Here is a 56,037-nt window from a genome sequence, read left to right as displayed (position 1 = left end):
GGTCGCCGCCAGCGCCTCGGCGGCCGAGCGCAGGGCCGGCAGCCGCTCGGCGGCGTTCTCCCGCGAGAGCCGCACCACCGGGGCCTGCAGCGCCAGCGCCGCGAGGCAGTCGCGGCCGGTCCGGTCGAGGATCGGCACCGCGATGCAGAACAGGCCGGACAGGTATTCCTCGTCGTCGAAGGCGTAGCCCTGGCGCCGGACCCGGCCGAGCTCGGCGTCGAGCGCCTCGCGCTCCGTCAGGGTGTTGGCCGTGTGCCGCTCCAGGCTGAGGCCGCCCAGCAGCCGGGCGCGCTTGGCACCCGGCATCATCGCCAGGAAGATCTTGCCGCTCGCCGAGCAATGGGCCGGCACCCGCGAGCCCTTCTGGAAGGCGACGCGCAAGGGGGCCGCCGCCTCGACGCGGTCGAGATACATCACCTCGCTCCCCTGCAGCACCGTGAGGTTGCAGGATTCGCCGAGGTCCCGCGCGACCCGCTGCAGGATCTGGTGGCGCTGCGTCGAGCCCGGGTTGTTCGACAGGATCGCGAAGGCGAGCGCGGTCGCCCGCGCGGCGAGCTCGTAGCGCCGCCCGTCCGGCAGGCGCCGCACCAGCTCGGCGCCCTCGAGCATGGTCAGCCAGCGGTGCAGCGTCGGCTTGGGCAGGTTGGCCGTCTCGGTGAGCTCGGCGAGCGTCGGGGCGTGGTCCATCGCCGCGATGGTCTCCAGGAGCGTGAAGGCCTTCAGGGCCGGCGAGGATTCGGTGCTGTCTTCCATCGGTCGATCGAGTCCTATTCCATTTTTCAGAATGTGAGAAGCAAAAAAATGAGATGGCGCTTGCGTGCGACGGGATTGCGGCGCTAGTCTTCAACCGTGCGGCGAGGCCGGAGGCCCGCACGGACGGGGCCGACGCGGCCCCCGGGGTGAGCGTGCGGCTCGCCCGGCGACGATCCGCCGACGCGGTGCCGCGATCGGGCGCCCGAGGAAGCAGCCGAGGATGCAACCATGAGAATGACGACCGAAGAGGCCTTCATCAAAGTCCTCCAGATGCATGGGATCGATCAGGCGTTCGGGATCATCGGCTCGGCCATGATGCCGGTCTCGGACCTGTTTCCCAAGGCGGGCATCACCTTCTGGGATTGCGCCCACGAGACCAATGCGGGCCTGATCTGCGACGGCTACACCCGCGCCACCGGCCGGATGGCGATGGCGATCGCCCAGAACGGCCCCGGCGTCACCGGCTTCGTCACTGCGATGAAGACCGCCTACTGGAACCACACGCCGATGCTCCTCGTGAGCCCGCAGGCCGCCAACCGGACGATCGGCCAGGGCGGCTTCCAGGAGGTGGAGCAGATGGCCCTGTTCAAGGACATGGTCTGCTACCAGGAGGAGGTGCGCGATCCCGTCCGCATCGCCGAGGTCCTCAACCGGGTGATCGAGAAGGCGTGGCGCGGCTGCGCGCCCGCGCAGATCAATGTGCCGCGCGACTTCTGGACCCACGAGATCGACATCGCGCTGCCCCAGATCGTGCGCCTGGAGCGCCCGGGCGGCGGGCGCGCCGCCATCGCCGAGGCCGCCGAGCTCCTCTCCGAGGCGAAGTTCCCGGTGATCCTGAACGGGGCGGGCGTCGTGATCGGCGACGCCGTGGCCGAGTCGGCCGCGCTCGCCGAGCGTCTCGACGCCCCCGTCTGCTCCGGCTACCAGCACAACGACGCCTTCCCCGGCAGCCACCCGCTGGCCGTCGGCCCCCTCGGCTACAACGGCTCGAAGGCCGCGATGGAGCTGATCGCCAAGGCCGACGTGGTGCTGGCGCTCGGCACCCGGCTCAACCCGTTCTCGACCCTGCCCGGCTACGGGATCGATTACTGGCCCAAGGGCGCCCGGATCATCCAGGTTGACATCAACCCGGACCGGATCGGGCTGACGAAGCCGATCACGGTGGGCATCTGCGGCGACGCCAAGCAGGTGGCCCGCCAGCTCCTGGAGCAGCTCTCGGCCAAGGCCGGCGATGCCGGCCGGGCCGAGCGCAGGGCGCTGATCCACCAGACCAAGTCGGCCTGGCTCCAGACCCTCTCCTCGATGGACCACGAGGACGACGATCCGGGCACGCGCTGGAACGTCGAGGCGCGGGAGCGGGACGGCGAGCGGATGTCCCCGCGCCAGGCGTGGCGGGCGATCCAGGCCGGCCTGCCGCGGGAGGCGATCCTCTCCACCGACATCGGCAACAATTGCGCGATCGGCAACGCCTACCCGACCTTTGAGAGCGGCCGGAAATACCTCGCGCCCGGCATGTTCGGCCCCTGCGGCTACGGCTTCCCGGCGATCGTCGGCGCCAAGATCGGCTGCCCGGACACCCCCGTCTTCGGCTTCGCCGGCGACGGCGCCTTCGGCATCTCGATGAACGAGATGACCTCGATCGGCCGCGCGGAATGGCCCGCCATCACGATGGTGATCTTCCGCAATTACCAGTGGGGGGCGGAGAAGCGGAACACGACCCTCTGGTACGACAACAACTTCGTCGGCACCGAGCTCGACCCGAAATTGAGCTACGCTAAGATCGCGGAGGGCTGCGGCTTCAAGGGCGTGCGGGTCGAGACGACGGCCGAGCTGACCCACGCCATCCGGCAGGCCGGCGAGGCGCAGGCGCAGGGCGTCACGACCTTCATCGAGGTCCTCCTCAACCAGGAACTCGGCGAGCCCTTCCGCCGGGACGCGATGAAGAAGCCGGTGCGGGTCGCCGGGATCGAGGCCGCCGACATGCGCCCGCAGCGCCCGCCGATGTGACGGGCCGAGGCCAGGACGCGATCGCGGGCCCCCTCCCGGCCGGGAGGGGGCCCGTTTTCGTTCGGCGGTCCGTCGCGCCCACCTCTCCCGTCCGGAAGAGGTCGAGTCGGCGTCAGCCGACCGGGTGAGGGGTGCGACCTCTCCGGAAAGACCCAGGTCCCTCACCCTGTCCCTCTCCCGAACGGGAGAGGGGACCCGCGCCCGATCAAGGCCGCCCCCTTGCGCCCGCCCGCGTGCCGACGCCCGGGAGAGGTGGGCGCTCGGCCCCTCAGCCCAGCCGCAGCCCGTGGATCAGCCCGAGGCTGATCAGCAGGAGCAGGGCGAGGGAGAGGGTCACGGCGGCCGTCACCCGGCCGCCGACGCGGCCGATCACCCGCACGTCGACGCCGAGGCCCAGCGCCGCCATCGAGACCACGGTGAGGAGGCCCGCCGTCCGGGTGATCGGCCAGATCGCGGCGTCCGGCACGAGGCCGAGGGAGCGCAGCCCCGCGAGCCCGAGGAAGCCGAGGATGAACCAGGGGACCAGCTTGAACAGGTCGAAACGGCGCCGGCCGGTTTCCGCCGGGCCCGCGTCCCGGAAGCGGGCGGCCATCAGCGACAGGGTGACGACGACGGGGCCGAGCATCAGCACCCGCACGAGCTTGACCAGCGTGCCGATCTGCGTGCTGACGAGCCCGGCCGGGACGGTGGCCGCCAGCACCTGCGGCACCGCGTAGACGGTGAGCCCCGCCAGGACCCCGTACTGGGTGGCGCTGAGCCCGAGGAACGGGATCAGCAGCGGCAGGCCGAGCACCATGACGACGCCGAGGATCGCCGTGAACGAGATCGAGGAGGCGACGTCGTCGCTGTCGGCCCCGATCACCGGCGCCACCGCGGCGATCGCCGAGTTGCCGCAGATCGCGTTGCCGCAGGCGATCAGGATCGAGATTCGCGGCGGCAGGCCGAGCAGGCGGCTGATTCCGTAGCTCGCTCCGATGGTTACGAAGACGGCGGCGATGATCGCGCTCAACAGGAGCGGGCCCGAGGCGATGATCGCTCCGAGGCTGATCGAGGCGCCGAGCAGCATGACCGCCACCTCGAGGAGCTGCTTGGCGCTGAAGGCGATGCCCGGCCGCCAGCGCGGGCTCGGCTCCCAGAGGGTGCGCAGCGCCATGCCGGTGAGAATCGCGATGACCAGGGCCTCCACGTAGGGATGCCCGAAGGCCCGCTCCTCGCCCTCCTGCAGGGCGATGGAGAGTGCGGTGACGGCGGCGCAGAGCCCGACGCCCGGGCCGAGCTCGCCGAGGCGGGCGCGCCAGCGCTGCAGGCCCGAGGGCGCCCGCACCGGCCTGTTGTCCTGCAGCAACGATCCGCTCCCCTTGGCTTCCGACACCCGACGCCTCAGGCCGGCAGGGTCCTGCCGGCCGGCGCCGCCTCCGCTTCCCGCCGCCCGGCCCGGCCGATCCAGATCGCGGAGCCCGCGCTGATCAGGCCGGCCAGCGCGCAGTAGGCGCAGACCAGCCAGGGCCGGTCCGCCCCCGAGACCTGCAGGAGCGCGGTGGCGACGATCGGCGTGAGCCCGCTCGCGAAGATGCCGGAGAATTGGTAGACGAACGAGATCCCCGTGTAGCGCACCCGCGCCGGGAACAGCTCCGAGAACAGGGCCGCCTCCGGCCCGTAGACCGAAGCATAGAGGATGCCGAAGGGCACGATCAGGGCGAGCCAGATCGCCGCAATGCTCTCCGGGAAGGTCAGGAAGACCCAGAAGGCCGGGAAGGCGGAGAACCCCGTGGCGAGCGAGCCCCAGGCGTAGACCCGCGTGCGCCCGAGGCGGTCCGAGAGCCAGCCGAACAGGGGGATCGTCCCGCACAGGACGATCGCGGCGACCGCGACCCCGAGCAGCGCTTGCGTGCGCGGCACGTGCAGGGTCTGGGTCAGGTAGCCGATCGAGAAGACCGCGAAGATGTTGAACAGGACGCCGTCGACAGTGCGCGCGCCCATGCCGGCGAGGACGTTCTTCGGGTAGCCGCGGATCATCGCGACGAAGGGGATCGCGGCCTCGCGGTTCTCCTCCTTCACGGCCGCGAATTCCGGCGTCTCCATCACGTTGAGGCGGATATAGGCGCCGACGGCGACGAGGGCGACGCTGAGCAGGAAGGCGAGCCGCCAGCCGTAGGCCAGGAACTGCTCCTCGCTCAAGCTGTAGGAGAGCAGCGCGACGACGCCCGAGGCGAGGCAGAGGCCGAGGGCGAGGCCGATCTGCGGGATGCTGGCGTAGAGCCCCCGGCGCTCCGGCGGCGCGTACTCGAAAGCCATCAGCACCGCCCCGCCCCACTCGCCCCCGAGGCCGATGCCCTGGACGACGCGCAGGACCAGCAGGAGCACGGGTGCGGCCACCCCGATCTGCGCGTAGGTCGGCACGAGGCCGATCAGGAAGGTCGCCACGCCCATCAGCATCAGGGTGATGACCAGCATGCTCTTGCGGCCGATCCGGTCGCCGAAATGCCCGAACACGATGCCGCCGAGGGGGCGCGCCACGAAGCCGACGGCGAAGGTCGCGTAGGCCAGAAGCGTCGAGACGAGGGGGTCGCTCGCCGGGAAATAGAGCTTGTTCAGGACGATGCCGGCCACGACCCCATAGAGGAAGAAGTCATACCACTCGATCGTCGCGCCGATCAGCGCCGCCGCGACGACCCGCCGGAGGCCGCCCGGCCGCCCGGCCTCCCCGGTGCCTCTCCCGATCTCCGCCATGCCCGTCTCCCTGATCGACCCGCTCGGATTACGTCGACGTGCCCCCGCTCCCTCCGCGCCGGGGCGTGCCGGCGGAGGCAGCGGGTGGTTATCCGCACCGGGCTCCCTCTCCCGTTCGGGAGAGGGGCGGGGTGAGGGGTGCGACTGGTCCGGATGACGCTGGATCCCTCACCCGGTGCGCTGACGCGCCCTCGACCGCTCCCGAACGGACGCGGTGATCCGTCCCCCGGATAGCCTCGTCCCGCGCCTCCGCCAGGATCATGTCGGAGGCCTTCTCGGCGATCATCACCACCGGGGCGCTGGTGTTGCCGGAGATGAGGGTCGGCATGATCGAGCAGTCGACGACCCGCAGCCCGTCGAGACCGTGCACCCGCAGCCGGGCATCCGTCACCGCCATCGGGTCGTCGCCCATCCGGCAAGTGCCGGCCGGGTGGAAGATCGTGGCGCCGGCCTCCCGGGCGAAGTCGAGCAGCGCCGCGTCGCCCGCGACCGCGGGGCCGGGCTTGTGCTCTTCCGCGAGAAGGTCCCTCAGCGCCCGCGTGGCGGCGAGGCGCCGGGCGAACTTGATGCCTTCGACGGTGCAGGCCCGGTCGGTCTCGGTGGTGAGGTAGTTCGCCCGCATCACCGGCGCCGCGAACGGGTCGGCGCTGCGCAAGGTGACGCTGCCGCGCGATTCCGGCCGGAGCTGGCAGACCGAGAAGGTGCAGCCGGACCAGGGATGGGGCTTGGCGCCGGCGAGATCGGCCGAGAGCGTCGCGAAGTGGAACTGGATGTCGGGGCCGCCCGCGCCCGGCATGACGCGGGTGAACAGGCCGCCCTGGTTGATCCCGACGGCGAGGGGGCCGCTCCGGGAGAGGAGCCATTGTAGGCCGATGCGGGCCCGGCCCCGCAGCGTGGCGAGGTCGTCGTTCGTGGTGATCGCCCTTGCCACCCGGTACATCAGCCGGACCTGGAGATGGTCCTGCAGGTTCTGCCCGACGCCCGGCAGGGCGTGCCGGACCGGGATGCCGTGGCGGGCGAGTTCGTCCGGCGGACCGATGCCGGAGAGGAGCAGGAGCTGCGGGCTCTGCAGGGCGCCGGCGGCGAGGATCACCGCGCGGGCGGCCCGCGCCTCGCGGATCGCCCCGCCCTGCCGGTAGCGGATGCCGGCGGCGCGTCGCCCGTCGAGGATCAGGTCCGTCGCGTGGGCCTCCACCTCGACCCGCAGGTTCGGGCGTCGGGCGGCCGGGCGCAGATAGGCCACCGCCGTGCTGCAGCGCCAGCCGCGCCGGGTGAAGAGCTGGTAGTAGCCGACGCCTTCCTGGTCGCCGCCGTTGAAATCCCCGGTGCGGGGGACGCCGAGATCCTGCGCACCCGCGATGATGGCCTCGATCAGCGGGTGGGGGGCCCGATGTCGGAGCACCAGAGCGGCCCCTCCGCACCGTGGGCCGGGCTCGGACCGCGGCTGTTGTGCTCGGAGCGGATGAAGTAGGGCAGGACGTCCTTCCACGACCAGCCCGGATTGCCGAGGGCGGCCCAGTGATCGTAATCCGCGGCCTGCCCGCGGATGTAGATCAGGCCGTTGATGGAGCTCGACCCGCCGAGCGTGCGCCCGCGCGGCCAGTAGATCCGCCGATCCTTCATGGTCGGCTCGGGCTCGGTGTAGAAACCCCAGTTCAGGGTCTTGTGGAACATCGTCTTCCCGTAGCCGATGGGAAGATGGATCCAGGGCGAGCGGTCGCGCGGGCCCGCCTCCAGCAGGAGCACGCGGTGCCGGCCCTCCGCGGAGAGGCGGTTGGCGAGAACGCATCCGGCGGTGCCGCCCCCGACGACGACGTAGTCGAAGTGGTCGCGCTCCATCGCCGACGCCCTCGCCCGATCGCGGTTCCCCGTCGCAGCCGTTTTGCGATTAAATCTCGAAAAACGGTACGTTGCGTTCGATTAGATGAGGAAATGGCGCATGTGTCAATGCGCGAGGCGGCCGATCGCGCGGGCCGTCCGCGTTCCGGAGGGGTCGGGCTCCGGCTACGTTCTGTCTGCGGGCCGGGTGCGGGACGCTCAGTTGCCGGGGAAGACCAGCGCCTCGTTCTGCTCGTTGCGGGCGATCTGGAGCATGTGCCACTTCACGCTCGCGGCCACCCGCTCCACCGAGACCCCCGAGCTCGCATGCGGGGCGGTGGCCTGCGTCGCTTGAAGCTGCGCCAGGCTCGTCGCGAGGTAGAGCGCCACGGCGAAGGGAAGGATCTTCTGCAGGCGGTCGAGGTCGTTCATAGGGGCGCGGAAATCGAGGCTGCGGGACGCCCTCGAATTATCACAGCCTCTTGTGCAGTGCAAAAATATCCGGCCGACGACGCTGCATGGCAGCAATGTCAGGACGGCGCGTTGCTGAGTTCGGCCACGATGTACTGGGCGAGATGCTCGGCCGCCGGCGCGATGCCGCTCGGTTTGCGTTGCAGTACGATCTCCAGGGCCGGCAGGTCCGGCAGGCCGTCGGCCCGCCCGAGGCGGCGGACATGCGGGCTGAGCGCGCAGAGCGGGAAGATCGAGACCGCGAGCCCCGCATGGACCGCCGCCTGCAGGCCGGCGATGCTGTCGCTCACGGCGGTCACGGTCCAGGACCGCCCCACATGGCCGAGCGCGTCCAGCGCCCGCTGGCGGTAGAGGCTGCCCGCGGGCAGGAGCGCCAGCGGCAGCGGCTCGCTCGCGCTGATCGTGCAGTCGCGGGCCGCGACCCAGATCAGCGGCTCCTCCCGGACCGTGGTGCCGCCCTCGAATTCGGGCTGGCGCGTCATCAGGGCGATGTCGATCTCCTCCCGCTCCAGGGCCGCGTGGAGGTGGATGCTGCGCGAGCAGCGCAACTCGATCTCGATCTGCGGATAGGCGCGGGCGAAGCCGCCGAGCACGGCGGGCAGCAGGAAGGCCGCGTAGAGATCCGGCACGCCGAGGCGGACATGGCCCGCGATGTCGGGCGCCTGGAAGCGTTCGCGGATCTCGTCGTTGAGGCCGAGGAGGGTGCGGGCATAGGCGAGCAGCATCTCGCCCTCGCGGGTGAGCGTGAGGTGGCGGCGGTCGCCCTCGAAGAGCGGCTTGCCGAGCGCCTTCTCCAGGCGATGCATCTGGTGGGTCACCGCGGGCTGGGTCCGGCCGACCTGCTTGCCCGCCAGGGTGATGCTCCCGGTGTCGTTGACCGCCACGAAGGTGCGCAGCAGCGGAATCTCAAGATCCGGAATCATTCCGATCAATTTCCTGAATGATCGCGATGCAGACAATAAATTTCCCGTGACCGTTGGCAATGGCTAGCGTGTCATCCCGTGGCACGGTCCCACCCCCGATTCAGGCATCCAAGACCTGATGGAAGACCGCGCCGCGAAGGTTGAGGAACGCCGAACGGCCGTCGAGGACAGTCTCGGAAGGTGCCTGATCTTGTGCGCCGACCCAGCTCGACTTCGCGGACCCTGTCAGGAGGGCAGCATGCTTGGGCTCAGTCGTTTCAAGGCCACGGACCGCGTCCTGTTCATCATCTGCCTGATGTACCTGGTCACCTACATCGACCGGGTGAACATCGGCACCGCCGCGCCCGCGATGCAGAAGGAACTCGGCCTCACCAACACCGAGCTCGGCCTCGCCTTCTCGGCCTTCGCCTACCCCTACGCCTTCTTCCAGATCGCCGGCGGCTGGCTCGGCGACCGCCTCGGGCCCCGGCTGACCCTGCTGATCTGCGGCGCGATCTGGTCGGCCGCGACCGTGATGATCGGCTTCGTCGAGGGCGCGATGTCCCTCGTCGCGGCCCGCTTCCTCCTCGGCATCGGCGAGGGCTCGGCCTTCCCGACCGCGACGCGCGCCCTCTCCAACTGGATGGCGGCCGACCGGCGCGGCTTCGCGCAGGGGATCACCCACGCCTTCGCCCGCTTCGGCAACGCGGTGACGCCGCCGATCATCGCCTTCCTGATCGTCGCGCTCTCCTGGCGCGATTCCTTCATCATCATCGGCCTGATCAGCTTCGCCTGGGTCGCCCTGTGGTGGTTCTACTTCCGGGACGATCCGCGCGACCACAAGCACATCACCCAGGCCGAGCTCGACGTGCTGCCAGCGAGAAGGATCGCCTCCGAGCGCAAGGCCGTGCCGTGGCGCCGCCTCCTCCGCCGGATGATGCCGGTGACGCTGACCGACTTCTGCTATGGCTGGACCCTGTGGCTGTTCCTCAACTGGATCCCCTCGTACTTCCTCCACCAGTACAACCTCGACATCAAGAAGTCGGCCATCTTCGCCTCGGGCGTGTTCTTCGCCGGCGTCGTCGGCGACACGGTGGGCGGCATCGTCAGCGACCGCATCCTGCGCCGGACGGGCAGCGTCTCGAAGGCCCGCGTCAGCGTCATCGTGGTGGGCTTCCTCGGCGCCTTCCTGTTCATGCTGCCGGTGCTGTTCGTGACGGACCTCGTCACCATCGCCCTCTGCCTCAGCGGCGCGTTCTTCTTCGCCGAGCTGATCGTCGCCCCGATCTGGGCGGTGCCGATGGACATCGCGCCCCAGCACGCGGGCACCGCGAGCGGCTTCATGAACTTCGGCTTCGGGCTCGCCGGCATGATCTCGCCCGTCGTCTTCGGCGCCATCATCGACGCGACCGGCCGCTGGGACCTGCCCTTCGTGGCCTCCCTCGGCCTCCTGCTCCTCGGCGCGGTCCTGGCGCTGCGGATGCGCCCGGACGAGCCCTTCGTCGACGACGTCGAGCCGGAGTCCCCCCTCGCCCGTCCCGTGCCGGTCAGGCCCACCGCCTGACCGGGAAGGGCCCGCGGGGGCCCGCTCACGACCGCAACCCTTTCCCCTCGTTCCCAGGAGTCGCCCATGTCCGTCGCCGTCGCCCCGACGATCGGCCGGTCCGAGCCGCTGCCGATCCCCCCGAAGACCGCGGAGAGAACGTTCGATCCCGCTCCCGTCGAGGCGGTGATGCGGCGGGCGCGCGCCGCTCAGAAGCTCTTTTCCGAGGTCGACCAGGAGGGGGCCGACGCCGCGGTGCGGGCGCTCGCCTGGTCCCTCTACAAGCCCGAGAACGCCCGCGAACTCGCCGAGCTCGCGGTCGCCGATACGGGCCTCGGCAACGTCGCCGACAAAATCGTCAAGAAGCAGCGCAAGACCTTCGGGACGCTCCGCGACCTGCTGCGCGGGCGCTCCGTCGGCGTCATCGAGCAGGACCACGCCAAGGGCCTCGTGAAATACGCCAAGCCCATGGGCGTGATCGGCGCGGTGACGCCCTCGACCAATCCCGGCGCCACGCCGGTCAACAAGGCGATGATGGCGGTCAAGGGCCGCAACGCCATCGTCATCGCCCCCTCGCCGCTGGGCTACCGGACCACCGCCCGCATCGTGACCCTGATGCGCGAGGAGCTTGAGCGGATCGGGCTGCCGGCCGATCTCGTGCAGATCCTGCCCGATCCCGTGACGAAGGACTCGACCGAGGCCCTGATGCGAGCCTGCGACCTCGTCGTGGTGACGGGCTCGCAGGACAACGTCCGGCGCGCCTATTCGAGCGGCACGCCCGCGATCGGCGTCGGCGCCGGCAACGTGCCGGTGATGATCGACGAGACCGCCGACCTCGACGCGGCGGCGCAGAAGATCCGGGACTCGAAGATCTTCGACAATTCGACCTCCTGCTCGTCGGAGAACAGCGTCGTCATCGTCGATGCGGTCTACGACCAGGCGATCGCGGCGCTCGAGCGGGCCGGCGCCTATCTCTGCACGCCGGCGGAGAAGGAGCGGATCCGCGAGCGGCTCTGGGTCAAGGGCAAGCTCAACCGCGACCTGATCGCCCGCGACGCCCCGGTCCTCGCGGAGGCCTTCGGGCTGCCGCCGGAGGCCGCGGACAGGAAGTACTTCCTCGTGGAGGAGGACGGGGTCGGGCGCGCCCACCCGTTTTCCGGCGAGAAGCTCGCCCTCGTCCTCACCGTCTACCGGGCGGCGGACTTCGCCGCCGCGAAGGCGCGGGTGGCCGAGATCCTGGAGCACCAGGGCAAGGGCCATTCCTGCGGCATCCACACCACCGACATGGCCCGCGCCCGGGAACTTGCCGCCGACCTCGACGTGGTGCGGGTGCTCGTGAACTTCGCCCACACCTTCGGCAACGGCGGCGGCTTCAATTCGGGGCTCGGCTTCACGCTCAGCATGGGCTGCGGCTCCTGGCAGAAGAACAGCATCTCCGAGAACCTGAGCTACCGCCACTTCCTCAACATCACCCACCTCGTCACCCCGATCCCCGAGGACCGGCCGAGCCCGCGCGACCTGTTCGGGCCGCACTGGGAGCGGATCGGATACGTCGAGGACACCGCAGCGGAGGCCGGCCGATGAACTTCCTGGAACACGTCGCCAAGGCGCGGGTGCTCGCGCCGGCCGGAATCCCGGTGCCCCGCTCGGTGCTCTGCCGGACGCCCGAGGAGGCGGAAGGCGCCTTCGCCGATCTCGGCCCCTGCATGGTCAAGGCGCAGGTGCCGACGGGCAAGCGGGGCAAGGCCGGCGGCATCAGGGCCGCCCGCTCATCCGAGGAGGCGGCGGAGGCCGCCCGCGCCATCCTCGGCATGACGATCGACGGGCATCCCGTCGGCTCGGTGCTCCTGGAGGAGCGGGCCGAGATCGCCCGCGAGTTCTACGCCGCGATCCTCAACGACACGGGCAGCCGCCGCCCCCTCGTCCTGTTCTCGACGGAAGGGGGCATGGACATCGAGGAGGTGGCGGAGACCCGCCCCGAGGCCCTGCGCCGCCACGCGGTCGACCTCGACCGGGGCTTCGGCGAGGCGGAGGCCCGCGCCCTCGTCGCGGGTCTCGACCTCGGCGCCGCGGCGGAGGCGATCCCGTCCATCCTCGCCGGCCTCTACCGGATCTCCGGCGCGGTCGATGCGGAGCTGATCGAGATCAATCCGCTGGCGCTCCTCGCCGACGGGCGCGTCGTCGCCCTCGATTGCAAGCTCACACTCGACGATGCCGCTTCCTTCCGGCAGGCGGACCTCGCGGGCCAAGCCGCGGCCGAGCCGATGACGGACCTGGAGCGCGAGGGGCTCGCCCAGGGGCTCAAGTTCATCCAGCTCGACGGCAATGTCGGGGTGCTGGCGAACGGGGCCGGGCTCACCATGACTACGATGGACGTGATCAGCCATTGCGGCGGCCGGCCCGCCAACTTTCTGGAGATCGGCGGCGAGGCCTACACGAAGTCGGAGGCGGCGCTCCGCCTCGTGCTGGCCAATCCCGGCGTGAAGAGCCTCGTCGTCAATTTCTGCGGCGCCTTCGCCCGCACCGACGTGATGGCGGAGGGCGTCGTGACCGCCTGGAAGCGGCTCGCCCCGAGTGTGCCGGTGTTCTTCTCGATCCACGGGACCGGTGAGGACGAGGCGGTGCGCCTCGTGCGCGACGGGCTCGGCGTCGAGCCCTACGACCTGATGGAAGACGCGGTCCAGGCCGCGGTGGAGGCAGCCCGATGATCATCTATCGCCAGCACGCCCGCGTCCTCGTCCAGGGCATGACGGGCAAGCAGGGGAGCTTCTGGACCGAGAAGATGCTCGCCTGCGGCACGCAGGTGGTGGCCGGCGTCAACCCGAAGCGGGCGGGCGAGCGCCATCTCGGCCTGCCCGTCTACGCGACGGCCCGGGCCGCGATGGCCGAGACGCCGTTCGACTGGGCGGTGATGTTCATCCCGCCGGCAGCGGCGCGCGAGGCCGCCCTCGACGCGATCGAGGCGGGGGCGAAGACCGTCGTGATCCTCACCGAGCACATCCCGGCCCGCGACGTGATCGCGATCCACCACGCGGCCGCGCGCCGCGGCACGCGGATCGTCGGCCCGAACACGGCCGGGATCGTGACGCCGGGCGAGGGCTTCGTCGGCATCATGCCGGGGCACAACGGCAACATCTTCCAGCCGGGCGAGGTCGGCGTCATCTCGCGCAGCGGCAGCCTCGGCACGCTGATCTGCCTCAACCTGACCCGGGCGGGGATCGGCCAGTCGGCCTTCCTCGGCATCGGCGGCGACCCGATGATCGGCACGACGACCCGCGACGCGCTCGAAGCCCTCGACCGGGACGCCGGCACCCGCGCCATCGTGATGGTCGGGGAGATCGGCGGATCGATGGAGGAGGAGGCCGCGGCCTACGCGGCCGGGATGAGCAAGCCCGTCGTCTCCTTCATCGCGGGCCGCGCCTCGCCGCCCGGCAAGAAGATGGGCCATGCCGGCGCCATCGTCTCGGGCGCCTTCGGGAGCTACGCGGGCAAGCGCCGGGCGCTGGAGGCGGCGGGCGTCGCCGTCGCCGACACGCCGGGCGAGATCCCACACCTGCTGCGGGCGGCGTTCGGCCTGCCGCGGACGGCGGAGGGCGTCACCCTGCACGCGTGATCGGGTGTTCTCGCGGATCCCGGGTCCCGTCGTGGGGCCCGGGCGCGCCTCAGGCGCTGAACAGGGCCTGGATGTAGGTCGTGACGGCGGCGACGGAGCCGAACTTCTCGGCGAAGTCCGGGTCGAAATAGGCCACGCGGGCGGCGACGATCCCGATCACCAGGATCCAGAACAGCCCGACGCCCGAGCGCAGCACGGCGCGTGAGACCGGGCCCTGCCGGGCCTCGCCGCGGCCGACGGCGCGCAGATCCTGCGTCACCGCCTCGCCGAAGGGATCAAACTGAATCTGGCGCATGGAAGCCGCGATACCGACAAGCAATCACGCGGATTCATGTCGTGGAGGCGGGCCCCAAAGCAATGGTGGTGTTTTGCAAATTTCCGCTCTGAACGAGACGTTTCTTCTCCATCGGCGCGAGATGGAGAGAAGTTTTGTCTTTCTCGGTCGGATGAGCTCTCAGAACCCGCTGCGGCCCGCGTCGAAGGCGCCGAGGAACGCCACGAGATTGCGCGGCAGCGCCTCGCAGAGGTAGCCGCCCTCCTGGACGAGGAGCGTCGGCAGCCCGAGCCCGGCGATCATCCGGGCCGCCTGCCCGAAGCCCGCGCCGGTCACCCGGAGCACCCCGATCGGGTCGGCCTCGGACGCGTCGAGGCCGAGCGCCACCACGAGCGCGGCCGGCCGCGCGGCGGCGACCTCGTCGAGCGCCGCGCCGATCGCGCCGAGCCAGGGGCGGTCGCCGGAGCCGTGGGGAGCGGCCGGTTGCGGTTGCGGCCCACCCCCTCCCCGGCCCCGGTCTCGTCGGCGTAGCCGGCGAAGAACGGGAAGTAATCGGCCGGGTCGGCGTGGACCGAGAGCGTGAGCACGTCCGCCCGCCGGTAGAAGATGCCCTGCGTGCCGTTGCCGTGATGCACGTCGATGTCGAGGATCGCGACGGGGCCGCCGGTCGCCGCGCGCAGGCGCTCGGCGGCGATCGCCGCATTGTTGAGGAAGCAGAAGCCGCCCGCGGAATCCGCGTAGGCGTGGTGCCCCGGCGGCCGGCACAGGGCGTAGGCGCACCCCTCGGCGAGGGCGCAATCGGCGCCGCCGATCGCCGCCTGCGCCGCGGCGTAGACCGCCTCCCAGGTCCCGGCACGGATCGGCGTCGAGGTGTCGGCGAGGTGGAGGCCGAGGCGCCCGAGCAGCCCCGTCGGCGCGCGGTGCATGTGGGGCCGCGCGAAATGCCCCGTCAGGATCTCCTCGCCGACATCCGGTATCTCCCCGCGCCGCTCCCAGGCGGTGCGCAGGAAGTCGACATACGCGGCCTCGTGCACGGCGCGGATGGGGTCGAGGCCGTGATCCGCCGCCCCGGTCAGCCGGTGCCCCGCCCCGGCCGCGGCGTCGCGCAGGACCCGGTAGCGCTCCGCCTGCTCCGGATGCGGGATCAGGCTGCCGCGCCGGAAGAACTGCGTGGGGTCGTGCCGAACCGAGCGCGCGTCGTGGACGATCCGCATGGAAGCCTCTCCTGCCCCGCTCTGCCTAGAGCCTGGGCGAGGTCCGGGGAAGCCGCGGGGTTCCGGATGCCGATTTAACCAATACTGTCGAACGCTGTCGCCTGTCCCAGGTCCGGGCACCGGAACTGCTGACGGATCTCACGCGAAGACAATCCGTCCCTCATCGAGAAGGGGGCGGTGCTGATTTCGGACAATGGGGAGCCGACATGCGCGAGAACGACATCCTGGCCTTGCTGACCGTCTCGTTCCTGGGAGCCTGCGCGGTCATGCTGTCGCTGCCGAGCCCTTCGGCTGCCGGGCCGGCGGGCCAAGCTGCGCCTGCGCCGGCCAAGCCCGCGGCCGCTCCTCTGCCCGAGACGGCCGCATCGGCGCGGCCCGAGCCCCGCCGCGTCCGCGTCGTCTACCCGGATTACCGTTCGTGAGCCTGCGGCCCGCGTCTCAACAGGGCCCGTCGAGGGCCTGCGCGGCCGGCCACATGTCGAGGGATATCATCAGGTCCCGCCGGCGGCGGAGCATCTCGATGGCGTCCTGAGCCGCGGGGCTCGCCTCGAACAATTCCGCCGGATGGGCCTTGCCGAGCGAGGCGAAGACCCGGTCCGCAAACTCGGCGCCGTTGGCCTCGATGATCCGGGCGATCTCAGCCAGCGTCATGCCTGCCTCCGAATAACCGCGTTCCCAGCGAATCGCGGCCACATTGCATGATGCAATCCCGCAACGGTCAAGCCTGAAATTTCCGAAGTCTGATTTTCATCGCCCCGTCCCGCGCGGGTTCCGCTCGGCAAGGGGCGCGGCGGAGCCTTCAATCTCGACCGGACCGGGCGCGGGTCCCCTCTCCTGTTCGGGAGAGGGACAGGGGGAGGGATCCAGGTCTTTCCGGAGAGGTCGCACCCCTCACCCGGTGCGCTGACGCGCACTCGACCTCTCCCGAACGGGAGAGGTGGGGCGCCGGCCCCCTTCAACCCCGACGCCGACACATCGGGGACGTCAACACATCGGGCGCAAGTCCCCTCTCCCGTTCGGGAGAGGGGCAGGGCGAGGGGTGCGACCTGTCCGGAGATGTCGCACCCCTCGCCCGATACGCTCACAGGGCCTCGGCCTCTCCCTGACGGAGGAAGTGGGGCGCGGCCTCGCCGTTGCGCGCGACCCGCGAGCCCGCCCGCCGGTTCGGCCGAAAATTACAACTTCCAGGGAGGTGGAAGGTGCGGCGGGCGCGGCACACGACGTTCGCGCCGATGGCCGCTATTGCCAAATCATCCTGACGCTGACGTCCTGAATTTCCCAGTCCAATTTCCTTTTCATCATAAGTATATCGATCAGAATGGCAAGCTCCGCACGAAAGAATGCCATAATTGCATCTATGGGATGAAAGTCATCGCGTCCCGGATGAGTCTCCGGGATAAGAATTGACTCCCCTGCCCCACCATTCGCTGATGCTTGAACGTGCTGCGCGCCCGCGCGCCCGGGTCTCAATAAGACAACTGACAGTTTTGGGGGTATCATGTCGACGGTCGGATCGTCTCTGCGCCGGTCTCTTCTGATGAGCGTGCCGGTCTGGGCAGTCCTCGTGGCGGATGGCCGCGCCGATTGCCAGCCGGCCGTGCCCGCGAGCGGGCAGACCGTCACCTGCACGGGCACGCAGACCGGCGGCTTCGTCGCGCCGGCCGGCGCCACGGGCGTGATCGTGAATATCCAGTCCGGCGCCACCGTCAGCGGTTCGCAGCAGACGAGCGGCGGCAACAATCCCGGCAATTCGACCGTGCGGGTCAACGGCACGAGCACGGTCAACAATGCCGGCACGATCACCAACACGGCGCCGGTGAACCGCGACAATTTTGGGGTGAACCTCTACGGCAGCGGCATCACCCTCAACAACAGCGGCACGATCGCGCTCACTTCGCCGGCCGGCAGCACGACGCTCCGAATCTACGGGGCCTTCACGAGCGTGCAGGGTCAGCCGGCCAACACGACCTTCGACAACCTGGCCATCGTGAACAGCGGCACGATCCGGGTCGAGCAGAATGGCAACGGCATCGCCCGCGGCATCTATGCGGGCGAGACGATCGGGGCGCTCACAGTCAGCAACACCGCGACGGGCCTGATCTCCGCCACGCGCGGTACCACCGCCACCGCCTCCACCAGCGCCGTCGCCGCGATCGACTCGGACGACAACGTGAAGTCCGTCACGGTGAACAACGCCGCCGGCGGCCGCATCACCGCTGCGGGCGCCAACACCCAGGCCATCAGAGGTCGCGCCTCGTCCTTCGTCATCAACAACAGCGGCGCGATCACCAGCACCGACACGACCGCCGGCTCGGCCGCGATCGCCCTCTACGCCGACGACTTCGCGCAGCGCTACACAAGCACCATCACCAACACGGCGACGGGCGTGATCACCGGCGACGTGCGCAACACCGACGTCGACAACCAGAATGCGGCGAGTCCCATCGACAACCGCCGCTCCGGCACGATCGCCAATGCCGGCACGATCAACGGCAACCTGATCTTCGGCCACGGCGACCAGACGATCACCAACACCGGCCGCATCTCCGGCACCATCACGTTCCTCGACGTCGCCACCGCCGGCGCGGTCGCGGGCAGCGTCAACACAATCAACCTCGGCACCGGCTCCTCGATCGGCGGCGACATCACCGCCAGGGGCCTCGGCACCAACGCCATCAACCTCTCCGGCACCGGAACGCTCACCGGCACGGTCACCGGCTTCACGAGCCTGACCCAGACGGCCGGGGCCTGGACGCTCGGCGGCGGCTCGACCCAGAACCTGTCGGGCAACCTCACGGTGGCGGGTGGGACCCTGACCCTCGCGGCGGGCTCGACCCAGAATGTCGGCGGCCGGATCCAGGTGACGGGCTCGGGCGCGCAGCTCACCGTCAACACCACGATCACCGACAAGACCGTGCTCCTGTCAGGCTCCAACACCACGGTGGTCAACAACGGCACGCTCACCGGCACCGGCGCCGCGGGCCGGGCGAACAACGCGGGCACCCGCGTCTACGGCGTGCTCGCCGATTCCTCCTCCGGGGACATCGCGAACGTCGCGGTCGTCAACAACGGCACGATCGGCGTCACCGAGAACGGGGTCGGCATCTCGCGCGGCGTCTACGCGGGCGAGGACATCGCCTCGATGACGCTGACCAACAACGGCCGGATCTCGGCGACGCGGTCGGCCACCAGCACCGGGACCGCCGCGGTCGCGGCGGTCGATTCGGACGACGACGTCGTCGCGCTCACCGTGACCAACCGGACCGGCGGCCAGATCACCGGTACCGGCACGGGTGCGCGCGCCGTGCAGGGCCGGGCGCGCAGCTACACGCTGGTCAACGAGGGCACCATCACCGGCCCCGCGGGGGGCCAAGCGATCGTGATCTACGGCGCGGGCAACGCCAGCCTCACCAACGCGGCCTCGGGCACGATCACCGGCGACGTCCGCCTCGTCGACGCCGATTCGGCGAACCCCACCAACAATCGACGCAACAGCACCACGCTCAACGCCGGCCGCATCGCGGGCAATGTCGTCCTCGGCGCGGGCAGCCACACGCTGACCAACACCGGCACGATCACCGGCGGCATCACCCTCAACGACGTCGCCGCCAGCGTGAACACGGTCAATCTCGGCGCCGGCTCGGTGATCGGCGGCGCCATCACCGCGCAAGGCCGCGGCACCAACGCCCTGAACCTGTCGGGCACCGGCACGCTCGCGAGCAACGTCGTCGGCTTCACCAGCCTGTCGCAGGCGGGGGGCGCCTACACGCTCGCCGCGGGGACGACGCAGACCTTCTCGGGCGGAGCCTCCGTCACCAGCGGCAGCCTGACCGTGAACGCGACCCTCAACGCCGCGACGCGGGTCGGTGCGGCCGGTACGCTCGGGGGCACTGGCACGATCGGCGGCAACCTGACGAATGCGGGCACCGTCGCCCCGGGCAGCGCCGCCGCGCCGACAGGCACGCTCACCGTGACCGGCACCTACGTCCAGGCGGCCGGCGGCACGCTCCAGAGCGCGATCGCGCCCGCCGGCCAGGCCGCGCGGCTCGCGGTGTCGGGCACGGCCACCCTCGACGGCACGGTCCAGGTCAAGCCGACCGCCGGCGGCATCCTGCCGGGCACCCGCTACACGGTGCTGACGGCCCAGGGCGGCGTGCGCGGCGCCTTCGCCGCGGCGACCAGCGACGGGACCCTGCCCTTCCTGATCCGGCCGGTCGCCTCGCAGGACGCCAACAACGCCTACGTCACGCTCACCCAGCAGAGCTTCGCGCTGGTGGCACAGACGCCGAACCAGGCCTCGGCCGCCCGCGGCCTCGACGCGGCGCTCGCGAGCAACCCGACGGCTTTGCTCGCCCTCGACAGCCAGAGCAACGCGGCGCTGGCGGGAATCCTCGACCGCGCCGCGGGCCAGGGCTATGCCTCGATGGCCGACCCGCAGCTGCGCGCCGGCCGCGCCTTCACCGACCAGCTCGTCTCGCGCGCCTACACCGCGACCTTCGAGCCGGGCCCGACGCAGTTCACCCTGCCGCCCACCGTCTACGCCGCCGACCTGCCGCGGCGGGCGCCGGTGCCGGAGCCGAGGGTGATCGAGACGAGCCGCGGCTACGGCGTCTGGGCGACCGGCTACGGGCAGTTCGGCCGGGTGGAGAGCACTCCCAACGCCGCCGGCCGCGCCGAGACCATCGCGGGATTCGCGGGCGGCATCGACCTGCATCCGCAGGTCGGCACCGTGCTCGGCATCTCGGCGGGCTACGGCTCGGTCGATGTCAGCCTCGGCCGCACCGGCGAGCGGGCGCACACCGACAACGGCCAGGTCGGCGTCTACGGCGGCCTCACCAACGGCGCGCTCTACGCGAACGCGGCCCTCGGCTACGCCCGCGCCGAGGGACGCCTCGACCGCGCGCCCGTCTTCGCGGCGCTACAGGGCAACGGGGGGCGGGGCACCATCAGCGGCAACCAGTTCCTGTCGGCGGGCGAGGCGGGCTACCGCGTCGCCTACGCGCCGGGACAGGTCGTCGCGCCCTTCGTCGGGTTCCAGGTCTCGACCTTCGACCAGGACCGGGGGCGGGAGGTCGGCGGCGGCCTGTTCAACCTGAACGTGGCGGCGCAGGACTTCCTCTCGGCCCGCACCCTCGTCGGCGGCCGGCTCGAATCCTCCGCCACGCTCGGCGGGCGCGTCGTGACCGTGGCGTTCAAGGCCGCCTATGTGCACGACTTCGCCGATGTGAGCCGGACGATCAGCGCGGCCTTCGCGCTTGCCCCGGCCGTGCCCTTCGCGGTCACGGGCCGCCGCCTGGACCGGGACCGGGCCCTGATCGGCCTCGGCATCGGCACGCTGCTGGCGCCCGGGCTGACCGGCTTCGTCAATTACGACGCCGAGGTGGCTTCGACCGACTCGATCCAGGCCGTGCGGGGCGGGCTCCGCTACAACTTCTGACGGGGTAACGGGCGGTGGGGGCCGCGCTCAGCGGCTCCCGCCGCCGCCGCCATTGGCGCTGCCGTTCGGGATCGCCCGCTCGGGGAAGCTGGCATTGCCGCCCGCGGCGGAGTTCGTGGTGATGGTCTCGGCGCCCGTAGCGCCCGGGGCGATGACGACGTCCCGGCTGTTTCCGGTCGTGTTCGGCTGGTTCTGGATCACCACGCCGGGCGGCCGGGCTCCCGGAAGCGGGCCCGGGAGGATCTGGGCCAGGGCGGGGCCCGCCGTCACGAGGGCGAGGCCGGCGAGGAGCGCGCGCATCATCTCAGGGTTCTCACGGGTCTGTGGCAGCCGCGGCGGGACGCGCCGCGGTGGCGGGCGGAACTTCGGCTCGCCTTCCGACAGGTAGGTATGGTCGCGGCGGCCCGCCGCAAGCGGCCGAGCCCGCGCAAGAAAGAGCCCGCCGCGGTCGGGAGACCGGGCGGGCGAAGCCTTGGGAGGAACGCCGTCGGAACAGCGATGGAGTCAGGTTAAGCCGTTTCGCAACCGTGGCAATTCCCATGCACGCTGGGCTGGTATGCCAGGGATGACTGGATGGGCGCGGGCGCACGGTTCGTGCGCGGATCCACGCTCAGGCGTCGTCCTCCGGCGCGAACACCTCGCCGGCTTCCGCGAGGCGGACGTTGTCCTCGCCGGCCCGCAGATCCTGGAGCCGGCGGTACTCCGCGATCAGCCGGCGCAACTCCGGGCTGGCGGGCGGCACCGCCTCGGCCTCGAGGATCGCCCCGGTCGCGGCCTCGACCCGCGCCCGGTCCTCGGCCGGGAGCGCGGCCGGATCGCCGAGCCCGAATTCCTGCGCGATGCGGGCGACGATCTCGGCCCGCTTCCCATCCACGTCGGACATGCTCCCGAACCTCCCGCTCGGGCGCGGACGCGCCCCCGAACCGCCCGATGGGGCCCGTCCGCGCCGAAGTGCGCCGCGGACGGGCCGGCTCCTCTCGCAATTCCGCCGGCGCCGCGTCGTTCCGTCGGGGCCGGACACGAAGACGAGGGAGAGCCATCCTGACGGCGCGCGTCCGGACCGGATCGGCCGGGCGCGCGATCTCCGGAGCGGGGACGGAACGCGAGCGTACGGAGCGGGACACGTGCCCGAACGGTCAAGCTTTCGTCACGCTTCCCCGCGAGGACGGGGGCCGTCAACACGAACCGGAGGAGCCTGCCCTTGCAGAAGTCCCACGCGCGCGACGACGCCCCCAAGACCGCCAAGATCCTGCTCGGAAACGAGATCATCGGCTGCCGCCTCCGCGAGGCCGGTGCCGAGGAGGCCCGCCTCGAGCTGATCAGCGCCGCCGGCATTCCCGAGCATTTCGTCCTGGCCGTCGGCGCCGGCGACGAGCGGCTCGCGCGGGTGACCTGCCGGAAGCAGGGCGGGAACGGCGCCGAGCTCTGGGTCCGGTTCCTCGGCCCCGCGCGGCTCGCGGCCTGATCCCGCCCCTGATCCTTGCCCCGGGTGCCTCGGGCACCGCGGGGCGCCTCCCGGCGTTGGCGCAGACGATGCGCAACGCAGGAGAGGTCCCGATGACGAAGGACGGCACCGACACGCAGGCCGAGCGCATGCCGCACGGCAAGCCCGAGAGCGCGGGGCTGGCGAACACCCCGCAGGACACCGCGACCGGCCGCGTGCAGGCCCAGGGCGGCCCCCTGGAGCGCCCCGGAACCGAGGCCGAGGAAGAGGAAGCGGGCAAGGCCGACACGAAGCGGCGCACGGATTTCTGAGGATCGGCCCGGGCGGCTCGCGAGGGGAGGCGCGGCCGCGGAACTGCGGCCTTCGCCGCCCCGTTGGCTCGGGGACCGACATCGGAGATCACCATGGGCACGACGACGACCCGCACCGCTCTGGCGGCCGCCCTTCTCATCGCGCTCACCGGCGCCGCCTCGGCGCGGGGGGCGGAAGCTCGGGCAGCGGCCTCTCGCCCTACGCGGCGGAATCCGGCAACGACCGCTCGGCGGGCGTGAACAACGGCAATTACCGCAACCCCGCCTAGACCCCTACATCCGGGCCTATGGCGGGCGCTACGATTACCCGGCCCGCTACCCCCGCGAGCCCGGACCGGGGCCCTATTACGGCTATCCCTACTGAGATCGCGAACACCGGCGGCCCGCCGCCTCAGGCGGGCTCCGGGAGCCGATAGCCGGCGGCGCGCCCCGCCCGCGCCGCGACCGCCGCGACGAGCCGATCGAGGCGCTCCTCCGGCAGGGCCGCGCTCGCCGCGAGATGGTAGGTCTCCCAGCCGATGCTGAGGAAATCGAGGCCGAACCGCTCGGCGGCCGAACGGGCGCCGAGGCCCGCATCGGCGGTGCCGGTGGCGATCACGGCGGCGACCGCCTGGTGGGTGAATTCCTCGACGCCGTAGCCGGCGATCGCGGCCGGCGCGAGACCCAGCTCCGCCAGCATCCGGTCGAACCAGACCCGGGTGCCCGAACCCTTCTGGCGGTTGACGTAGCGCACCCGCCCCGTCGCGAGGTCGCGCAGGGAGCGGACGCCGAGCGGGTTGCCGGAGGCCAGGAGCAGGCCCTGCTCGCGGTGAAACAGCGGCCGCACCCGCAGGCCCGGATTGTCGACGAGCTCGACGAAGGGCGCCCCCGCCCCGGCGAGGCCGAGCGATCCGCAATGGAAGCCCGCCACGTCGGCCCGGCCGTCGAGGAGCCGCTGCACGGCCTGGCTGCTGCCGACGACGGCGATGTCGCAATCCCCCAGCGCGGCGAGCGTGTCCATCAGCACGAGGTCGTGGCTCGCCGCGATCGCGAGCGGGCGGGGCGCGCCGCCGATCAGGCTCGCGAGCCGCGCCTCGATCGCGCGGGCCTCCCGGGCGAGCGGCGCGGACAGCCCCGCCGCCGCCTCCGACAGGGCGCGCGCCAGGGCGAGGCCGACGGGCGTGAGGGCGGTGCCGTGGCCGCGCGTCTTGCGCACGAGCTGCTGGCCGAGCGCCGATTCCAGGCTGCGCAGGCGGTCCCAGGCGGCGCGATAGGACAGATCGAGGGCGGTCGCGACGCCCTGCACCGATCCCGTCGCCTCGATGGCGGCGAGGAGCGCGAGCGTGTCCGCCACGGGAACGCACCGGGTGCCGAGACGCAGCACGCCGCCGAGCCCGAGTTCCACCGCAATGTCGGCGCGGGCCGGTTCCGTCATGTCGCGCGTCGCCCCCACCCGCATCCGGCCCCGGCGGGACCATCGCTGCGCCTCATAGCATATCGCCCCGCGCGCCCGCTGGGCCGGCCGGCCGATCCGGGGGTTTCCGACCGCCGAAGGCGGGATCCGACCGCAAGAATCATCCGATTGAGCCAAAATTAACCAAACCAGCGCTCAATGGGCGAGGCTCAAGGTCGATCATCCCCGCATCGGTGACCACGGACCGGACGGCATTCGCGCTGGCGCGCGGATGGATCCGGAGCGTGCCCGCGCGGCCGGCCTGAGCGGGAAGCACGTACCCCGAGTCTGCCCCGCATGGTCCACGTTGCGTACCCGTCCGGCCGTTCCGCCGCGTCCCTCCGCCGGCGCCGCCTCAGCCGCGCCTTAAGCCTCGCCTTCGTCGGCATCGGCGTCGCGGCCTCCCTCGCCTCCGTTCTTCCGGAGGGGGAAAGGCCAACCGAATCGGCGGCCGCCGAGCCGCGCCCGGCCGCTCCCGCCCCGGCCGAGGCCCCCATCCGCGCGACGCTCGCCCTCGCGGCGCCCGGCGCCGCCGCCTGGATGCTCGACCCGAAACCCCTGTCCGCAGAGGCCGCCGCCTTCGCCCCCGCGCGGCGGGCCGAGGCCGGCCTGATCCCGCCGCCGCCCCGGGAGCCCCGGCGCGTCGAGCCGGCCCCGCTGCTCGCGGCCGTCGAGGCGCCCCGCCCTGCCCCGACCGTGCCCCTGCCGGTGCCGCGCCCTCCGGAATTCCGGCGCCTCGAAGCCGCGATGACGCCGCGCCAAGCGGGCCGCACGCCGATGCCCTCGACCCGCAGCGTCTTCAGCGCCGCGACTGCGGAGCGCCCCTTCTTCGAGCGCATGCTCGGCGGAGCGGACGAGCCGCCCGCCGCCCCGGCCCTGGCCTACGCGGCGCCGCAGCGCGACGGCATCGACGACTCGCCCCGCGCCCGCCTCAGCCCGGCCCCGTCGCCCGGGGCCGGCACCGCCATCTACGACATCAGCGCCGCGCGGGTTTACCTGCCGGGCGGCGAGGTGCTGGAGGCGCATTCCGGCCTCGGGGCGAGCCTCGACAACCCGCGCCACGTCCATCTGCGCATGCGCGGCTCGACGCCGCCCGGCACCTACGACCTGACCGAGCGCGAGCGGCTGTTCCACGGCGTGCGGGCGATCCGCCTCAACCCGGTCGGCGGCAGCGCCGCCATCCACGGGCGCGACGGCATCCTCGCCCACACCTACATGCTCGGCCCGAGCGGCGCCTCGAACGGCTGCGTGGTCTTCCGGCAATACGACCGCTTCCTGCAGGCGTTCCTGCGCGGCGAGGTCCGCCGCCTCGTCGTGGTGGCGGGCTCCAGGCAGGACGGTCCCCCGGCCGGCGGCAGCCGCATCGGCCTGTGGGACCGCCTGACCGGACGGGCGGGCGGCTGAGACGAGATCTCCGGTCTCAGCCGGGCGCGACGGGCTCCCTCGCCCGTTCGGGAGAGGGGGGCGACCTCTCCGGATGACGCGTGCCCCTCACCCGGTCCGCGTTCCGCGGACTGAGACCGCCCGAGCGCGAGAGGCGGGCGGGGCCTACTGGCCGCCGTCGATGCGCTGGCCGAGCAGCGCGATGGCCTTCTGGTAGACGGAGGCCGCGTTCCAGCCCTGGATCGCCGCGAAGTTCGGCTCGCCCGGCTGGTAGCCGGCGCCCGCCCGCCAGCCATGGGCCTTGAGGAAGTTCGCGGTGGCGTTGAGCGCGTTCGGGGCGCTGTCGAGGCTGCCGCCCGTGCCGTAATTCAGCACGTTCTTCGGCAGGAACTGCGTGTGGCCGACCTCGCCGTGCGCGGCGCCGCGCGTGTTCGCCGTCAGGAGCCCGCGGTCGACGAGGGTCAGGGCAGCGTAGAGCTGGTCCGTGAAATAGGCGGAGCGGCGGCAATCGTAGGCCAGCGTCGCCACGGCCGAGAGCGTGTTGATGTTGCCGCGCACGGCCCCGAAGCCCGTCTCCATGCCCCAGATGGCCAGAAGCGGGCCCGGAGGCACGCCGTAGCGCTGCTCGATCGAGGCGAACAGGGCGGCGTTCTGCTGCTTGAGCGCGCGCCCGCGCGAGACGATGGCCGGGCCGCCGCGCTTGGCCAGGAACTGGTCGAGGGAGAGCTTGAAGCTCTTCTGGCCGCGGTCGGCCGAGATGGTTGGGGACGAGTAGGAGGTCTGCATCAGGGCGGCGAGGCTCGCGGCGCTGGCGCGCCCGCGCGCCTCGTCGGCGAATTCCCGCTTCCACGCCTCGTACCCGGCGGCGGAATTCCCGCATTGCGCGGCCTCCGCGCGGCCGGCGAGGCCGACGAGGGCCGCGAGGGCGGCCGCCGCCGCGGATCTCCTGTACCGACTCGTGATCATCCAGAACTCCTGTATGCGACGGGTCCGGGAACCGCGGCCCACGGCGCGCGACCTTGGCCGCTCCGACGTGCCATGCGGATTCGTCGGCGTCTAGGCAAGCCCCCCGCGGAGGTAAGCGAAGCGTTCCGGTGCCGGGATGATGCGACGCGGAGGGGCGAGCGCGGCTCCCTCTCTCGTTCGGGAGAGGGTTGGGGTGAGGGATGCGACCTCTCCGGAATGGTCGCACCCCTCACCCGGTCGGCTGACGCCGACTCAGACCTTCCGGACGGGAGAGGTGGGCGCCCGGCTCGTCCTGCGGAGCGCGACGGAAGTGAGGACATCGCCACGGTTCTGGGCCGGGCGCGGATCCCCTTTCCCGTTCGGGAGAGGGACAGGGGGAGGGATCCAGGTCTTTCCGGAGAGGTCGCACCCCTCACCCGGTTCGCATTCCGCGGACTCGACCTCTCCCGGACGGGAGAGATGGGGTGAGCGGCCGGACGCCGCGCACGCATGAGAATGAACGTTCATTGACGTGAGAATGAACGTTCATTACACGGGTGTCGGAGGAGCCAGCATGCACCTGTCGAGCCGCGTCGTCCGATCCCTGCCGCCCCAGCGCGGAGGCGCCCTTCGGCGTGTTCTGCCGCGCCGCTTGCGCATCCGGGCGCAGCTCCGCGTCCTCGCCTCGCCGATGAACGTCCTCCTCGGGGGCCTCCTGGTGCTCGGATGGCTCGCGTTCGTCGGCTGGACCGGCGCCGGGCCGACGGGGTGGCAGGCGCGCGTCTGCGGCGGCCTCGACCTGCGGCCTCAAGCCTGCGGCCCCGTCCGGACGCGGGACGAGGCGGTCCGCCGGCTCGGGAGCCGCCTGTCGTGAGCGCCGCCGCCGGCACCCTTCTCGACGCCCGCAGCAGCCAGGCGGCGCGCCGCGAGCACATCCTCGACGCCGCCGAGGCCTGCTTCGTGCGCAACGGCTTCCATCGCACGACCATGCAGGACCTCGCCCGCGAGGCCGCCATGAGCCCGGGCAATTTCTACCGCTATTTCCAGTCGAAGGAGGCCCTCGTCCTCGGCCTCGCGGAGCGCGAGCGCCAGCGCGGCATGGCCCTCGTCGAGGCGATGGAGCGCGCGGGCGACCGGCACGGCGCGCTCATCGGCATCATCGAGCGCTACTTCCTGGCGATCACCCGCGAGACCGCGATCCTGCGCGTCGACATCTGGTCGGAGGCCACCCGCAACCCGGACATCGCCGCCATGGTGACACGGGGCGAGGCGGAGGCCCGCGCCTGGTTCGTGGAGACGCTGGCGGCCCTCGCGACCGGGCCCGGTCGCGACGCCGCCGCGCTCTACGAGGCGATGAACCCCCTGATGAAGGGCATCATCGTGAACCGCGCGGTGGCCGACGATTACGACCCGGCTCCGGCCGTCGCCCACCTCCTCGCGCTGATCGAGACCGGCCTCGCAGGCCGCCCGATCGACCGCTGACGGGACGAAAAAGCCCATGACCTCCATCCTCTCCCGCGTCGGTCCCGCGCTCCTCGCCCTCGGGTTCTCGGCGGCGCCCGCCCTGGCGGAGACCGGCCCGGCCCCGGCCGGAATCCGGCCCGCGCCCGCCATCAGCGTGGTCGAGGCGGCCCGCCGCGAGATCGTCGAGACCGTCGTCGTCACCGGCACGCTGGTGCCGCGCGACGAGATCCTGGTCAGCCCCGAGATCGAGGGCTACCGCGTCACCGAGGTGCTCGCGGAAGAAGGCCTGCGCGTCGAGCGCGGGCAGGTCCTGGCGCGCCTCTCCCGCGACCTGATCGACCGGCAGCTCGCCCAGCAGAACGCCCTCGTCGACAAGGCCAGGGCCGCGATCCCCCAGGCGCAGAGCACGATCGAGCAGGCTGAGGCCGCCGAGCTCGAGGCCCGTCTCGCCCACGACCGCGCGAGGCAGCTCCTCCAGACCGGCAACGCCACCGCGGCGGTGATGGAGGGTCGCACGGCCGCGCTCCGCCAGGCCGAGGGCAAGCTCGCCTTCGCCCGCAACGGGCTCGTCATCGCGAGAGCCGATCTGGCGCAGGCCGAGGCCTTGCGCGCCGAACTCGAATTGCGGCTCGCCCGCACCGAGATCCGGGCGCCGGAGGCCGGCATCGTCAGCCGCCGCACCGCCCGCGTCGGCCTCGCCGCCTCGGCCTCGGCCGAGCCCCTGTTCCGGATGATCGCCCGCGGGGAGATCGAGCTCGAGGGCGAGGTCATCGAGACCAAGCTCCCGCTCCTGCGCGAGGGCAAGGCCGCCTGGATCGAGATCGGCGACGGCGAGCGCGTCGCGGGCAGCATCCGCGCGGTCTATCCGGAGGTCGACAAGTCCACCCGCCTCGGCAAGGTCCGCGTCCGCCTCGACGCCGACCCGCGCCTGCGCATCGGCACCTTCGTGCGCGGCGGCGTCGAGCTCGCCCGCACCCGCGGCGTGACCGTGCCGCAAGCCGCCGTGCTCTACGGCGGGGCCAAGCGCAGCAGCGTGCTCGTGGTCTCGGGCGACAGGGTCGAGGCCCGCGAGGTCCGGACCGGGCTCTCCGACGCCGACGATGTCGAGGTCCGCGCCGGCCTCGACGCGGGCGAGCGCGTGGTGGCCCGCGCCGGCAGCTTCCTGCGCGAGGGCGACCGCGTGCGCCCCGTCCTCACCGCGACGCCGGCGCCCGCCGTCGCCGCGACGCCCGCGCCGCGCGACACCGCGGAGGCCGGCCTGCCGTAAGGCGGCCCGCCTCCCCCATCCTCCTCGCAACCGACGGATCGCGCCATGCGCCTCAACGTCTCCGCCTGGGCGATCCGCAACCCGATCGCGCCGCTCGTCCTGTTCCTCGTGCTGGTGGTGCTCGGCCTCGTCAGCTTCCGCGGCCTCGCCGTCACGCGGATGCCGAATGTCGACGTGCCGATCGTCTCGGTGGCGATCACGCAATCCGGCGCCGCGCCCTCGGAGCTTCAGACCCAGGTCACCAAGTGGGTCGAGGATTCGATCGCGGGCGTGCGCGGCGTCAAGCACATCACCTCGGCGATCACCGAAGGGTCGTCCGTGACGACGGTCGAGTTCCGGCTGGAGGTGAACACCGACCGGGCGGTGAACGACGTCAAGGACGCGGTCTCGAAGATCCGCATCAACCTGCCCCGCACCATCGACGAGCCGGTGATCAGCCGGGTCGAGATCGCGGGCCTGCCGATCCTCGTCTACGGGGTGAAGGCGCCCGCCATGACGCCGGCCGAACTGTCGTGGTTCGTCGAGGATACCGTCGCGCGCAGTCTGCAGGGGGTGAAGGGCGTCGGCGGCGTCGAGCGCGTCGGAGGCGTCGCCCGCGAGGTGCGGGTCACGCTCCAGCCCGACCGGCTGCTGGCGCTCGGCATCACGGCGGCCGACGTGAACCGGCAATTGCGCCTCACCTCCGCCGACATGGCGGGCGGGCGCGGCGAGGTCGGCGGGCGCGAGCAGTCGATCCGGACCCTGGCCGCCTCGCGCAGCGTGCGCGACCTCAAGGCCACCTCGATCGTGCTGCCCGGCGGCCGCAAGGTACGGCTCGACGACCTCGCGACGATCGAGGACGGGATCGAGGAGCCGCGCACCTTCGCCCGCTTCAACGGCGAGCCCGTCGTCGCCTTCGCGGTCTCGCGGGGCTCGGGCGCGAGCGACGCCGAGGTCGCGGCCGGCGTCGAGAAGCGCATCGCCGAGTTCCGGGCGAGCCACCCGGACATCGCCTTCGAGACGATCGATTCCTCGGTCTCGGCCACGATCGGCAGCTACGATTCGGCCATGCACACCCTCATCGAGGGCGCGGCGCTCGCGGTCGTGGTGGTGCTGCTGTTCCTGCGCGACTGGCGGGCGACGCTGATCGCGGCGGTGGCGCTGCCGCTCTCGGTCTTCCCGACCTTCTGGGCGATGGACGCGCTGGGCTTCACGCTCAACGGCATCAGCCTGCTCGCGATCACGCTCGTGACCGGCATCCTCGTCGACGACGCCATCGTCGAGATCGAGAACATCGTCCGCCACATGCGGCTCGGCAAATCGCCCTACCGGGCCGCGATCGAGGGCGCGGACGAGATCGGGCTTGCCGTCATCGCCATCACGGCGACCCTGATCGCGGTGTTCGCGCCTGTCTCCTTCATGGGCGGGATCGCGGGGCGCTACTTCATCCAGTTCGGGCTCACCATCGCGGTCTCGGTGTTCATGTCGCTCCTCGTCGCGCGCCTGATCACCCCGATGCTCGCCGCCTACTTCCTGCGCGACCACGGCCATGCCGAGGAGCGCGAGGGATGGGTGATGCGCGCCTACGGGCGCCTCGTCGGCTGGTCGGTGCGCCACCGGGTGATCACGCTCCTCGTCGGCCTCGCGCTGTTTGCCGGCTCGCTCGCCTCGACGGCGCTGCTGCCCTCCGGCTTCGTGCCGAAGCAGGACAATGCCCGCACGCTGGTCATGGTCGAGCTGGCGCCGGGCGCGAAGCTCGCCGACACCGTGGCCGTGTCCGACCGCGTCGCCGCCCGCATCCGGGCGCTGCCCGAGGTGACCTCAGTCTTCGTCGACGGCGGGCGCCAAGCCGGCGGCAAGATGGAGACGCGGCTCGCGACGCTGACCGTGAACCTCGTGCCGAAGAGCGCGCGGCGGAAGAAGCAGGCGGCGATCGAGACCGAGATCGCGGGCCTCGTCGCCGAGGAGCCCGACATCCGTTCCTGGACCCTGCGCGACAGCGGCCAGCGCGACCTCGCCCTCGTGGTGAGCGGGCCCGACGCCGCGGAGGTCACCGAGGTCGCCGCGCGGCTCCAGCGCGACATGGCGGAGATCCCGCATCTCGTCGCCGTGATGTCGACCGCGCCGCTCGACCGGACCGAGGTGCGCATCCGCCCGAAGGAGGGCGCGGCGGCCGATCTCGGCGTGACGACGGACGCCATCGCCGAGACGGTCCGGGTCGGCACGATCGGCGACATCGGCCTGAACCTGCCGAAGTTCAACGCCAAGGATCGGCAGGTGCCGATCCGGGTGCAGCTTCCCGAGAGCGCCCGCGGCGCCGTCTCGCGGCTCGAGACCCTTAAGGTCCCGGCCAAGAACGGCGCGGCGGTGCCGCTCGCGGCGGTGGCCGAGATCGAGCTCGACAAGGGACCGGGCGCCATCGACCGCTACGACCGCGCCGTGCGCGTCGCCGTCGAGGCCAACATGGAGGGCTCGGACGCGCTCGGCTCGCTGATCGCCCAGGCGCTCGCAACGCCGACCGCGAAGAGCCTGCCGCCCGGCGTCACCATCCGCCAGACGGGCGATGCCGAGATCATGGCCGAGGTCTTCTCCGGCTTCCTGATGGCGATGGGCGCCGGGATCATGATGGTCTACGCGGTGCTGGTGCTCCTGTTCGGCTCGTTCCTGCAGCCGCTCACCATCCTGTTCTCGCTGCCGCTCTCGATCGGCGGCGCGATCCTCGGCCTCCTCCTCCTCAACATGCCGATCTCGATGCCCGTCGTCATCGGCATCCTGATGCTGATGGGCCTCGTGACGAAGAACGCGATCATGCTGGTCGATTTCGCCGTCGAGGAGATGGCCCGCGGCGTCGATCCGGTCACCGCCATCGTCGATGCGGGCCGAAAGCGGGCGCGGCCGATCGTGATGACGACGATCGCCATGGCCGCCGGCATGGTGCCCTCCGCGATGGCCCTCGGCGTCGGCGGCGAGTTCCGCGCGCCGATGGCGGTGGCGGTGATCGCGGGGCTGATCGTCTCGACCCTGCTCTCGCTCGTCTTCGTGCCGGCCGTGTTCCTGCTGATGGACGGCCTGTCGCGCCGGCTCGGGCGCATCTTCGGCCGCTTCGTCGGCGAGCGGGACGAGCCGGGCGAGGCGCCCCTGCCCCAGGCGGCTGCGGAGGGCGCCCGTTAGGGTGTGCCGATGCCGGGAGTGCCGCATCCCGGCGACGGTCCCGGACCGGCGGCGCGGCGATGATCGCGCGTTCCGGGACGATGGCCGCCGCCTGGGGACCGCGGCCCCCGACTCTTAAGGGTTCGAGCCGTAGCGCAGAGGGACCGTGACCCTGATGTCCGTGATGCCCAGATGTTCGGGAATCGGAGGAAACTGAAAGCCGACGGGGACGGCCTTCAGAGCCATGCTGTCGATGTTGGAAGACCCCGAGCTCGTCCGCAGCGACGCCTTCTTGACCGTTCCATGTCGATCCAGATCGAACGTGACGATGGAGATTCCACCGAGCGAGCTTCGATAGAAGCTCGTTTGCATGCGATTGTGGATGATCCGGGACACGGCGAACTTGTACTGTTCGAGCGATTCAGAAAATCGGTGTCCGGGAACGGTTTGAGCGTGGACTGGCGCGGTCGTGATGGAGACACAACTGCAAGCCGCAGCAATCAACAGGGCGCGCATCATCGGATCGTTAACCAAACTCGCCGCGGGCATTGGCGGGGGCGATGCCGACACAGTAGCGAGCCGTGGCTGCCCGAGGCAATGCTTGCGCCCTGACCTAGCGGCGAGTCGTGCCGCGGCGTGCGGCGGGGGCTGATCGAGGCGACCGCCCACCTCTCCCGAACGAGAGAGAGGGCGCGGCGCTTCTCCAGCCGTCCGCGTGCGGATCGGAACCAGCATTCGTTAGCGCCGCCTGCACCGGCCCCGGCCCAGCATCGGTCCGCGCGAAGCGCCGGACGGCCTTCGCGAGGCCGGTCGGTCCGGCGGGAGGGGCCGATGCGCCCGGGAACGCTCTTCATCCTCGGTCTCCTCGCCTGCGCGCCGGCCGCGGCCGGCGGGGTGGGCCCCGTCCACGTCCATCCCGGCGCCGCCCAGCCCGGCCGCACCGAGGTCGGTCCCTACGCCCGCGATCTGCCGCGCGGCGCCGCCGCCCCGACGAGCGCGGCGCGGCCGCCGCTCTATGCCGATCTCGGCACCCTGAGCTGGCCCGTCGAGACGCCGAGCGCGGAGGCGCAGGCTTATTTCGACCAGGGCTACCGGCTCGCCTGGGGCTTCAACCACGCCGAGGCGGCCCGTGCCTTCCGGGCGGCGCAGGCCCTCGACCCCGCCTGCGCGATGTGCCTGTGGGGCGAGGCCTGGGTGCTCGGCCCCCACATCAACTACCCGATGGATGCGGACGCCATCCCGCGGGCGCTCGCGGTTCTCGCCCGCGCCCGCGACCTCGCGGGGCAGGCCGCCCCCGAGCAGGCGGCGCTGATCGAGGCCCTCTCGCGCCGCTACGCGGCCTCGGATCCGGCCGACCCGGGCCAGGCCGACCGCAAGGCCCTCGACCGCGCCTTCGCCGACGCGATGGAGCAGGTGCAGGCGCGCTTTCCCGAGCACACCGAGATCGCGCTCCTCACCGCCGACGCGCTCATGAACCTCTCGCCCTGGGATTACTGGGTGGACGGAGGACGGACCCCGAAGGGCGCCACCGAGCGGATCCTCGCGCTGATCGAGGGCGTGCTCGGGCAGCGCGCGGACGCGCCCGTCCGGCCGAACCCCGACCATCCGGGGGCGATCCACCTCTACATCCACATGGTCGAGGCTTCCGACCGGCCGGAGCGGGCAGCCCCCACGCGGCCCGGCTCGCCGCCCTGATGCCCGGCACCGGCCACATCGTGCACATGCCGAGCCACATCTGGTACCGGCTCGGGCTGTGGCGGGAGAGCCTGGCGGCGAACCGGCAGGCGGTCGCGGCCGACGAGAGCTTCATCGCGGGCGGCGGGGCGAGCCTCCTCTACGCCCAGGCCTATTACGCCCACAACGTCCACTTCGTGCTGGTCTCGGCCCTGATGGGCGGGGACGGCGCGACCGCCGTGCAGGCGGCCGAGAAGCTCGCCGGAATCGTGACCGAGCGGGCGCAGGCCGAAATCCCCTGGACGCAGCCGATCGCGGCCGCGCCCTACGTCGCCCATGCCCGATTCTCGGCGCCCGAGACCATCCTCGCCCTGCCGGATCCCGGCGCCGCCTTCCCCCTGGTGCGGGCCCACTGGCACTACGCCCGCGGCGAGGCGCTGGTCCGGCTCGGCCGCGTCGACGCGGCGCTGGCGGAGGCCGCGGCGATCGACGCGCTGGCGCAGCTTCCCGCCATCGGGGCGATGCCCGAGGCTGGCGTGCCGGCGCCCGACATCCTCGCCGTCGCCGCGCGGGTGGTGCGGGCGCGCGCGGCGCGGGCGAAGGGGGACGACCCGGGGGCGATCGAACTGCTCACCGCCGCCGCGGCGATCCAGGACCGATTGCCCTACATGGAGCCGCCCTTCTGGTACTACCCGGTGCGCCAGTCCCTCGGCGCGGTCCTGCTCGCCCAGGGGCGGCCCGAGGAGGCGGCCGCCGCCTTCCGGGAGGCGCTGGCCCGCGTCCCCAACAACGGCTGGGCCGCCTCCGGGCTGCTGCGTGCGGCGCAGGCAAGCGGCGACGCCGCGGCCGAGGCGCAGGCGCGAACATCCCTGGAGCGGAGCTGGTTCGGCGGCGAGCAGCCCGGGCCGGAGGCGCTATAGCCCCGGCGGCGGCGCGCCCGCCGCCGCATGGCCGCCCCGCCCCCCTCGCCTTCCCCTCGCGCGATCCTTGCCGTAAGGCCCCGGCAGCATTCCCCAGGACCGCGCGAGACCGCATGATACGCCTCGAGAAGATCGGCAAGCAGAACGGCCGGCAGATCGTCTTCATCGAGGCGTCCGCCGCCCTCCAGAAGGGCGAGAAGGTCGGTCTCGTGGGCCCGAACGGCGCGGGCAAGACCACCCTCTTCCGGATGATGACCGGCGAGGAGGCGCCGGACGAGGGCCAGGTCTCTTCCGACCGGGGCATCACCATCGGCTATTTCAGCCAGGATGTCGGCGAGATGTCCGGCCGCTCCGTCGTCGCGGAGGTCATGGACGGCGCTGGTCCGGTGAGCACGGTCGCGGCCGAGTTGCGGGACTTGGAGCACGCCCTCGCCGACCCGGAGCGGGCCGACGAGATGGAGGCCCTCATCACCCGCTACGGCGAGGTTCAGGGCCGCTTCGAGGAACTCGGCGGCTACGCCCTCGAAGGCCGGGCCTACGAGGTGCTGGCCGGCCTCGGCTTCAGCCAGGAGATGATGGACGGCGACGTCGGCAAGCTGTCCGGCGGCTGGAAGATGCGGGTGGCGCTCGCCCGCATCCTCCTGATGCGCCCGGACGTGATGCTGCTCGACGAGCCGAGCAACCATCTCGATCTCGAGAGCCTGATCTGGCTCGAGGATTTCCTGCAGAACTACGACGGTGCCCTGCTGATGACCTCGCACGACCGCGAGTTCATGAACCGCATCGTCACCAAGATCGTGGAGATCGACGGCGGCCAGCTCACCACCTACTCGGGCGACTACGCCTTCTACGAGCAGCAGCGGGCCTTGAACGAGTCGCAGCAGCAGGCGCAGTTCGAGCGCCAGCAGGCGATGCTCGCCAAGGAGATCAAGTTCATCGAGCGCTTCAAGGCGCGGGCCAGCCACGCCGCCCAGGTGCAGAGCCGGGTGAAGAAGCTCGACAAGATCGAGCGGGTGGAGCCGCCCCGGCGCCGCCAGTCGGTGGCCTTCGACTTCCAGCCGGCGCCCCGCTCCGGCGACGACGTCGCGATGCTGAGGAACGTGCACAAGAGCTACGGCAGCCGCAGCATCTACGCGGGCCTCGACTTCGCGATCCGCCGCAAGGAGCGCTGGTGCGTGATGGGCGTCAACGGCGCCGGCAAGTCGACCCTCCTGAAGCTCGTGACCGGCACGGCCGCGCCCGACGACGGCACGGTGGCGATCGGCGCGAGCGTCAAGCTCGGCTACTTCGCCCAGCACGCGATGGAGATGCTCGAGGGCGACCTCACCATCTTCGAGGATCTGGAGCGCTCGTTCCCGCAGGCCGGCCAGGGCTCGCTGCGGGCGCTGGCCGGCTGCTTCGGCTTCTCGGGGGACGACGTCGAGAAGCGCTGCCGGGTGCTGTCGGGCGGCGAGAAGGCGCGGCTCGCGATGGCCAAGATGTTCTACGACCCGCCGAACTTCCTGGTGCTCGACGAGCCCACCAACCATCTCGACATGGGCACCAAGGAGATGCTGATCGGCGCGCTCGCGCAGTACGAGGGGACGATGCTGTTCGTCAGCCACGACCGGCACTTCCTGGCCGCCCTCTCGAACCGCCTCCTCGAACTGACGCCCGACGGCATCCACCAGTACGGCGGCGGCTACACGGAATACGTGGCGCGCACCGGCCAGGAGGCGCCGGGCCTGAGGAGCTGAGGCACAGGTCCCCTCTCCCGTTCGGGAGAGGGACAGGGTGAGGGGTGCGACCTCTCCGGATAACGCGCACCCCTCACCCGGTCGGCCGACGCCGACTCGACCTCTCCCGAACGGGAGAGGTGTGGCGTTCACGCGGCGGCTCGGTAGCGCGCGGCGGCGTGGGCCTGCCCGAAATTCGGGACCATGGCGGCGCGCGCCGCGTCGTAGGCGCTCCACTGGGCGGCGTCCGGCAGGGGCGGGATCGTCACCGCCTCGCGCCGGTCGAAGCCGACCAGGGCCGCATCGACCAGTTCGCCGACCTCCATGACGCCGGTCAGCGCGTTCACGTCGCGCCCGGAGCGCTCCCAGATCTCGGTGCGGGTCGCCGCCGGCAGCACGGCCTGGACGTAGACCCCCTTCGGGCCGAGCTCGCCCTGCAAGCCCTGGCTCAGGAACAGCACGAAGGCCTTGGTCGCGCCGTAGACCGCCATGCCGAATTCGGGCGCGAGGCCGACGACCGAGCCGATATTGACGATGGCGCCCGCGCCCGCGGCGGCGAAGCGGGGCGCGACCGCGCTCGCGAGCCGCGCGACCGCCGTGACGTTGAGCTCGATCAGCCGGGCGACCTGCTCGGGCCCCTGGTCGAGGAAGCCGCCGTGGCCGGCCGCACCCGCATTGTTCACGAGGACGCCGATGCGGGCATCCTCGCGCAGGCGCGCCTCGACGCGGGCGATGTCGGCCGCGTCGGTGAGGTCGGCGCGGACGACGTCGACGGCGATTCCGGTCTCGGCGCGCAGCCGCGCGGCCAGCGCCTCCAGGCGCTCCCCGTCGCGGGCGACGAGAACGAGGTCGTGGCCGCGCCGGGCGAAGCGGTCGGCGTAGACGGCGCCGATGCCGGACGAGGCCCCGGTGACGAGGACGGCGGGCTTGCTGCTCATGGTGGAACTCCCTATCTCAATCATGATGGTCATCATGTAAAAACAATCATGATGACCATCATGATTGAGGTCAAGCAGGGATCGGTCCCGTCGAGGTGAGGTTGCGCACATGAAGGTCAGCCGCGAGCAGGTGGTGGAGAACCGTCGCCGGATCCTGGAGGCCGCCGGGCGCCTCTTCCGCGCACGCGGCTTCGAGGCCGTCACCGTCGCCGAGGTGATGCGGGCCGCCGGGCTCACCCACGGCGGCTTCTACGGCTACTTCCCGTCGAAGGAGGCGCTGATCGCCGCCGCGCTCGCGGAACTCGTGGTGGTGCCCGCGATCGAGCCCGTCGCGGTCGCGGATTATGCCGGGCACTACCTGACCCCCGCGCACCGGGACGATTGCGCGGGGGGCTGTCCCGTCGCGGCGCTCGGCGCCGAGACGATCCGGCAATCGCCCGAGGCGCGGGCGGCGATGACCGAGGGCCTGCGCCGGCAGATCGCGCGGCTGGGCGCGGGGGCACCCGGCACGGATCCCGAGGCGGCCCGGCGGGCGGCGATCGGCAGCTGGGCGGCGATGGTCGGCGCTCTGGTCCTCGCCCGGCTGAGCGACGACCCCCGCCTGTCGGACGAGGTGCTGGCGGAAACCCGGGCCTGGATCGGGCAGCGGGCGGGAGAGGCCGGATGATCGCGATCTACGCGTCCGTGTCCGCGCGGTGATCGCTCGCGCGTCTCCGTGATCGCTCGCGCGCTCCCGTGATCCCGGTGCGGAATTTCACACAGGTGAAGTTTCGGCGGCCCGCATCCGCCTAACCTGCCGCCAGCGCGTCATGGAGGCAGGCATGCCGCAGCACCTGATTCGAAAGCTCGAGCAATTCACGCGCCTGTGCCACGAGGACAGGTGCGCCCTCGTTGAGACCGCCAACCAGCGCCCGCGCCTCTACGGCGCCCACCAGGACATCATCCGCGAGGGCGACACGCCGGAGCACGTCAACCTGATCCTCGACGGCTGGGCCTGCCGCTACAAGACGCTGGAGAACGGTCGCCGCCAGATCATCTCCTTCTTCATGCCGGGCGACCTCTGCGATCCGCACATCTTCGTGCTGCGCGAGATGGACCACTCGATCGGCGCCATCACCCCGGTGCGCTTCGCCGAGATCTCCCGGGCGGCGATGATGCGGCTCACGGACCGGCATCCCCGGGTCACCCGCGCCCTCTGGTGGGAGACGCTGGTGACGGCCGCGATCCAGCGGGAATGGACGGTCAATCTCGGCCAGCGCACGGCGCTCGAACGCCTGGCGCATCTCCTGTGCGAATTGTTCATCCGCCTGCGGGCGGTCGGGCTGACGGACGGCGACAGCTGCCTCCTGCCGGTCACGCAGGTCGATCTCGGCGACGCGACGGGCCTGTCGAACGTGCACGTCAACCGCGTGCTGCAGGAACTGCGCGCCGCCGGGCAGATCGCTCTCAAGGGCAAGCGCCTGACGATCCCGGACCTCGAAGCCCTTCAGGACGTGGCGCTGTTCAACCCCAACTACCTGCATCTCGACCGCGAGGGACGTCACCTCGACGCGAACCAAACGGTCGAACACACCCCCGGCTAGCGAATGCGCGGGGACCGGGGGCTTGGCCCATTCAGAGCGGGCGCGTCCCCGCATCCGACGAAGCTCGAGGACGGCGAGAACGAGCGGGACCCCGATCAGGAACAGTGCGAACACGAGGCTCACGGCAACCCCTCCGGCTGGTTAAGACGATGCGGTCATGCGCCGGTTTGCGCCCGGCTCCGGATCAATGCGCGACGGGCCGCGCCGGTTCGCCGCCACCGGCAGGGCTCAGCGGCGCTCCGGGGCGTCGAGCAGGCGCTCGATCTCAGCCTCGGCCACGGCCCGGGCCTCGGCCTCGGACGGGTGCGGCTTGTCCGAGCGCCGGTAGAGCTTGCCCCGCTCGCGGATGGCCCAGCAATAATGGCCGGCGTGTTCCCGGCTGGGCCTGATCTCGAGCGTGTAGAGGTGCCGCAGATTCGCGCCCATGGGTAGGATGTGGCGGGTCGACCCCGCCCTCCGCAATGCGGCGCGCCACCCCCGCGTCCAAGACGCGCACCGGCTACGAGGTCGACCACTCGCGCCGGACTTCCTCGGTCGGTCTGTCGAGTCGCACCGTACCGCTCTCGACCGCGTGGACGAAATCGACGGGAATGAAATGGTGCAGGCCGCCGGCGGCCGGATCCGTCTTCGTCAGCTTGATCTCGCCGTTCTCGACGTGATCGACCGTGCCGACATGGGCTCCGTCGGAGCCGACCACCTCCGCGTGTTCCTTGATCTGAGAGACATCGACCATCGTTTCACTCCCTGTCCGCCAGCCAACGGGGACCGGACGAGGCGGTTCCGGCCGCCGCCACCTGCCCTATCTCCCGTTCCGCCCGATTCGTGGCGCGCCATGCCCCGGGCGGATGTCGGAGAGCCGGAGACGCCGTTGGGGAGCCGCTACGGATTGGAGATCCGCACCGCCGTCGCGGCGGACGCCCCCGGCCTCGCCGACCTGATGCGCACGGCCGGCCACCCGGTGCCCGCGCACGACCTCGCCGACCGGCTGGACCTCCTCCGCTACGGTCACGGGACCGCCCTCGTCGCCCTCGAATGGGGGCCGCCGAGCGGGATCGTCGTGCTGCACTGGTACCCCGCCCTGGAGCAGGCCTCGCCCGTCGCGCAGGTGACGCTGCTGCTGGTCGGGCCGGACGAGCGTCGCCGCGGGATCGGCCGCCAGTTGCTGAAGGCGGCCTCCCAGGCGGCGCGGATGGCGGGCTGCGGCACGCTGCACCTCCTCGCCGCGCCGGACCGGCCGGACCTGCGGGCCTTCTGCGCCGCGACCGGGTTCGTGGAGGCGGCGGCCGGCTTCGCCAGGCCCCTGCGCAAGAGAGGCTCGGCCGACCCGTGACCCGCATCGCCTTCGTGGATTTCGAGGCCTCCTCCCTCGGCAAGCGCAGCTACCCGATCGAGGTGGCGTGGGTGTTCGGCACCGGCGAGGCGGAGAGCTTCCTGATCCGGCCCGCGCCCGGCTGGACGGACTGGGCCCCGGAAGCCGAGGCGGTCCACCGCATCCCGCGCCCGCGCCTCCTCGCCGAGGGCACGGCGCACGACTGGGTCGCCCTGCACATGCTGACCGTCCTGCGGGGCGCGGAGCTGTACGCCTCCGCGCCGTCCTGGGACGGGCAGTGGCTGAGCCGGCTCCTGCGCGCGGCCGGCCTTCCGCGGCACGCCCTGCGCCTGCGGGACACCGGGGAGGCGCAGCGGCGTGCCGTCGTGCAGATCCTCCGCGCGGGCGGCGCCGCAGCGGACCGGGTCGGCGGCCTCGCGGACGGGATCCTGGCGGCGGTCGAACGGGACGCCGCGGGGGCGGGACCGCCGGCCCATCGCGCCCTGGCCGATGCCCGGGGCGAGCTGGAGCGCTGGCGCGACGCCCGGAGGCGCGCCGAGGCCGCGCTCCCCGAAGCCCGCGTCGATCCCGCCGGGTCCTGAGGGCCGGGACCGTGCGGTCAGCCAAGGGCGCCGCGTGCCGTGACGCGCACAGGGCGTGCGTCCAGCGATCACGATCCGGACCTCGAGACGTTGATCGCGATCATGGGCCGGAGGGCCGGGCTCGCCGCCGATGTCGCCCCTGTCCGAACCGCCGGAGCGGGCCTGCCTGACCGAGCGCGCCGGCGCCTTCTTCGCGGCGCGACCTGCGGGTCGCCCGCAGGCTCGTTCGGCCGGTTCGCGTGTCGCGGCGCCGGCGGTATGGCTATCGCATGACCGATCCGGATCGGTCTCTCGGAGCGGCACGCATGGCACCTTCCGCAGCCCTCGCGATGCCGGTCGGCCCCGGTGCTCCCCCGGAGGGCGGATCCCCCTGGGGCTCGCCGCCGGCCTCCTGGCGCTCGCGATCTTCGTCGTCGACACGTTGACACCGCTCGAGGGCGCGGTGGCCGTACTCTACGTCGTCGTGGTGCTCCTCGCCGCCAAGATCTCGCGGCGCGACCTCCTGCTCGCAGCGGCCGCCAGCGTCGTGCTGACGAGCCTCGCCTACCTGTCCTCGCACGGGCTCGGCGCGGTCGGCTCGCCGACGATCCGGGCGGCGGTGAGCCTCGCGGCCATCGGCATCGTGACCTTCCTGGCGCTCCAGAACCAGCAGGCCGCCGAGAAGCTCCGCGCGCAGGCCGAGCTTCTCGACCTGTCGCACGACATGATCGTCGTGCGCGATCCCGCCGGCCCGATCACCTTCTGGAGCCGCGGGGCGGAGGAATGCTACGGCTGGACCGGGAGCGAGGCCATCGGGCGCGGGGCGGACGACCTCCTGCGGACCCGCTACCCGTCCGACCGGGCGGAGGTCGAGGCGGAACTCCTCCGCCGGGGCCGGTGGGAGGGCGTGCTCCGGCAGCGCACGCGGAGCGGATCCGAGATCGTGGTCGAGAGCCGGTGGGCGATCCGGCGGGACGCGCGCGGCCGTCCCTCCGGCGTCCTCGAGACCCACCGCGACGTCACCGAGCGGGAAGCCTCTGACGCCGCGCTGAGGCGGAGCGAGCGGCGCTACCGGCGCATGTTCGACGCGAACCGCGCCGGCCTGCTGCGGCAGGACTGGTCGCAGATCCGCTCGGAGCTCGGCAGGCTCGAGGGGCGCGGCGTCCGGGACCTCGCCGCCCATCTCGCCGACGACACCGATTTCCTCGACCGGGCCAAGGCGTCGGTGCGGATCGTGGACGCCAACCCCGCCATGCTCGCGATGACCGGCGCCGGCGGCGTCGCGGGCGCCCCCGGCTCCCTCAAGGACATCCTGAGCGAGACGGACGGGACCTTCGCCGACGCGGTCCTCGCCTTCGCCCGCGGCGACCGCTTCTTCGAGGGCGAGACGGAGGTGCGGACCGTCGACGGACGGCGCGTCCCGGTGCTCTTCGGCCTGACCTTCCCGGGCGCGGAGGAGGGATCGGACGGCGAGGTCCTCGTCTTCGTCGTCGACGTGAGCGAGCGCGACAGGGCCCGGAACGCGCTCATCGCCGCGCAGGCGGATCTCGCCCGCGCCGCTCGCGTGGCGACGCTCGGCGAGCTGACCGCCTCCATCGCCCACGAGGTGAACCAGCCGCTCGCCGCCATCGTGACGAGCGGCGAGGCGGCGCTCCGCTGGCTGCGCCGGGACGTGCCGGATCTCGGCGAAGTCTCCAGCGCGCTGACGCGGACCATCGCCGAGGGCAAGCGCGCGAGCGCCATCGTGACCCGCATCCGGAGCTTCCTGGCGAAGGGGCCACTCAGGCAGGACAAGCTCGATCCCGCCGAGATCGTCGAGGACGCAATGCTCCTCGTCGAGCACGAGCTCGCCCGCAACGGCGTCAGCCTGCGCCTGCGGATCGATCCGGATCTGCCCGCCATCCTGGCCGACCGCGTCCAGGTCCAGCAGGTGCTGGTCAACCTGATGGTGAACGGCGTCCAGGCCATGAACGCGACATCCGGGACCCGGCAGCTGACGCTCGGGGCGCGGCGGGCGGCCGGTGCGGTCGCCTTCTCGGTCGGCGATACCGGTCCGGGCATCGCCGAGGACCATCGCGCGCGCCTGTTCGAGCCCTTCTTCACGACGCGAAGCGAGGGCATGGGCATGGGCCTCGCGATCTGCCGCTCCACCGTCGAGGCCCATGGCGGCCGGCTCACCGTCGAGACGCGACCCGGCGCGGGGGCCACCTTCGCGTTCACGCTTCCCGTCGCAGGAGGGGACCCGCCATGATCGAGCCCGTCGCGCGTGCAGCCCCGTACGCGTCCCCGAAGCCCTTCGTCGCCATCGTGGAGGACGATGCGGGCGTGCGCGACTCCCTCGGCAGCCTGTTCCGCTCGGTCGATCTGGAGGCGCGGCTCTTCGGCTCGGGGGCGGAGTTCCTGGCCGAGGCCCTTCCGGACGCGCCCGGATGCATCGTCCTCGACGTGCGGCTGCCCGGTGTCAGCGGCCTCGACTTCCAGGGCGAGCTGGTGCGGCTCGGCATACGGCTGCCCGTCGTCTTCATGACCGGCCACGGCGACATCCCGATGTCGGTCCGGGCGATGAAGGCCGGCGCGGTCGATTTCCTCGCGAAGCCGTTCCGCGATCAGGACATGCTGGACGCCGTGACGGCGGCCATCGCGCGCGATGCCAAGCGCCGGAGCGAGCAGGGCGCGCAGGACGACCTGAGGGCGCTCTACGCCGCCCTCACCCCGCGCGAGCAGGAGATCATGGCCCAGGTCACGGCGGGGCTGATGAACAAGCAGGTCGCGGGCAATCTCGGGCTGAGCGAGATCACGGTGAAGATCCACCGCGGCAACGTCATGCGGAAGATGAAGGCCAAGTCCCTGGCAGACCTCGTGCGGCAGGCCGGGGCGCTCGGGATCTCGTCTCGACGGTAGGGGCCGGACAAACCTCCGTATGGTTCCGGGGATACCGGCCGGCCGCTATGCAGAACCCCGATGCCGCGCCCTGCGTTCTCGCTGCGAGACGCGGTGCGGTGAGGCAGGAGCGATGACGGAGGCGCCCATGATCGCGATCGTCGACGACGACGAGGCCGTCCGCTCGTCCCTGGCGAGCCTCGTGCGCTCGCTCGGCTACCGCGTCCGCACCTACGGGTCGGGGCCGGATTTCCTGCGCGACGCCTTCGACCGGGAGCCGGCCTGCCTGATCTCGGACGTCCAGATGCCGGCCATGACCGGAGACGAGCTGCAGGCGCGCCTCCACGCGGCCGGGCGCCGGTTTCCGATCATCTTCCTGACGGCCTTCCCGACCGATTCCGTGCGGCGGCGCGTCCTGGATGCCGGGGCGCAGTGCTTCCTGAGCAAGCCGCCCGACGGCGACACCATCATCCGCTGCATCGAGGAGGCCCTCGGCGGCCGTTCGCTGCATTGAGGCGATCCGTCGGCCCCGCCGGGACCGATGGGTCGCGGCCCGCGGCGGAGCCAGTGGCCTTCAGCCCTTCACGAAGGCGAGGAGGTCCGGGTTGAGCACGTCGGCGTGGACGGTGAGCATGCCGTGCGGGAAGCCCGGATAGGTCTTCAGGGTGCCGTTCTGGACGAGCTTGACGGACAGGCGGCCGGCGGCATCGATCGGCACCACCTGATCGTCCTCGCCGTGCAGGACGAGGGTCGGCACCGAGATCGCCTTCAGATCGTCGGTCTGGTCGGTCTCGGAGAAGGCCTTGATGCCCTCGTGATGCGCCTTGGCGCTGCCGATCATGCCCTGGCGCCACCAGTTCTGGACGATGCCCTGCGAGACCTCGGCGCCCGGACGGTTGAAGCCGTAGAAGGGCCCGGAGGCGACGTCGAGGTAGAATTGCGCGCGGTTGGCGGCGAGCGCGGCCCGGAACCCGTCGAAGACTTCGATCGGCGTGCCGGCGGGGTTGGCCTCGGTCCTGAGCATCAGCGGCGGCACGGCGCTGACCAGCACGGCCTTGGCGACCCGGCCCTGCGGTTGACCGTGCCGCGCCACGTAGCGCGCGACCTCGCCGCCGCCCGTGGAATGCCCGATGTGGATCGCCTCGCGCAGGTCGAGATGCTCGGCGACAGCCGAGGCGTCGGCCGCGTAGTGATCCATGTCGTGGCCATCGCTGAACTGGGTCGAGCGCCCGTGCCCGCGCCGGTCGTGGGCGACGACGCGGTAGCCGTGCTGCAGGAAGAACAGGAGCTGGGCGTCCCAATCGTCCGCCGAGAGCGGCCAGCCGTGATGGAACATGATCGGCCGGGCGTCCTTCGGCCCCCAATCCTTGTAGAAGATCTCGACGCCGTCGCGGGTGGTCACGTAGGGCATGGGGAGGCTCCTGCGGGCGTCGCCCCGGGCGGCGATCCGCTCCGCTGCCGCTCCCCTATCAGGCCGCTCGACGGAGCGGGACCATTCGTACGCTCGGCGCGGGCATGAGCGGCGGGCATGAGTGGCGGCCGGTGCCGGGCACCCGGCCCGGGCCGGAGCGGTCGCGCGTGAGGGTCGCGCCGCGGGGGGCGGCATCGCCCAATCCTGCGTATGTCTGACGATCCGCACGTATCTCCCGTGCATACCAAGGTTTATCTTACAATCTTCGTTGGTCGCGTCAAAATATATCCCATCGCAGGCAAGCAATATTGCACTGATCCTGCGCACAGGAGATAGTCATGACCAAGAAGTTCTTCGTCTCTCTGGCGCTCCTCGCCGGCATGGTCACGCCCGCCCTCGCCGAAGGGACCCGCACCATCCAGGCCTGGGGCTCGAACTTCGAGGTCCCGAACGAGCCAGCGCCGCTGCTCGCGGCGCCGGTGCCCGCCGCTCCGCGGGTGAACCGGCCCGCCGGCACCCACACGATCGAGGTCTGGGGCTCCGACTTCCAGGTCACGAACCGGCCGGTGCGCTGGACGGGCGCCCGCGCCTCCGCGCCGGTCGGCCCGAACCTCCCGCTCTACGGGAGCGACGAGGACGACGACAACGCCAAGAACCCCGCTCTGCCGAGCTACGAGCGCGGCAGGGGCCAGGAGACCGGCGGCCCGGCCCGCCTGCGGATTCCGAACTGATCGGCCCCGTCAACGACGGGCTTCGTGACCCACCGCGACAGCGCCGGAACCTTCGGTTGCGGCGCTGGCCGGTGGCGGGATCCCGCCGGGCACCTTGGTCGAGCGCCGGGCCGGAGGGCCCCTCCCCCGGCTGCCGGCGGCGGTCGTTCCGACGCGGCAGCCTCCGTCGGCCGATCATACCAAGGTTCGTCCTCTCGATCTCAAGAGTTCCGACACCCTGCAGGCCATCGAGCGAACTCGAGGCGATCGCCATCCCTGAACAGGCGGCGATCCGGCTCAGTCCCTTCCTGGCCGTCCCCGCATCTCGACCCGTGGGGGTTGACGCATCGGCCCGGAAGCCGAGGTGAGGAGGCTCTCTCCTCTCCGTCGCCCGGGACCGGGCGGCGGGGCAACGCGGATCATCTTGGCTATGCCGAAGCAGCCCTGCCTCATCGTGCCCCTGCTCGCGATCGTCCTCGGGACCGTCCCGGGAACGCAGGCGCTGGCGCAACCGGGGCCGGGCCAGCCGGGCGGCCTCCCGACGCATCGCCCGCCCGGCACCTTCAAGGCCTCGACGCTGATCGGGCTCGGCGTCATCGGCCAGGACCACGTGAAGGTCGGCAAGATCGAGGACGTGCTGGTCGATCGCGGTGGCCGCATCCAGGCCGTGATCCTCGATGTCGGCGGCTTCCTCGGCATCGGGACGAAGCGGGTCGCGGTGCCCTTCGACAGGTTCGCCTGGAATACCGATGCCCGGGCGGGGAAGGGGCGCGACCCCTCCATCGTCAAGGCGGAGAACGCCCCCTCGGCGGAGACCGCCGCGACGGCGGGGCCGGAGACCATGCCGGGCGCCCGGACGAGCGACAGCGCCCTGAGTGCCGAGACCAGCGCCAACACGGGCGAGAACACGGGGTCGGCCGAACGGGCGGACGCGTCGCGCGGGCGGGCCACCATCGAGGTCGGAGAGCCGGTGGAGGGGGAAGTTCGCATGACCCGGGCGGAGCTGGAAGCCGCACCGACCTTCAGCTACGAGGTTGGCGGGAAGCCGTGATCGCGCACGATCCGCGCCGTCGAGCCCTCACGCACATCGCCCCCGCGATGGCCAGGGCTGCGTCCGTCCAAGTTCGCGAGAAAGTTGGTAGCGAGGGAGGGATTTGAACCCCCGACACAAGGATTATGATGCCCCGGTTTATCCTGTGCTCATAAAGCCTTAGCTGCTCCGGAGGCGTCAAACCCGCCACCTTCGATCAACCACTTAGGTCTCTTTTGTCAAACCTGACGGAGGCCGCGGCATGCCCATCAGCGCAGACCGCATGAAACTCTATCCGGGCGGCTCAATCCGCTCGCGCGAGTGGCAAGACCTCCGCTATCGGATCATGCAGCGCGCGGAGTTCCGCTGCGAGGGCACGCCGATGTTCCCGGAGTGCCGGGCCGTCAACAACGACAAGCACCCAGAGACCGGCGCCACCGTCGTGCTGACGACGGCGCACCTGGACCAGAACCCGCTCAACAACGACGACGGCAATCTACGCGCCCTTTGCCAGCGATGCCACAACACTTGGGACGCACCCCATCGTAGAGCCAATGCGACGGTCACAAGGCACAGCAAGCGCGGACAGCCCGATCTGTTCGGCCTTTCCTCCCCCTTTCCCATGCAGAAGGACGGGACGGATGAAGTCGGCGCGCTCTAGCGCAGCGCGGAGGACAGATCCGTCGAACAGGTTTATGATGCGCTCGCATCCGGCCTCCCACAGCTGTTCGAGTTGAAGGTCGGGGTTCTGGTCCAGGGTTGATACCGTAGCGTAGCCTATGCGCACGCCGCAGTATCGTTTCTCGTCGTGCGGGAAAGATAATGAGACTGAGATTTAAAGACTGATTTTGAGACGGGAAAGGGGCCTGTGCGACGTCGCATAGGCCCCTCTGCTTTTGGATTTTAGAAACGGCCGTTTCTACACCTATCACCTAGCTCGATCAGGAGTAACCGGACAGTGGTTTTCCACACGCCGAGCAAGAGATTTCCTTATATCACGAAGAAGTCCTGGCTAAGTAAGGTAGGACGATTATCCAATACAGCAAACAGAACCGCATCTATTGAACCTTTACCGTCATAGTCAAAATACAAGTTACCAGTGTTGTGATCGTATAAGATCCTATCATTATCGTCGATAGAAGAATCCTGCGAAGTTATATCTTTAAAAAATTCGCCTGAAAATTCACCCGAAGTGAGTCCGGAGAACACGGATTTGTCCAGTCGAAATGTATCACTTCTGACTTCAAAATCGGAAATATGGTCGACATTGCTTGGACCAAATTGACTGCTAAAGCAAAAAGTGTCGTTGCCAGCTCCGCCGGAAAGAATGTCATTCCCTAATTTGCCATTGATCAGGTTGGAGCCTGCGTTACCAATGATCACGTTATCGCTTTTGTTACCAGTAGCTTCTTTAGACTCCGATCCCATAAGGAATAAATTTTCCACATTGGCCGACAATTCATAACTAATGTATGATTCAACTGCATCTGTACCAGAGTCAACTTTCTCAATAACTACATCAAGATTATTCATCGCGACATAAGTATCATTGCCCTCACCGCCCTCGAAGACATTAGCACCGCTGCCACCAATAAACTTATTGTCGAATTCATTACCAGTAAGTTTGAGGCCAATACTGCTGCTTAAGTCCGAACAGGTCAGAAGCTCGATTTCCTGGCCCGCCTGCAAGGTGTAGTCAACGTCAGTCCGCACTGTATCGTATCCGCTATGCGCATCTTCAAACACGCGATCTCCTTGAGAGTTGACATAATACGTGTCATTCCCAACAAAACCCATCATCTGGTCGTCACCTGCTCCGCTGTAAATTTTATTCGCGAGCCAATTACCGTGAAGTGAGAGACCTTTCGATCCAGCATTCGCATGCAAATTTTCGATTTCTTGTCTATCAATGCTGTATAATACATCAGAACTCAAGGAATAATCGATACTAGTATAGACTGTATCATTCCCTTGACCTGTGTCGTCTGAAATTCTATCACCGATATCATCAACAAAGTAAGTATCATTACCCTCCCCGCCCCACATGTAATCGGCACCGCTACCGCCATCAAGTTGATCATCGCCAGCCTGGCCAATTAGTGTGTCGGCCCCCTCTTGCCCCAGCAGACGATCATTACCTGACCCGCCGATAAGAATGTCAGCGCCGGTACCTCCGAAAATAACGTCGTCACCTCCGCCGCCACCTAAACGATCATTTCCGGCTTTGCCGAGCAGAATATCAGTTTTATCGGAGCCACCGATAATGTCATTACCAGCACCTGCCGAAAAAAACTCGTACTTAGCGGAAGTTGGCGTCACGTTAGCTTGAATATCGGGGACTTTTTGCAATACCTCTTGCTGCAGATCCAAAGCAGCGGCAGTCTGTTCGAACTTGTAGCGCGTTGCCTCATCCAACCACTTGAACTCATAGGTTTTTGGATCGAAAGACCACTTAGCTCCACTGAAAGTCTTATCAATCTGAGACTCATCAAATACGAGCAACTCTTTGTCAGGGATGACTGCAGTCGCATTAATGGAAGTGAGATCAAGTGAGTCTACATTATTACCAAGAGAGAAGGAGTGCACATTCACAGGGACGGGCTTCCTGCCCTCCAGAGGCTCGATATAGTTGAGAGCGCCGTTGACTGTCTCACCGATGACATATGCTGCACCGATCGAAACGGTGGCTCCTATAACCGCGGCGGCGATCGGGGCAGCGCCTAACGTTGCTGCAGCGCCAATCGCAATACCGCCTGCGATCGTGCCAATCTCACCTGACAAGATGGCAACGCTGGCGGAGCGAACACCCCTAAGGGCTGCATCTTGAACGGAGCCGCCCTGATCAAGCACTTTATTTGCGTCGTTCAAACCATCCATCACAGGCAGCAACTTTCCAAGTGCTGTCGCGCTGATGTGGGTCCCCTTGCCGATCAAATCGGCTGATTTAGAACCAAGAGCGTTCACAGCATCGTCAAGAGCCCCGTCAATTTTTTTGAATGAGTCCGCGAACTTACCGAGGCGTTTCTCAATAAGCTCAAGGTTGGTAAGGCTATCATCGAGACGTTCGAGACTAAGATCATCGATGTAAGATGGCACTCCATTCGCAAGTTCGTTTGCTAATCCGCTTGCATATTCGGCAGCATTTTTGGAGCCCTCGACCATCAAGCTTCCGACGTTTTCTAAAACACCAACAGATTTGCTGGCCAGCTCGGGATACTGTTTAAAAATATCCTTAAAACTACGTACTTCGTCATCATCAGCAATAGTAATGTCAGCAGATGGTTTTTTGATCGAAATGTCGCGATCGGATCCATTGATAGTGAACGTGACCGTGCGATCGGGCTCGACCTTGTCGTTGCCGTTCAGCTGGAGTGAAATTATTTTTGAGGTTTCACCTACTCCGAACGTCGCTTGACCAGTAAGCTGAGCAATATCCGCAGCAGAGACGCCTTTAATAGCCCAAGCAATGACTGATCCACCCCCATGGGAGTGGTCCGCCCTTTTGGTATGGCTTTTGAGCCAGGAGGACGGACGAGATGGCGAAGCGACCGAAGCCTGAGGAGATTGTTGCCAAGCTGCGGCAGGCGGACGTGTTGATCTCCCAAGGTCAAAGCGTGGCCGAGGCGATCCGCGCGATCGGCGTGACCGAAGTGACGTACTACCGCTGGCGCAAGGAGTACGGCGGGCTGAAGTCGGGCCAGGTCCGGCGCATGAAGGATCTGGAGGCGGAGAACCAGCGGCTGCGCAAGGCCATTGCGGACCTGACGCTGGACAAGCTGATCCTGCAGGAGGCCGCCCGGGGAAACTTCTGAGCCCCGCGCGCCGGCGCGCCTGTGTCGAGCACGTCATGGACGCACTCAGCGTCTCCGAGCGCCGCGCCTGCCGTGCGCTCGGGCAGCATCGCTCGACACAGCGCAAGGTGCCGCGGGGCCGCGATGATGAGGCAGCGCTGACCGCCGACCTTGTCGAATTGGCAAAGAAGTACGGCCGCTACGGCTATCGCAAGATCAGCGCGCTGCTGAAGGCGGCGGGTTGGCTGGTCAACGACAAGCGGGTTGAGCGCATTTGGCGGCGCGAGGGGCTGAAGGTGCCCGCGCGCCAACCCAAGCGCGGCCGGGTGTGGGACGGCGCCGGCTCCTGCCTCCGGTTACGGCCGGAACAGCGCAACCACGTCTGGTCGTATGATTTCGTCGAGGCGCGCACGCACGACGGACGTAAGTTCCGGATGCTCAACGTGGTCGACGAGTTCACGCGCGAGTGCCTGGCCATCCGTGTGGACCGGAAACTGAAGGCGGCGGACGTGATCGATGTGCTCTCTGACCTGTTCATCCTGCGCGGCGTGCCGGCTCACATCCGCTCGGACAATGGGCCGGAGTTCATCGCCAAGTCTGTTCAGACTTGGATCACAGGTGTCGGAGCCAAGACGGCCTACATCGCGCCGGGCTCACCGTGGGAAAACGGGTACGTCGAGAGTTTCAACGCATGCTTGCGGGACGAGCTCCTCAATGGCGAGATCTTCTACACGCTCAAGGAGGCGCAGACCGTGATCGAGAGCTGGAGACGCCACTACAACACGGTCAGACCGCACGGTTCATTGGGCTACCGACCACCAGCCCCAGAGGTGTTCATCCCTGCCTTCATCAGTTGGCCGGCCGCCTCGGCCAAGATGTCCATGGTGGAGCGGCCCACCGTGCACTAACTTCGAACCTGGGCCACCTCGTGGGGGCAGATCATAGGCGCAGTGATCAGCAATCGTCGTCCTTCTTGCCGACCTTCTGGTCCGCGCCTGCATTGTTCATCGCACCGACCGTACCAGGCGAAGCCGGCTGCTCGCCGCCTGCGAGGTTCTTGGCGCCTGGGTCCGTGCGATCCCCCTTGTTGGCCTGCGCCGTCGAACCCGTGTTCGCGCCCGCCGCCTGGTTCGCGCCGACGTTGTTCATGGCGCCGACGGTCCCCGGCGAGGCCGGCTGCTCGCCGCCCGCGAGGTTCTTGCTGGAGGTGTCGACATCCGAGCTCTTCGGGTTCGCCGCTTGCTGCCCGGGGTTCTTGTCCTTGGTCGTGCCGGTGTTGCACGGAGCGGCCAGCGCAAAGCTGCTCGAGAGGGCCAGCGCAGCAGCAGCGCTGATGAAGGTTGAAGCTTTCATGGTGCGTTCCTCCAAGTCTAATTGGCGCGGAGAGAATCATCCAGCTGCTCAGAAGTTCCTTAGGGAGCGGCAGACTGATTTTGTGCGGTGCCAAGGGTGCTCGCTGCCTTCAGAAATCGCGGTGCACGTGGCAATCTTGTTGGCTCGGCCGGAGAAGCGATGACGGACCCTCGAATAGAGCGCTATGTCCGTGGCATGTTGGTCGGCGGCCTTTTGCTCGCCGCCCTGTTCGTCCTCGGCGCCTTGCTCATCTGGCACTTGGCATGACCGAACCCCGCCGCTTCCAGCCGCCCTGGCGCCTCGTTGAACTCGAAGAAGCCATCCGCATTGAGGACGCCTCGGGCTTCCCGGTCGCCTACGTCTACCTCGCCGACGACGAGCAGCGTCGCTCCGCTGCCCAACGCATGTCGCGCGAGGAAGCGCGGCGGATTGCAATCCGGATCGCCGCCATCCCGGAGATGCAGATCGCGATGATGGAACTGGAGAACGAGCGCGACGAGGCGCTCGCCTTATCGGCGAAGAAGAAGCACTGATCCTTGCGGGGTCCGCTCCCGATCCAGGCCCGCAAGGTGCTGGCCGCGCTCACCGACGAGTTCGCCACGCCGGGCGCAATCGCTGGGCGGGCGGGGCTGCCTACGCGCTCGCGCACCGAGGCGGCCGCGCGGATCTGCGAGGCGCTGGAAGCCGGAACACTGCTTCCTATCCAACCGCTCAGTGCTCACATCGGTAAGGCGGATTCCTCTCGCGCGCGTTCGTGATATGGCCGCCTGAAGCGGCACAGCTTACCCGAAGGGCGTCGTAGGTCCGATGATGGCTCCAAGCGACGAGGAACGGCGCGACCGACAGGAGGATTGCGGCCCCAGCGAGCAGGCACGCTATGCGGCGGTTAGGTCCGTGGGGCTCTGACCGCTCGGGGCGCGGCGGAATGGGAGCAAGGAAAGCTACCGTTAACCCGAGCCAGCTCAGCCCGCTCATGGCCTGCCCCCACCCGTGAGGTACATCCAACAATCGCCCGTCGCTCCGGGCAAGGTTCGCCGCGTCTGTTCAACATATCAGGCTGCGGGCGGTGCTGTGATCGATGCGCGGCGTATCGTCTCGACGGCGCGGGCTGGCCGAGCGGGGTGGGATGAAGGTGCGGCCGAAGTGGCAGCGGATTGCCTCGCGGTGACGTGATACCAATCGGTGGTGATCATAACTGATAGGCCCAGTCACGCAGGCCGATGGACATGATCTTCCAAGGCTGGTCGATGAACCGGTTCCAGACCTGACAGCACTGCTCGACAATGTCCTCGTAGGACGAGAAGACGCGGTCGCCGAGCCAGTTGTCGCGCAGGAACTGCCAGACATTCTCGACCGGGTTGAGTTCCGGGGCGCAGGCTGGCAGCGGCAGCAGGGTGATGTTGGCGGGCACGACGAGGTCGTGGGCGACGTGCCAGCCCGCCCCATCGAGGATCAGCACGGCGTGGGCGCCTTCCTCGACGCTGCAGCTGATCTCCCTGAGGTGCTCGTTCATCGCCGCGGTATCGCATCTCGGCATGATGAGGCCGGCACCCTTGCCCTTCTCGGGACAGATCGCTCCGAAGATGTAGGCGTGGGCCGTGCGTTGGTCCTTGGGCGCCGAGGGCCGGCTGCCGCGGCGCGCCCAGCGGCGGGGCAGCGTGTTCTTCTGGCCGACCCGAGCCTCGTCTGACCACCACACCTCGATGGCCGTGCCAGCCGGCAGCCGGGTTCGGATCGCCCTCACCTCGGCGGGCAAGTTTTTTTGAAGGCTGCCAGTGCGGCCGGGTCCTGCTCATGATGGCGCGGGCGTGCCGACAGCTTGCGGAAGCCGAGTTGTTTCACCGTGCGGCCCACCGTGCTCTCGTCCAGGCTCACGCCGAAGCTGGCGTAGATCCAGGCGGCGAGATCCTTCAGCCGCCAGCGCACCACGCCGTGTCGATCCGGGTCCGGCCCGCTCTCGACGATCTGCGCCAGCGCTTGACGCTGCGCATCGCTCAACTTGGCTGGGTTGCCCGGGGCCTTGCGGTTGATCAGCCCGGCCGGGCCAGCTGCGTTGAAGGCGAGCACCCAATCGCGCACCGTCTGCAACCCTACCACCCCGATCCGAGCCGCATCCGTGCGGCTGCCGCCCTCGTAGATCTCGGCCAGCGCCAGCAGCCGGCGGCTCTGGCCCGCGTCTCGGCTGGCCTTGGCCAGACGTCGAAGATCGTCGGCGTTGAAATCCTCACGCAGAGCAACCGCAGCGGACATGGCAAACCCTCCCGGTTTGCCTCATCGAACCAGATCCGCCGCCGATACGAAACCTCGTGAGTCGCTATCACCGTCGACCGGTATGAGTGGAGTTTTTCCTCATCGTGTCTCAACCTGCGCCATGACCGAGTTGCACCAGTCCGATGAACTCCTGAGCGAGGCGTTCCGCTTTCTCGTCGACAGCGGCTTGCCGGTGCAGATCGCCGAAGCTGGCGATGGATTTCGCTTCGAGATCGAGGGTCGGGAAATTCGCGCCGACGCGATCATCTGCGGCGCCTTCTTGCTCGGCATGCGCGATGAGCCGAAGCGCCCCGTCCACTGACCGTTCGCCTGCTTCCTCGATCTCGGCAACTCGGCCGCTCACGCAGCGATCATCTCCTCCTGCACCCCATTGAGATAGCCGGTGAGCCTAAGGGCAACAGCCAGATCTGCGCATTGGATCCAGAGTGCGGTAGGCAGGGCGCAGAGTTCGAGGTTGCGCAAGATCGACTCCCCCGCAAGCGCAGCTTCCCTCTCCAGCGAGTGAGCCAGGATGCGAGCCCCACGCGGAGTGGCGATCATGACGGAGATTGTGACCATACAGACCCAACAGGGCGTAGCAGACATCGTTGCCAGGGCAAGGCTGCGGCTTCCTCGACTTGGGCAACTCGGCGGTGGAGGAGGCGGTGATGGAGCTCGACCTGAGCCCGTCGGCATCCCTATCTAGGAATTCAGGTGGTGGGCGCTATCCTCGGACGCTTGACCGCGAAGGCGCCGTCCCGACCTACCGACAGGCACACCACGACGGAGCTGATGGAGATCGCTTGGCACGGTAGCGGGTCGGTTAAAATCCACCCCGGTTGACCCGGTCTTGGTCGCAGCGGGTGTGCATGGCATGGTGAGGCATGACGGACCGCGAAGAATCCCAGCGTCTTCTCATGGAATTCATCGATGGCGGGGACGCGAGCCAAGCCGCTGCCGCAGCAGGAACGATTGTCGCGTTCGTGGCCAAAATCGATGGTCCGGCCGCTCAGATCGCGGCGCTGAATGAATTGCGCCTCGCTCTCGCCAATCAATGCAAGACGCGCGATCTGTCTGGCGAGGCTGAGGACCGCCACGTTATCATCGAGGATGCGATAGAGAAGGCGATGAATGGCCTTCAAGGAAAGCCGGCATGATCGCCCCCAGACGCCTCCGAGCCGCCAATTAGCTCGCCAAGTTCATCGTGGATGTGCCGACAGGCGAGGCGACAAGGGCTGTGGCGAGCGGGACTTCATCGTGCCACAAGCGTCGGTCCCGCCCTACTTGAAGGCGCTGAGGGCGCTGGCCAGGGAGCGGGCACGTGTCTGACGACCCGACAGTCGGCGATCTGGTAAAGGCGGACATCCTCACCGATGACGACGTGCGCGCTGCCGTCGATGCGTACATGGCTGACCCGAGCACGAGCCTGTTCGGGCTAGGGGAAAGTTACGAGCTCGATCTCACTGGCGCCCTGAAGAGCAATCGTTGGGTCTCCCAGGTGATGGCGGATGTGTCGTCAACCGAGGAGCTGAGGCGCGCGGCGGCCCGTACAGCGATCTGGCTAGCGCGGCCGGAGAAGCGAAGGGCAGGGTGACAAGGCTGAGAGTTCACGTATGAACTTTTTGCGCCATCACGGCTTATTTCTATGACCTTCTGGTGCGTTCCTTTAGGTCGTTAACGGGGAGCCGGTTTGAAGGCGCTTGGCTATGGCCAAGCATCCTTCGACCGGCTCTTCCCGTCGAGCCCCCGACTGCA

General features: G+C 69.8%; 51 protein-coding genes and 3 pseudogenes (1 of these 54 running past the window's edge). 32 read left to right on the top strand and 22 right to left on the bottom strand.

Features of this window, described 5'->3' with window-relative positions; all coding sequences use genetic code 11:
• Positions 1 to 753: the 5' portion of an IclR family transcriptional regulator gene (locus DK389_RS25495; RefSeq protein WP_109893859.1), read on the bottom strand. It extends 9 nt beyond the left edge of the window; 753 of the gene's 762 nt are visible here — the first part of the coding sequence; its start codon is at positions 751 to 753; its stop codon lies off the left edge, out of view.
• A gap of 228 nt (positions 754 to 981) precedes the next feature.
• On the opposite strand from DK389_RS25495, the gene xsc reads away from it, so the two are divergent.
• Positions 982 to 2,760, top strand: a complete 1,779-nt coding sequence (gene xsc, locus DK389_RS25490) for a sulfoacetaldehyde acetyltransferase (protein ID WP_109893857.1) — start codon at positions 982 to 984, stop codon at positions 2,758 to 2,760.
• Positions 2,761 to 3,028: 268 nt separating this feature from the next.
• On the opposite strand, the gene DK389_RS25485 is transcribed toward xsc, so the two are convergent.
• The 5 genes and pseudogenes from DK389_RS25485 to DK389_RS25465 form a co-directional block, all read right to left on the bottom strand.
• Positions 3,029 to 4,105, bottom strand: a complete 1,077-nt coding sequence (locus tag DK389_RS25485; protein ID WP_109893855.1) for a YeiH family protein — start codon at positions 4,103 to 4,105, stop codon at positions 3,029 to 3,031.
• A gap of 35 nt (positions 4,106 to 4,140) precedes the next feature.
• Positions 4,141 to 5,490, bottom strand: coding sequence for an MFS transporter (locus DK389_RS25480; RefSeq protein WP_109893853.1), 1,350 nt, complete (start codon positions 5,488 to 5,490; stop codon positions 4,141 to 4,143).
• A 241-nt stretch (positions 5,491 to 5,731) separates the two neighbouring features.
• Positions 5,732 to 7,329: pseudogene (locus tag DK389_RS25475) on the bottom strand (GMC family oxidoreductase); the annotation flags it as partial.
• 198 nt (positions 7,330 to 7,527) lie between these two features.
• Complete coding sequence (locus DK389_RS25470; RefSeq protein WP_109893851.1) at positions 7,528 to 7,740, bottom strand: hypothetical protein; 213 nt, start codon at positions 7,738 to 7,740, stop codon at positions 7,528 to 7,530.
• 98 nt (positions 7,741 to 7,838) lie between these two features.
• Positions 7,839 to 8,702 carry a LysR substrate-binding domain-containing protein gene (locus tag DK389_RS25465; RefSeq protein WP_109893849.1) on the bottom strand — a complete coding sequence of 288 codons (864 nt, stop codon included), beginning with the start codon at positions 8,700 to 8,702 and terminating at the stop codon, positions 7,839 to 7,841.
• 238 nt (positions 8,703 to 8,940) lie between these two features.
• Between DK389_RS25465 and DK389_RS25460 the strand changes: the two genes are divergently transcribed.
• The 4 genes from DK389_RS25460 (at position 8,941) to sucD (ending at position 13,837) form a co-directional block, all read left to right on the top strand.
• Positions 8,941 to 10,245 carry an MFS transporter gene (locus DK389_RS25460; protein ID WP_109893847.1) on the top strand — a complete coding sequence of 435 codons (1,305 nt, stop codon included), beginning with the start codon at positions 8,941 to 8,943 and terminating at the stop codon, positions 10,243 to 10,245.
• 66 nt (positions 10,246 to 10,311) lie between these two features.
• On the top strand, positions 10,312 to 11,808 hold the full coding sequence (gene sauS, locus DK389_RS25455) for an acylating sulfoacetaldehyde dehydrogenase (RefSeq protein ID WP_109893845.1): 1,497 nt from the start codon (positions 10,312 to 10,314) through the stop codon (positions 11,806 to 11,808).
• On the top strand, positions 11,805 to 12,932 hold the full coding sequence (locus tag DK389_RS25450) for a succinate--CoA ligase subunit beta (protein ID WP_109893843.1): 1,128 nt from the start codon (positions 11,805 to 11,807) through the stop codon (positions 12,930 to 12,932). Before sauS ends, DK389_RS25450 begins: the two co-directional genes overlap by 4 nt.
• Positions 12,929 to 13,837, top strand: coding sequence for a succinate--CoA ligase subunit alpha (gene sucD / locus DK389_RS25445; protein WP_194075110.1), 909 nt, complete (start codon positions 12,929 to 12,931; stop codon positions 13,835 to 13,837). The genes DK389_RS25450 and sucD overlap by 4 nt, the downstream gene beginning before the upstream one ends.
• Positions 13,838 to 13,886: 49 nt before the next feature.
• Here the strand turns inward: sucD and DK389_RS25440 are convergent, their stop codons facing one another.
• Positions 13,887 to 14,132, bottom strand: a complete 246-nt coding sequence (locus tag DK389_RS25440; RefSeq protein WP_109893841.1) for a hypothetical protein — start codon at positions 14,130 to 14,132, stop codon at positions 13,887 to 13,889.
• A gap of 159 nt (positions 14,133 to 14,291) precedes the next feature.
• Positions 14,292 to 15,325: pseudogene (locus DK389_RS25435) on the bottom strand (histone deacetylase family protein).
• 206 nt (positions 15,326 to 15,531) lie between these two features.
• Between DK389_RS25435 and DK389_RS33500 the strand changes: the two are divergent.
• Entirely contained in the window at positions 15,532 to 15,747 is a 216-nt protein-coding gene (locus DK389_RS33500) for a hypothetical protein (RefSeq protein WP_194075109.1), read from the top strand.
• 16 nt (positions 15,748 to 15,763) lie between these two features.
• Here DK389_RS33500 and DK389_RS25425 read toward each other — a convergent pair whose 3' ends face one another.
• The gene (locus tag DK389_RS25425) at positions 15,764 to 15,976 is read right to left on the bottom strand and encodes a hypothetical protein (RefSeq protein ID WP_109893839.1); all 213 of its coding nucleotides are present in this window, start codon (positions 15,974 to 15,976) and stop codon (positions 15,764 to 15,766) included.
• 847 nt (positions 15,977 to 16,823) lie between these two features.
• On the opposite strand from DK389_RS25425, the gene DK389_RS25420 reads away from it, so the two are divergent.
• Positions 16,824 to 20,762 (top strand): autotransporter outer membrane beta-barrel domain-containing protein, encoded by a 3,939-nt coding sequence (locus DK389_RS25420; protein ID WP_162560851.1) that lies wholly within the window; start codon positions 16,824 to 16,826, stop codon positions 20,760 to 20,762.
• Between the two features lie 27 nt (positions 20,763 to 20,789).
• Here the strand turns inward: DK389_RS25420 and DK389_RS25415 are convergent, their stop codons facing one another.
• Positions 20,790 to 21,065, bottom strand: a complete 276-nt coding sequence (locus DK389_RS25415; RefSeq protein ID WP_418291972.1) for a hypothetical protein — start codon at positions 21,063 to 21,065, stop codon at positions 20,790 to 20,792.
• A gap of 307 nt (positions 21,066 to 21,372) precedes the next feature.
• Positions 21,373 to 21,645 carry a hypothetical protein gene (locus DK389_RS25410; RefSeq protein ID WP_109893835.1) on the bottom strand — a complete coding sequence of 91 codons (273 nt, stop codon included), beginning with the start codon at positions 21,643 to 21,645 and terminating at the stop codon, positions 21,373 to 21,375.
• 318 nt (positions 21,646 to 21,963) lie between these two features.
• On the opposite strand from DK389_RS25410, the gene DK389_RS25405 reads away from it, so the two are divergent.
• From DK389_RS25405 to DK389_RS35775, 3 genes and pseudogenes are all read left to right on the top strand, one after another.
• Positions 21,964 to 22,227 (top strand): hypothetical protein, encoded by a 264-nt coding sequence (locus DK389_RS25405; RefSeq protein WP_109893833.1) that lies wholly within the window; start codon positions 21,964 to 21,966, stop codon positions 22,225 to 22,227.
• 92 nt (positions 22,228 to 22,319) lie between these two features.
• Positions 22,320 to 22,517 carry a hypothetical protein gene (locus DK389_RS25400; RefSeq protein WP_109893831.1) on the top strand — a complete coding sequence of 66 codons (198 nt, stop codon included), beginning with the start codon at positions 22,320 to 22,322 and terminating at the stop codon, positions 22,515 to 22,517.
• Between the two features lie 93 nt (positions 22,518 to 22,610).
• A pseudogene (locus tag DK389_RS35775) lies at positions 22,611 to 22,881 on the top strand (hypothetical protein).
• Between the two features lie 27 nt (positions 22,882 to 22,908).
• Here DK389_RS35775 and DK389_RS25395 read toward each other — a convergent pair.
• Positions 22,909 to 23,931 carry a substrate-binding domain-containing protein gene (locus DK389_RS25395; protein ID WP_109896836.1) on the bottom strand — a complete coding sequence of 341 codons (1,023 nt, stop codon included), beginning with the start codon at positions 23,929 to 23,931 and terminating at the stop codon, positions 22,909 to 22,911.
• A gap of 315 nt (positions 23,932 to 24,246) precedes the next feature.
• Here DK389_RS25395 and DK389_RS25390 point away from each other — a divergent pair, with 315 nt between their 5' ends.
• Complete coding sequence (locus DK389_RS25390) at positions 24,247 to 25,353, top strand: DUF2778 domain-containing protein (protein ID WP_109893829.1); 1,107 nt, start codon at positions 24,247 to 24,249, stop codon at positions 25,351 to 25,353.
• Positions 25,354 to 25,497: 144 nt separating this feature from the next.
• Here the strand turns inward: DK389_RS25390 and DK389_RS25385 are convergent, their stop codons facing one another.
• Positions 25,498 to 26,298 (bottom strand): lytic murein transglycosylase, encoded by an 801-nt coding sequence (locus DK389_RS25385; RefSeq protein ID WP_109893827.1) that lies wholly within the window; start codon positions 26,296 to 26,298, stop codon positions 25,498 to 25,500.
• 553 nt (positions 26,299 to 26,851) lie between these two features.
• Between DK389_RS25385 and DK389_RS25380 the strand changes: the two genes are divergently transcribed.
• From DK389_RS25380 to DK389_RS25365, 4 genes are read left to right on the top strand one after another with little or no spacing between them, the layout of a single operon-like run.
• Positions 26,852 to 27,151, top strand: a complete 300-nt coding sequence (locus DK389_RS25380; protein ID WP_109893825.1) for a hypothetical protein — start codon at positions 26,852 to 26,854, stop codon at positions 27,149 to 27,151.
• The gene (locus DK389_RS25375; protein WP_109893823.1) at positions 27,148 to 27,759 is read left to right on the top strand and encodes a TetR/AcrR family transcriptional regulator; all 612 of its coding nucleotides are present in this window, start codon (positions 27,148 to 27,150) and stop codon (positions 27,757 to 27,759) included. Before DK389_RS25380 ends, DK389_RS25375 begins: the two co-directional genes overlap by 4 nt.
• Before the next feature lie 16 nt (positions 27,760 to 27,775).
• Positions 27,776 to 29,008, top strand: coding sequence for an efflux RND transporter periplasmic adaptor subunit (locus DK389_RS25370; protein WP_109893821.1), 1,233 nt, complete (start codon positions 27,776 to 27,778; stop codon positions 29,006 to 29,008).
• Positions 29,009 to 29,053: 45 nt separating this feature from the next.
• Entirely contained in the window at positions 29,054 to 32,158 is a 3,105-nt protein-coding gene (locus DK389_RS25365) for an efflux RND transporter permease subunit (protein ID WP_109893819.1), read from the top strand.
• 114 nt (positions 32,159 to 32,272) lie between these two features.
• Here the strand turns inward: DK389_RS25365 and DK389_RS32895 are convergent, their stop codons facing one another.
• Positions 32,273 to 32,656, bottom strand: coding sequence for an energy transducer TonB family protein (locus DK389_RS32895; RefSeq protein ID WP_162560850.1), 384 nt, complete (start codon positions 32,654 to 32,656; stop codon positions 32,273 to 32,275).
• A gap of 312 nt (positions 32,657 to 32,968) precedes the next feature.
• Here DK389_RS32895 and DK389_RS34565 point away from each other — a divergent pair, with 312 nt between their 5' ends.
• From DK389_RS34565 to DK389_RS25350, 3 genes are all read left to right on the top strand, one after another.
• Positions 32,969 to 33,832 carry a hypothetical protein gene (locus DK389_RS34565; protein ID WP_236960357.1) on the top strand — a complete coding sequence of 288 codons (864 nt, stop codon included), beginning with the start codon at positions 32,969 to 32,971 and terminating at the stop codon, positions 33,830 to 33,832.
• Positions 33,832 to 34,731 (top strand): tetratricopeptide repeat protein, encoded by a 900-nt coding sequence (locus tag DK389_RS34560; protein WP_236960356.1) that lies wholly within the window; start codon positions 33,832 to 33,834, stop codon positions 34,729 to 34,731. Before DK389_RS34565 ends, DK389_RS34560 begins: the two co-directional genes overlap by 1 nt.
• Positions 34,732 to 34,844: 113 nt before the next feature.
• Complete coding sequence (locus tag DK389_RS25350; RefSeq protein ID WP_109893815.1) at positions 34,845 to 36,467, top strand: ABC-F family ATP-binding cassette domain-containing protein; 1,623 nt, start codon at positions 34,845 to 34,847, stop codon at positions 36,465 to 36,467.
• 128 nt (positions 36,468 to 36,595) lie between these two features.
• On the opposite strand, the gene DK389_RS25345 is transcribed toward DK389_RS25350, so the two are convergent.
• Positions 36,596 to 37,384, bottom strand: coding sequence for an SDR family NAD(P)-dependent oxidoreductase (locus DK389_RS25345; protein WP_109893813.1), 789 nt, complete (start codon positions 37,382 to 37,384; stop codon positions 36,596 to 36,598).
• Between the two features lie 109 nt (positions 37,385 to 37,493).
• Between DK389_RS25345 and DK389_RS25340 the strand changes: the two genes are divergently transcribed.
• Together DK389_RS25340 and DK389_RS25335 are read left to right on the top strand one after the other, a co-directional pair.
• Entirely contained in the window at positions 37,494 to 38,051 is a 558-nt protein-coding gene (locus DK389_RS25340) for a TetR/AcrR family transcriptional regulator (protein ID WP_109893811.1), read from the top strand.
• Positions 38,052 to 38,205: 154 nt separating this feature from the next.
• Entirely contained in the window at positions 38,206 to 38,967 is a 762-nt protein-coding gene (locus tag DK389_RS25335; RefSeq protein ID WP_109893809.1) for a Crp/Fnr family transcriptional regulator, read from the top strand.
• A gap of 228 nt (positions 38,968 to 39,195) precedes the next feature.
• Here the strand turns inward: DK389_RS25335 and DK389_RS25330 are convergent, their stop codons facing one another.
• Both DK389_RS25330 and DK389_RS25325 read right to left on the bottom strand, forming a co-directional pair.
• Positions 39,196 to 39,393: a hypothetical protein gene (locus DK389_RS25330; RefSeq protein WP_109893807.1), complete on the bottom strand. Its 198-nt coding sequence runs from the start codon at positions 39,391 to 39,393 to the stop codon at positions 39,196 to 39,198.
• 73 nt (positions 39,394 to 39,466) lie between these two features.
• The gene (locus DK389_RS25325) at positions 39,467 to 39,700 is read right to left on the bottom strand and encodes a DUF2171 domain-containing protein (RefSeq protein ID WP_109893805.1); all 234 of its coding nucleotides are present in this window, start codon (positions 39,698 to 39,700) and stop codon (positions 39,467 to 39,469) included.
• 135 nt (positions 39,701 to 39,835) lie between these two features.
• Between DK389_RS25325 and DK389_RS25320 the strand changes: the two genes are divergently transcribed.
• From DK389_RS25320 to DK389_RS25300, 5 genes are all read left to right on the top strand, one after another.
• Positions 39,836 to 40,297, top strand: a complete 462-nt coding sequence (locus DK389_RS25320; protein WP_109893803.1) for a GNAT family N-acetyltransferase — start codon at positions 39,836 to 39,838, stop codon at positions 40,295 to 40,297.
• On the top strand, positions 40,294 to 40,878 hold the full coding sequence (locus DK389_RS25315; protein WP_236960355.1) for a 3'-5' exonuclease family protein: 585 nt from the start codon (positions 40,294 to 40,296) through the stop codon (positions 40,876 to 40,878). The genes DK389_RS25320 and DK389_RS25315 overlap by 4 nt, the downstream gene beginning before the upstream one ends.
• 442 nt (positions 40,879 to 41,320) lie before the next feature.
• Positions 41,321 to 43,108, top strand: a complete 1,788-nt coding sequence (locus DK389_RS25310) for a PAS domain-containing sensor histidine kinase (RefSeq protein ID WP_236960354.1) — start codon at positions 41,321 to 41,323, stop codon at positions 43,106 to 43,108.
• Entirely contained in the window at positions 43,105 to 43,758 is a 654-nt protein-coding gene (locus tag DK389_RS25305) for a response regulator transcription factor (protein WP_109893799.1), read from the top strand. Before DK389_RS25310 ends, DK389_RS25305 begins: the two co-directional genes overlap by 4 nt.
• Before the next feature lie 127 nt (positions 43,759 to 43,885).
• Entirely contained in the window at positions 43,886 to 44,251 is a 366-nt protein-coding gene (locus DK389_RS25300) for a response regulator transcription factor (RefSeq protein ID WP_335645501.1), read from the top strand.
• Positions 44,252 to 44,311: 60 nt separating this feature from the next.
• On the opposite strand, the gene DK389_RS25295 is transcribed toward DK389_RS25300, so the two are convergent.
• Complete coding sequence (locus tag DK389_RS25295) at positions 44,312 to 45,148, bottom strand: alpha/beta fold hydrolase (protein ID WP_109893795.1); 837 nt, start codon at positions 45,146 to 45,148, stop codon at positions 44,312 to 44,314.
• A gap of 338 nt (positions 45,149 to 45,486) precedes the next feature.
• On the opposite strand from DK389_RS25295, the gene DK389_RS25290 reads away from it, so the two are divergent.
• The 3 genes from DK389_RS25290 to DK389_RS32890 all read left to right on the top strand — a co-directional run bounded on the left by DK389_RS25290 (position 45,487) and on the right by DK389_RS32890 (position 47,549).
• The gene (locus DK389_RS25290; RefSeq protein WP_109893793.1) at positions 45,487 to 45,879 is read left to right on the top strand and encodes a hypothetical protein; all 393 of its coding nucleotides are present in this window, start codon (positions 45,487 to 45,489) and stop codon (positions 45,877 to 45,879) included.
• 409 nt (positions 45,880 to 46,288) lie between these two features.
• A complete protein-coding gene (locus tag DK389_RS25285) occupies positions 46,289 to 46,909 on the top strand; it encodes a PRC-barrel domain-containing protein (RefSeq protein ID WP_109893791.1) in 621 nt (206 codons plus the stop codon).
• Between the two features lie 241 nt (positions 46,910 to 47,150).
• On the top strand, positions 47,151 to 47,549 hold the full coding sequence (locus tag DK389_RS32890) for an HNH endonuclease (RefSeq protein ID WP_162560849.1): 399 nt from the start codon (positions 47,151 to 47,153) through the stop codon (positions 47,547 to 47,549).
• A gap of 329 nt (positions 47,550 to 47,878) precedes the next feature.
• Here the strand turns inward: DK389_RS32890 and DK389_RS25275 are convergent, their stop codons facing one another.
• Positions 47,879 to 50,050: a calcium-binding protein gene (locus tag DK389_RS25275; RefSeq protein WP_109893789.1), complete on the bottom strand. Its 2,172-nt coding sequence runs from the start codon at positions 50,048 to 50,050 to the stop codon at positions 47,879 to 47,881.
• A 374-nt stretch (positions 50,051 to 50,424) separates the two neighbouring features.
• On the opposite strand from DK389_RS25275, the gene DK389_RS25270 reads away from it, so the two are divergent.
• A protein-coding gene (locus tag DK389_RS25270; RefSeq protein WP_109893787.1) for an IS3 family transposase occupies positions 50,425 to 51,587 on the top strand; the annotation gives its coding sequence in 2 pieces (ribosomal slippage) (positions 50,425 to 50,686 and positions 50,686 to 51,587; 1,164 coding nt in all).
• A 46-nt stretch (positions 51,588 to 51,633) separates the two neighbouring features.
• Here DK389_RS25270 and DK389_RS25265 read toward each other — a convergent pair.
• A complete protein-coding gene (locus DK389_RS25265; RefSeq protein WP_472436458.1) occupies positions 51,634 to 52,047 on the bottom strand; it encodes an exopolysaccharide production protein YjbE in 414 nt (137 codons plus the stop codon).
• Between the two features lie 248 nt (positions 52,048 to 52,295).
• Between DK389_RS25265 and DK389_RS25260 the strand changes: the two genes are divergently transcribed.
• Positions 52,296 to 52,565 carry a hypothetical protein gene (locus tag DK389_RS25260; protein WP_109893785.1) on the top strand — a complete coding sequence of 90 codons (270 nt, stop codon included), beginning with the start codon at positions 52,296 to 52,298 and terminating at the stop codon, positions 52,563 to 52,565.
• A gap of 656 nt (positions 52,566 to 53,221) precedes the next feature.
• Here DK389_RS25260 and DK389_RS25255 read toward each other — a convergent pair.
• Positions 53,222 to 54,282 (bottom strand): IS630 family transposase gene (locus tag DK389_RS25255; protein ID WP_109890655.1). Its coding sequence is split into 2 segments (ribosomal slippage): positions 53,222 to 53,778 and positions 53,778 to 54,282, totalling 1,062 coding nucleotides; the frame shifts between segments, so codons are not numbered across the junction.
• A 109-nt stretch (positions 54,283 to 54,391) separates the two neighbouring features.
• Complete coding sequence (locus tag DK389_RS32885) at positions 54,392 to 54,646, bottom strand: hypothetical protein (RefSeq protein WP_162560848.1); 255 nt, start codon at positions 54,644 to 54,646, stop codon at positions 54,392 to 54,394.
• Positions 54,647 to 55,166: 520 nt separating this feature from the next.
• Between DK389_RS32885 and DK389_RS25240 the strand changes: the two genes are divergently transcribed.
• On the top strand, positions 55,167 to 55,439 hold the full coding sequence (locus tag DK389_RS25240; RefSeq protein ID WP_109893779.1) for a hypothetical protein: 273 nt from the start codon (positions 55,167 to 55,169) through the stop codon (positions 55,437 to 55,439).
• Positions 55,440 to 55,603: 164 nt separating this feature from the next.
• Positions 55,604 to 55,876: a hypothetical protein gene (locus DK389_RS25235; RefSeq protein WP_109893777.1), complete on the top strand. Its 273-nt coding sequence runs from the start codon at positions 55,604 to 55,606 to the stop codon at positions 55,874 to 55,876.
• The last annotated feature ends 161 nt before the right edge of the window (positions 55,877 to 56,037 follow it).

Origin of the sequence: Methylobacterium durans (assembly GCF_003173715.1) — a bacterium.
Taxonomy (GTDB): Bacteria; Pseudomonadota; Alphaproteobacteria; order Rhizobiales; family Beijerinckiaceae; genus Methylobacterium; species Methylobacterium durans.
Note: the sequence above shows the minus strand (reverse complement) of the source record. Positions and strands in the feature narration are given on the sequence as shown.

Excerpts from the sequence above, each read along its gene's own strand:
- sauS (WP_109893845.1), top strand. The coding sequence starts at position 10,312 with ATGTCCGTCGCCGTCGCCCCGACGATCGGCCGGTCCGAGCCGCTGCCG.
- DK389_RS25400 (WP_109893831.1), top strand. The coding sequence starts at position 22,320 with ATGACGAAGGACGGCACCGACACGCAGGCCGAGCGCATGCCGCACGGC.
- DK389_RS25440 (WP_109893841.1), bottom strand. The coding sequence starts at position 14,132 with ATGCGCCAGATTCAGTTTGATCCCTTCGGCGAGGCGGTGACGCAGGAT.
- DK389_RS25470 (WP_109893851.1), bottom strand. The coding sequence starts at position 7,740 with ATGAACGACCTCGACCGCCTGCAGAAGATCCTTCCCTTCGCCGTGGCG.
- DK389_RS25305 (WP_109893799.1), top strand. The coding sequence starts at position 43,105 with ATGATCGAGCCCGTCGCGCGTGCAGCCCCGTACGCGTCCCCGAAGCCC.
- DK389_RS25385 (WP_109893827.1), bottom strand. The coding sequence starts at position 26,298 with ATGATCACGAGTCGGTACAGGAGATCCGCGGCGGCGGCCGCCCTCGCG.
- DK389_RS25335 (WP_109893809.1), top strand. The coding sequence starts at position 38,206 with ATGCCGCAGCACCTGATTCGAAAGCTCGAGCAATTCACGCGCCTGTGC.
- DK389_RS34565 (WP_236960357.1), top strand. The coding sequence starts at position 32,969 with ATGCGCCCGGGAACGCTCTTCATCCTCGGTCTCCTCGCCTGCGCGCCG.
- DK389_RS25325 (WP_109893805.1), bottom strand. The coding sequence starts at position 39,700 with ATGGTCGATGTCTCTCAGATCAAGGAACACGCGGAGGTGGTCGGCTCC.
- DK389_RS25365 (WP_109893819.1), top strand. The coding sequence starts at position 29,054 with ATGCGCCTCAACGTCTCCGCCTGGGCGATCCGCAACCCGATCGCGCCG.
- DK389_RS25425 (WP_109893839.1), bottom strand. The coding sequence starts at position 15,976 with ATGACGCTGGCTGAGATCGCCCGGATCATCGAGGCCAACGGCGCCGAG.
- DK389_RS33500 (WP_194075109.1), top strand. The coding sequence starts at position 15,532 with ATGCGCGAGAACGACATCCTGGCCTTGCTGACCGTCTCGTTCCTGGGA.
- DK389_RS25410 (WP_109893835.1), bottom strand. The coding sequence starts at position 21,645 with ATGTCCGACGTGGATGGGAAGCGGGCCGAGATCGTCGCCCGCATCGCG.
- DK389_RS25465 (WP_109893849.1), bottom strand. The coding sequence starts at position 8,702 with ATGATTCCGGATCTTGAGATTCCGCTGCTGCGCACCTTCGTGGCGGTC.
- DK389_RS25415 (WP_418291972.1), bottom strand. The coding sequence starts at position 21,065 with ATGATGCGCGCGCTCCTCGCCGGCCTCGCCCTCGTGACGGCGGGCCCC.
- DK389_RS32895 (WP_162560850.1), bottom strand. The coding sequence starts at position 32,656 with ATGATGCGCGCCCTGTTGATTGCTGCGGCTTGCAGTTGTGTCTCCATC.
- DK389_RS25350 (WP_109893815.1), top strand. The coding sequence starts at position 34,845 with ATGATACGCCTCGAGAAGATCGGCAAGCAGAACGGCCGGCAGATCGTC.
- DK389_RS25240 (WP_109893779.1), top strand. The coding sequence starts at position 55,167 with ATGACGGACCGCGAAGAATCCCAGCGTCTTCTCATGGAATTCATCGAT.
- DK389_RS34560 (WP_236960356.1), top strand. The coding sequence starts at position 33,832 with ATGCCCGGCACCGGCCACATCGTGCACATGCCGAGCCACATCTGGTAC.
- sucD (WP_194075110.1), top strand. The coding sequence starts at position 12,929 with ATGATCATCTATCGCCAGCACGCCCGCGTCCTCGTCCAGGGCATGACG.
- DK389_RS25395 (WP_109896836.1), bottom strand. The coding sequence starts at position 23,931 with ATGACGGAACCGGCCCGCGCCGACATTGCGGTGGAACTCGGGCTCGGC.
- DK389_RS25345 (WP_109893813.1), bottom strand. The coding sequence starts at position 37,384 with ATGAGCAGCAAGCCCGCCGTCCTCGTCACCGGGGCCTCGTCCGGCATC.
- xsc (WP_109893857.1), top strand. The coding sequence starts at position 982 with ATGAGAATGACGACCGAAGAGGCCTTCATCAAAGTCCTCCAGATGCAT.
- DK389_RS25295 (WP_109893795.1), bottom strand. The coding sequence starts at position 45,148 with ATGCCCTACGTGACCACCCGCGACGGCGTCGAGATCTTCTACAAGGAT.
- DK389_RS25340 (WP_109893811.1), top strand. The coding sequence starts at position 37,494 with ATGAAGGTCAGCCGCGAGCAGGTGGTGGAGAACCGTCGCCGGATCCTG.
- DK389_RS25275 (WP_109893789.1), bottom strand. The coding sequence starts at position 50,050 with ATGGTCGAGGGCTCCAAAAATGCTGCCGAATATGCAAGCGGATTAGCA.
- DK389_RS25460 (WP_109893847.1), top strand. The coding sequence starts at position 8,941 with ATGCTTGGGCTCAGTCGTTTCAAGGCCACGGACCGCGTCCTGTTCATC.
- DK389_RS25290 (WP_109893793.1), top strand. The coding sequence starts at position 45,487 with ATGACCAAGAAGTTCTTCGTCTCTCTGGCGCTCCTCGCCGGCATGGTC.
- DK389_RS25390 (WP_109893829.1), top strand. The coding sequence starts at position 24,247 with ATGGTCCACGTTGCGTACCCGTCCGGCCGTTCCGCCGCGTCCCTCCGC.
- DK389_RS25380 (WP_109893825.1), top strand. The coding sequence starts at position 26,852 with ATGCACCTGTCGAGCCGCGTCGTCCGATCCCTGCCGCCCCAGCGCGGA.
- DK389_RS25370 (WP_109893821.1), top strand. The coding sequence starts at position 27,776 with ATGACCTCCATCCTCTCCCGCGTCGGTCCCGCGCTCCTCGCCCTCGGG.
- DK389_RS25480 (WP_109893853.1), bottom strand. The coding sequence starts at position 5,490 with ATGGCGGAGATCGGGAGAGGCACCGGGGAGGCCGGGCGGCCGGGCGGC.
- DK389_RS25260 (WP_109893785.1), top strand. The coding sequence starts at position 52,296 with ATGACCGAACCCCGCCGCTTCCAGCCGCCCTGGCGCCTCGTTGAACTC.
- DK389_RS25450 (WP_109893843.1), top strand. The coding sequence starts at position 11,805 with ATGAACTTCCTGGAACACGTCGCCAAGGCGCGGGTGCTCGCGCCGGCC.
- DK389_RS25330 (WP_109893807.1), bottom strand. The coding sequence starts at position 39,393 with ATGGGCGCGAATCTGCGGCACCTCTACACGCTCGAGATCAGGCCCAGC.
- DK389_RS32890 (WP_162560849.1), top strand. The coding sequence starts at position 47,151 with ATGCCCATCAGCGCAGACCGCATGAAACTCTATCCGGGCGGCTCAATC.
- DK389_RS25420 (WP_162560851.1), top strand. The coding sequence starts at position 16,824 with ATGTCGACGGTCGGATCGTCTCTGCGCCGGTCTCTTCTGATGAGCGTG.
- DK389_RS25285 (WP_109893791.1), top strand. The coding sequence starts at position 46,289 with ATGCCGAAGCAGCCCTGCCTCATCGTGCCCCTGCTCGCGATCGTCCTC.
- DK389_RS25300 (WP_335645501.1), top strand. The coding sequence starts at position 43,886 with ATGATCGCGATCGTCGACGACGACGAGGCCGTCCGCTCGTCCCTGGCG.